The 57,671-nt window shown below is 72.5% G+C and carries 42 protein-coding genes, 2 pseudogenes and 1 riboswitch (1 of these 45 running past the window's edge); of the genes and pseudogenes, 28 read left to right on the forward strand and 16 right to left on the reverse strand.

What is annotated here, in order from left to right; genetic code table 11:
* Nucleotides 1–406: 406 nt before the first annotated feature.
* The 7 genes from IG90_RS42730 to IG90_RS0132060 all read right to left on the reverse strand — a co-directional run bounded on the left by IG90_RS42730 (nucleotide 407) and on the right by IG90_RS0132060 (nucleotide 7,589).
* On the reverse strand, nucleotides 407–604 hold the full coding sequence (locus IG90_RS42730) for a hypothetical protein (protein ID WP_078585486.1): 198 nt from the start codon (nucleotides 602–604) through the stop codon (nucleotides 407–409).
* Between the two features lie 25 nt (nucleotides 605–629).
* Entirely contained in the window at nucleotides 630–1,403 is a 774-nt protein-coding gene (locus tag IG90_RS0132035; protein WP_051860342.1) for an ABC transporter permease, read from the reverse strand.
* Between the two features lie 231 nt (nucleotides 1,404–1,634).
* Nucleotides 1,635–1,808 carry a hypothetical protein gene (locus tag IG90_RS44480; protein ID WP_157846369.1) on the reverse strand — a complete coding sequence of 58 codons (174 nt, stop codon included), beginning with the start codon at nucleotides 1,806–1,808 and terminating at the stop codon, nucleotides 1,635–1,637.
* Nucleotides 1,809–1,840: 32 nt separating this feature from the next.
* A complete protein-coding gene (locus IG90_RS46290) occupies nucleotides 1,841–3,757 on the reverse strand; it encodes an ATP-binding cassette domain-containing protein (RefSeq protein ID WP_051860343.1) in 1,917 nt (638 codons plus the stop codon).
* A 94-nt stretch (nucleotides 3,758–3,851) separates the two neighbouring features.
* Entirely contained in the window at nucleotides 3,852–4,352 is a 501-nt protein-coding gene (locus IG90_RS0132050) for a hypothetical protein (RefSeq protein ID WP_030592537.1), read from the reverse strand.
* 797 nt (nucleotides 4,353–5,149) lie between these two features.
* Nucleotides 5,150–6,766, reverse strand: coding sequence for an MFS transporter (locus tag IG90_RS0132055; protein ID WP_030592540.1), 1,617 nt, complete (start codon nucleotides 6,764–6,766; stop codon nucleotides 5,150–5,152).
* Between the two features lie 331 nt (nucleotides 6,767–7,097).
* A complete protein-coding gene (locus IG90_RS0132060; RefSeq protein WP_233436141.1) occupies nucleotides 7,098–7,589 on the reverse strand; it encodes a hypothetical protein in 492 nt (163 codons plus the stop codon).
* Between the two features lie 353 nt (nucleotides 7,590–7,942).
* Here IG90_RS0132060 and IG90_RS0132065 point away from each other — a divergent pair, with 353 nt between their 5' ends.
* Both IG90_RS0132065 and IG90_RS46295 read left to right on the forward strand, forming a co-directional pair.
* On the forward strand, nucleotides 7,943–8,344 hold the full coding sequence (locus IG90_RS0132065; protein ID WP_033894835.1) for a cyclic nucleotide-binding domain-containing protein: 402 nt from the start codon (nucleotides 7,943–7,945) through the stop codon (nucleotides 8,342–8,344).
* Between the two features lie 101 nt (nucleotides 8,345–8,445).
* Nucleotides 8,446–8,553: pseudogene (locus IG90_RS46295) on the forward strand (IS5/IS1182 family transposase); the annotation flags it as partial.
* A 131-nt stretch (nucleotides 8,554–8,684) separates the two neighbouring features.
* Here IG90_RS46295 and IG90_RS0132070 read toward each other — a convergent pair.
* Nucleotides 8,685–9,137, reverse strand: coding sequence for a hypothetical protein (locus tag IG90_RS0132070; RefSeq protein ID WP_245170736.1), 453 nt, complete (start codon nucleotides 9,135–9,137; stop codon nucleotides 8,685–8,687).
* A 212-nt stretch (nucleotides 9,138–9,349) separates the two neighbouring features.
* Here IG90_RS0132070 and IG90_RS46300 point away from each other — a divergent pair.
* From IG90_RS46300 to IG90_RS0132095, 4 genes and pseudogenes are all read left to right on the forward strand, one after another.
* A pseudogene (locus IG90_RS46300) lies at nucleotides 9,350–9,583 on the forward strand (SNF2-related protein); the annotation flags it as partial.
* Between the two features lie 168 nt (nucleotides 9,584–9,751).
* Nucleotides 9,752–10,807 (forward strand): iron ABC transporter substrate-binding protein, encoded by a 1,056-nt coding sequence (locus IG90_RS0132085; protein WP_030592555.1) that lies wholly within the window; start codon nucleotides 9,752–9,754, stop codon nucleotides 10,805–10,807.
* Between the two features lie 5 nt (nucleotides 10,808–10,812).
* Complete coding sequence (locus IG90_RS0132090; protein ID WP_030592558.1) at nucleotides 10,813–12,420, forward strand: ABC transporter permease; 1,608 nt, start codon at nucleotides 10,813–10,815, stop codon at nucleotides 12,418–12,420.
* On the forward strand, nucleotides 12,417–13,472 hold the full coding sequence (locus IG90_RS0132095; RefSeq protein WP_030592561.1) for an ABC transporter ATP-binding protein: 1,056 nt from the start codon (nucleotides 12,417–12,419) through the stop codon (nucleotides 13,470–13,472). Before IG90_RS0132090 ends, IG90_RS0132095 begins: the two co-directional genes overlap by 4 nt.
* 269 nt (nucleotides 13,473–13,741) lie before the next feature.
* Here IG90_RS0132095 and IG90_RS0132100 read toward each other — a convergent pair whose 3' ends face one another.
* Both IG90_RS0132100 and IG90_RS0132105 read right to left on the reverse strand, forming a co-directional pair.
* The gene (locus IG90_RS0132100) at nucleotides 13,742–14,902 is read right to left on the reverse strand and encodes a serine hydrolase domain-containing protein (RefSeq protein ID WP_030592564.1); all 1,161 of its coding nucleotides are present in this window, start codon (nucleotides 14,900–14,902) and stop codon (nucleotides 13,742–13,744) included.
* 56 nt (nucleotides 14,903–14,958) lie between these two features.
* On the reverse strand, nucleotides 14,959–16,164 hold the full coding sequence (locus IG90_RS0132105) for a serine hydrolase domain-containing protein (RefSeq protein WP_030592567.1): 1,206 nt from the start codon (nucleotides 16,162–16,164) through the stop codon (nucleotides 14,959–14,961).
* Between the two features lie 141 nt (nucleotides 16,165–16,305).
* Here IG90_RS0132105 and IG90_RS0132110 point away from each other — a divergent pair, with 141 nt between their 5' ends.
* The 13 genes from IG90_RS0132110 (at nucleotide 16,306) to IG90_RS0132170 (ending at nucleotide 39,866) form a co-directional block, all read left to right on the forward strand.
* Nucleotides 16,306–17,547: a sensor histidine kinase gene (locus tag IG90_RS0132110; protein ID WP_030592569.1), complete on the forward strand. Its 1,242-nt coding sequence runs from the start codon at nucleotides 16,306–16,308 to the stop codon at nucleotides 17,545–17,547.
* On the forward strand, nucleotides 17,544–18,251 hold the full coding sequence (locus IG90_RS0132115) for a response regulator transcription factor (protein WP_030592573.1): 708 nt from the start codon (nucleotides 17,544–17,546) through the stop codon (nucleotides 18,249–18,251). The genes IG90_RS0132110 and IG90_RS0132115 overlap by 4 nt, the downstream gene beginning before the upstream one ends.
* A gap of 274 nt (nucleotides 18,252–18,525) precedes the next feature.
* Nucleotides 18,526–20,328, forward strand: a complete 1,803-nt coding sequence (locus IG90_RS0132120; RefSeq protein WP_030592576.1) for a lysyl oxidase family protein — start codon at nucleotides 18,526–18,528, stop codon at nucleotides 20,326–20,328.
* A 420-nt stretch (nucleotides 20,329–20,748) separates the two neighbouring features.
* Nucleotides 20,749–21,459 (forward strand): Crp/Fnr family transcriptional regulator, encoded by a 711-nt coding sequence (locus IG90_RS0132125; protein WP_030592579.1) that lies wholly within the window; start codon nucleotides 20,749–20,751, stop codon nucleotides 21,457–21,459.
* A gap of 101 nt (nucleotides 21,460–21,560) precedes the next feature.
* A complete protein-coding gene (locus IG90_RS0132130; RefSeq protein ID WP_033894838.1) occupies nucleotides 21,561–22,412 on the forward strand; it encodes a hypothetical protein in 852 nt (283 codons plus the stop codon).
* A 2-nt stretch (nucleotides 22,413–22,414) separates the two neighbouring features.
* Entirely contained in the window at nucleotides 22,415–25,033 is a 2,619-nt protein-coding gene (locus IG90_RS0132135) for a hypothetical protein (protein WP_030592585.1), read from the forward strand.
* Entirely contained in the window at nucleotides 25,026–26,087 is a 1,062-nt protein-coding gene (locus tag IG90_RS0132140; RefSeq protein WP_030592588.1) for a hypothetical protein, read from the forward strand. Before IG90_RS0132135 ends, IG90_RS0132140 begins: the two co-directional genes overlap by 8 nt.
* The gene (locus IG90_RS0132145) at nucleotides 26,084–26,635 is read left to right on the forward strand and encodes a Pycsar system effector family protein (protein ID WP_030592591.1); all 552 of its coding nucleotides are present in this window, start codon (nucleotides 26,084–26,086) and stop codon (nucleotides 26,633–26,635) included. Before IG90_RS0132140 ends, IG90_RS0132145 begins: the two co-directional genes overlap by 4 nt.
* Before the next feature lie 117 nt (nucleotides 26,636–26,752).
* On the forward strand, nucleotides 26,753–29,017 hold the full coding sequence (locus tag IG90_RS0132150) for a choice-of-anchor X domain-containing protein (protein ID WP_030592594.1): 2,265 nt from the start codon (nucleotides 26,753–26,755) through the stop codon (nucleotides 29,015–29,017).
* 49 nt (nucleotides 29,018–29,066) lie between these two features.
* Nucleotides 29,067–33,032 carry a tubulin-like doman-containing protein gene (locus IG90_RS0132155; RefSeq protein ID WP_030592597.1) on the forward strand — a complete coding sequence of 1,322 codons (3,966 nt, stop codon included), beginning with the start codon at nucleotides 29,067–29,069 and terminating at the stop codon, nucleotides 33,030–33,032.
* Complete coding sequence (locus tag IG90_RS0132160) at nucleotides 33,029–35,824, forward strand: hypothetical protein (protein ID WP_030592600.1); 2,796 nt, start codon at nucleotides 33,029–33,031, stop codon at nucleotides 35,822–35,824. Before IG90_RS0132155 ends, IG90_RS0132160 begins: the two co-directional genes overlap by 4 nt.
* Nucleotides 35,821–37,872 carry a hypothetical protein gene (locus IG90_RS0132165; RefSeq protein ID WP_233436142.1) on the forward strand — a complete coding sequence of 684 codons (2,052 nt, stop codon included), beginning with the start codon at nucleotides 35,821–35,823 and terminating at the stop codon, nucleotides 37,870–37,872. Before IG90_RS0132160 ends, IG90_RS0132165 begins: the two co-directional genes overlap by 4 nt.
* A complete protein-coding gene (locus IG90_RS0132170; RefSeq protein WP_030592606.1) occupies nucleotides 37,869–39,866 on the forward strand; it encodes a hypothetical protein in 1,998 nt (665 codons plus the stop codon). Before IG90_RS0132165 ends, IG90_RS0132170 begins: the two co-directional genes overlap by 4 nt.
* Here IG90_RS0132170 and IG90_RS47180 read toward each other — a convergent pair.
* From IG90_RS47180 to IG90_RS0132180, 3 genes are read right to left on the reverse strand one after another with little or no spacing between them, the layout of a single operon-like run.
* Nucleotides 39,782–40,123: a hypothetical protein gene (locus IG90_RS47180; protein ID WP_411572658.1), complete on the reverse strand. Its 342-nt coding sequence runs from the start codon at nucleotides 40,121–40,123 to the stop codon at nucleotides 39,782–39,784. The two genes, IG90_RS0132170 and IG90_RS47180, sit on opposite strands and share 85 nt — an antisense overlap.
* 33 nt (nucleotides 40,124–40,156) lie before the next feature.
* A complete protein-coding gene (locus IG90_RS0132175) occupies nucleotides 40,157–40,348 on the reverse strand; it encodes a hypothetical protein (RefSeq protein ID WP_030592608.1) in 192 nt (63 codons plus the stop codon).
* 11 nt (nucleotides 40,349–40,359) lie between these two features.
* The gene (locus IG90_RS0132180; RefSeq protein ID WP_030592611.1) at nucleotides 40,360–41,211 is read right to left on the reverse strand and encodes a helix-turn-helix domain-containing protein; all 852 of its coding nucleotides are present in this window, start codon (nucleotides 41,209–41,211) and stop codon (nucleotides 40,360–40,362) included.
* Between the two features lie 314 nt (nucleotides 41,212–41,525).
* Here IG90_RS0132180 and IG90_RS0132185 point away from each other — a divergent pair, with 314 nt between their 5' ends.
* From IG90_RS0132185 to IG90_RS0132195, 3 genes are all read left to right on the forward strand, one after another.
* A complete protein-coding gene (locus tag IG90_RS0132185) occupies nucleotides 41,526–42,134 on the forward strand; it encodes an ATP-binding protein (protein WP_209443585.1) in 609 nt (202 codons plus the stop codon).
* Nucleotides 42,135–42,206: 72 nt separating this feature from the next.
* Nucleotides 42,207–43,406, forward strand: a complete 1,200-nt coding sequence (locus tag IG90_RS0132190; RefSeq protein WP_030592617.1) for an ATP-binding protein — start codon at nucleotides 42,207–42,209, stop codon at nucleotides 43,404–43,406.
* Nucleotides 43,403–44,443 carry a ParA family protein gene (locus tag IG90_RS0132195; RefSeq protein WP_030592620.1) on the forward strand — a complete coding sequence of 347 codons (1,041 nt, stop codon included), beginning with the start codon at nucleotides 43,403–43,405 and terminating at the stop codon, nucleotides 44,441–44,443. The genes IG90_RS0132190 and IG90_RS0132195 overlap by 4 nt, the downstream gene beginning before the upstream one ends.
* A gap of 137 nt (nucleotides 44,444–44,580) precedes the next feature.
* Here the strand turns inward: IG90_RS0132195 and cobN are convergent, their stop codons facing one another.
* Nucleotides 44,581–48,186 carry a cobaltochelatase subunit CobN gene (gene cobN, locus IG90_RS0132200; RefSeq protein ID WP_030592623.1) on the reverse strand — a complete coding sequence of 1,202 codons (3,606 nt, stop codon included), beginning with the start codon at nucleotides 48,184–48,186 and terminating at the stop codon, nucleotides 44,581–44,583.
* Nucleotides 48,187–48,278: 92 nt separating this feature from the next.
* Nucleotides 48,279–48,358, reverse strand: a riboswitch (cobalamin riboswitch).
* A gap of 350 nt (nucleotides 48,359–48,708) precedes the next feature.
* Here cobN and IG90_RS0132210 point away from each other — a divergent pair.
* From IG90_RS0132210 to IG90_RS0132220, 3 genes are read left to right on the forward strand one after another with little or no spacing between them, the layout of a single operon-like run.
* Complete coding sequence (locus IG90_RS0132210) at nucleotides 48,709–50,004, forward strand: cobalamin biosynthesis protein CobG (protein WP_030592625.1); 1,296 nt, start codon at nucleotides 48,709–48,711, stop codon at nucleotides 50,002–50,004.
* A gap of 56 nt (nucleotides 50,005–50,060) precedes the next feature.
* The gene (locus IG90_RS0132215) at nucleotides 50,061–50,687 is read left to right on the forward strand and encodes a precorrin-8X methylmutase (protein ID WP_030592628.1); all 627 of its coding nucleotides are present in this window, start codon (nucleotides 50,061–50,063) and stop codon (nucleotides 50,685–50,687) included.
* Between the two features lie 11 nt (nucleotides 50,688–50,698).
* On the forward strand, nucleotides 50,699–52,246 hold the full coding sequence (locus IG90_RS0132220; protein WP_030592630.1) for a precorrin-2 C(20)-methyltransferase: 1,548 nt from the start codon (nucleotides 50,699–50,701) through the stop codon (nucleotides 52,244–52,246).
* Here IG90_RS0132220 and IG90_RS0132225 read toward each other — a convergent pair.
* Nucleotides 52,207–52,998, reverse strand: coding sequence for a cobalt-precorrin-6A reductase (locus tag IG90_RS0132225; protein ID WP_030592632.1), 792 nt, complete (start codon nucleotides 52,996–52,998; stop codon nucleotides 52,207–52,209). The genes IG90_RS0132220 and IG90_RS0132225 overlap by 40 nt on opposite strands.
* 17 nt (nucleotides 52,999–53,015) lie before the next feature.
* On the opposite strand from IG90_RS0132225, the gene IG90_RS0132230 reads away from it, so the two are divergent.
* The 3 genes from IG90_RS0132230 to IG90_RS0132240 all read left to right on the forward strand — a co-directional run bounded on the left by IG90_RS0132230 (nucleotide 53,016) and on the right by IG90_RS0132240 (nucleotide 56,186).
* Entirely contained in the window at nucleotides 53,016–54,125 is a 1,110-nt protein-coding gene (locus IG90_RS0132230; protein WP_030592635.1) for a cobalt-precorrin-5B (C(1))-methyltransferase, read from the forward strand.
* A gap of 166 nt (nucleotides 54,126–54,291) precedes the next feature.
* Nucleotides 54,292–55,515: an AAA family ATPase gene (locus IG90_RS0132235; RefSeq protein ID WP_030592638.1), complete on the forward strand. Its 1,224-nt coding sequence runs from the start codon at nucleotides 54,292–54,294 to the stop codon at nucleotides 55,513–55,515.
* Nucleotides 55,512–56,186, forward strand: coding sequence for a hypothetical protein (locus IG90_RS0132240; protein ID WP_051860344.1), 675 nt, complete (start codon nucleotides 55,512–55,514; stop codon nucleotides 56,184–56,186). Before IG90_RS0132235 ends, IG90_RS0132240 begins: the two co-directional genes overlap by 4 nt.
* A 462-nt stretch (nucleotides 56,187–56,648) precedes the next feature.
* Here the strand turns inward: IG90_RS0132240 and IG90_RS0132245 are convergent, their stop codons facing one another.
* On the reverse strand, nucleotides 56,649–57,671 hold the 3' portion of the coding sequence (locus tag IG90_RS0132245) for a methyltransferase domain-containing protein (RefSeq protein WP_030592644.1). Its footprint extends 90 nt past the window's final position; the window shows 1,023 of its 1,113 coding nt (coding positions 91–1,113); the start codon falls outside the window, past its right edge; it ends in the stop codon at nucleotides 56,649–56,651.

Below are 57,671 nucleotides of genomic sequence, written 5' to 3' on the forward strand. Positions count from 1 at the left end.
CGCCGGACCCCCAGACGAACATTTGGAAAGCGTGTTGGGGGCAACCCCTCACGAGTTCGAATCTCGTATCCTCCGCCATTGCTCTCACCGGGCAATACGAAGAAGCCCTGACCCGTTTCGACTGGTCAGGGCCTTCTTCGCGTGCTGGCCCGAGTTGGACCGGTCTCGATCACGCGTCGCTGGGCGGTGGGCTCTTCGTGATCTTCCGTCTCAGTCGCGGCCTGAGGGCCCCTCGTTCGGGCCTCCCCGGCCTCTTCGCTCGCCTCCGGCGCGGTACCCCAGAGTGCGTCCCGAGGTCAGGAGGGTGTGGACCCCGACCGTGGTGATGTGAGGTACGACGAGTGAGGCCGCTGGTCTCCCCACGGCCTCGCCCGTCGCGCTGGACGCGTCTGCGGGATACTGCGAGCTACCGGCAGACGGTGCCTCGGGGCAGCGGCCGGAGCAGGCCGCCGATCTTGTCGGCGGGGTCCGTGAGCACCCCGTAGGTGAGGTACTGGTAGCGACGGCGCGTCCGGGCCGACTGGCCGGGCTCCCAGCCCACAATCGCGTCAACGATCGTGTCCGGGACGCCGGGAATCAGACCAGGGCGGTTTCTGGGGGCCATTCGACGTCGGTGGTTCGGTCTCGGTCTACCCGTTGCGCGAGTACCAGGCCAGTCCGCGGCGCCAGGCGGCGAGTCCCAGTACCGTTACGGCCATGGCCACCAGCGGGAAGGCGTAAACCAGGGCCTGCGAGAAGGGGACCGTGTCGGTGTGGCCGGTCAGCCAGGCGGCCGGGTAGTAGCCCGCGAAAGCAATCGGGACACCGAAGGTGAACACCGTTTGCAGAATCGTCGGGAAGACCGACAGCGGGTAGTTTCCGAAGGTTCCCGCGGTGTTGTCCAGCCAGAAGAACAGCGACTCGCTGCCCCGGAACCGCAGCACGAGCGCGGCGATGTGGAGGTTCAAGCCCAGCTCTATCACCGTGGCGCACACCATGGCCAGGAGGAGGAACAGCACTGCCCCGACCGTCCATTCGATGTCCAGCAGGGACAGACAGACGCTGAGCGAGACCGCGGCCACCACCAGGTCGCCCAGTGCGTTGACGGGCGCCTCGTACGTGAACACCTGGAGCAAGGTCGGTGCCGGGCGGGTGCGGAAGGCGTCGAAGCGGCCTTCGCGCAACAGATGCGGGACCAGTCCCAGATTTCCGAAGAAGAGCATGTACAGGCCGTGGCCCACCATGCGGATGCTGCTCACGAGCAGAATCTCACCGAGCTCCCAGCCATCCAGTGCGGGAAAGCGGCTGAAGATGACGGTGGCGAAGAGGACCACGGTGATCTGGTACGTCACACCGTTGGCCACGGCCATCGCGAAGTCCGCGCGATTGGCGAGTTGGCTGCGCAGTCCGGCCCGCAGGATCACCGTGGCCAGGAGAGGCGTCGAGACCGACCACGGTCTGACTGCTCTCCCCGTACAGCGCGCGCCAGAGCAGCACGTACAGGAAGACCTGGGTGACGATGACGAACGTCGTGGCGACGATGCGCGGCTTGTAGGCCCATTCGGTGCGCGGGACAAGGAACGCGAGCCGAAAGGCGCGTGGACGGCCGGCTGCCGTACTCGGGCTCACGGGGCGGGCCGGGGAGGGCGGCGTCATCACCCGGCCCGTCCCGTCGCCGTCGGCGCTTCCTCGTGGGAGCGGCCGTAGAGCGTGCGCAGCATGTCCTCGACCCGGGTGCCCTCGTACACCAGCGAACGCACGGGGTGAGCGGCGAGCAGCTCCGCGGTCACCTCGATGCGGTCGGACCCGGGCAGCGGGCGGACGCGCACGGTGGGCCCGTCGGCGGAGACGACCTCGGCGGTCAGCAGCCGCAGCGAGGGCGGCGGCGCCTCAACTCCACCACGAAGGTGTGCTGGTCACCGGATACGGCGGCGAGCCCCTCCCGTGACCCGTCATGGACCACCCGGCCCCGGTCGATGACCACGATCCGCTCGCAGAGCGCCTCGACCTCCCCCATGTCGTGCGTGGTGAGAATGATCGCGTGGTCCCCGGTGGCCGCCAGCCTGGCCAGCAGTGCCCGTACCTGGTCCTTGACCAGGACGTCGAGGCCGACCGTCGGCTCGTCCAGAAAGATCACCTGCGGCCGGTGCAGCAGGGCCGCCGCCAGGTCGCACCTGACGCGTTGGCCGAGGGAGAGGAAGCGGACCGGGGTGTCCCAGAACGGCGACAGCGAGAGAACACCGTCGAGTTCGGCCAGGGCGGAACGGTAGACGGGCTCGGCCAGTCCGTGGATGTCCCGCAGGATGTCGAAGGAGACCCGCGCCGGAAGGTCCCACCAGAGCTGGGTGCGCTGCCCGAAGGTGACTCCCATGGTGCGCGCGTTGCGCTCGCGGTCGGCGTACGGGTCCAGGCCCATGACCCGGACCGTTCCGGTCTCGGGCAGCAGCAGGCCCGTCATCAGCTTGATGAGCGTCGACTTGCCTGCCCCGTTCTGGCCGAGCAGCCCCACGAACTCCCCCTGGCCGACACGGAGATCCACATCGGCCAGGGCGACGGAGCGTCGCACCTTCCGCCGCCGCAAGGGCCGTCGGACACTCCATCGGCCCCCCGGGTCGAAGGACCGGAAGGTCTTTCCCGCCCCGGCGACGTCGATCACCGGCTCCCCGCCGGTCATGAGGCGGCCTCGCCCGCGGCCTCGGAGCCCCTGAGCACAGCGGTCGCCACCAGCGGCGCGAGCAACTCGCCCACCGCGGGGAGCCACTGGACGGGGATGACCCGGCGCAGCGCCCCCGGTGCGAGGGTGGCCAGTGCGGAACGCGCCGGGAAACGGCCTGGGTCCACCGCCCCACCCAGGTCGTGCAGCACGGCTCCGAGGGTGAAGGAAGGCCGTGGTCCACACCTCGGCGAGCAGGACGTCGCTGATCCGGTCGTGGACCAGGGAGCGGTGGGGCAGAACGTCCAGCGCCTCGCGCAGAGGTCCGACGGTCTCCTCCCTCCCGATGCCCCGTTCCAGCAGGGTCTCCTCGGCGGGACCGCGGCGCCAGCCGTCCGGCGCGGAGTCGTCGCGGGTGTAGACCACGGCCAGCTGCTCCCACCAGCAGAAGTAGGGCACGGCGCTCGGCGGCGGCAGAGTGCTGGAGCCGGGCCCGACAGAGGCCCCCGCACCGAGGGGGCCGTAGTTGGCGGAGTTGCGCGGCCCCATGACGTCGTTGCCGACCAGGCTGGGGGGGTTGGCATGATCCACCGGTTGTACGACCGGGGTGAGCTTCTCGATATCGGTCAGGTGATCGAGAAGGGTGACGTCGTCCGTGGCGTCGGCCACGGTGTTCGCCGCCGCGTACTCCGCGAAGGACCGTGCCCGGGAAGCGGGCAGTACGAGCGCCACGGAAGGCAGGTAGTCGTCGACCACCGGAGCCCAGTCGTGACCCAACAGGGCTGCGGCGCGGACAGCGTTGGCGGTGCGTGATCCCCACTCCGCGAACAGGCTGATGGCGGCGTCCGGCCTCGCCGCGACGAGGGCCCCCACCCGTTCGGCGAACCCGGGAGCGAGAATCGCGTCGTCCTGGATCACCAGGTGATGCGTGGCCGAGGGCGCCACCGTCTGCCAGGCGACACGGGCTGTGCGCAGGGCGGACGACGGGCCGTCCGGTTCGGGGTCGGTGACGACCACGGCCGCCAGTTCGGGGTGGGCTGCGGACAACCGCTCTGCGGCTGCCTGGCGGCGTGGGTGAGCCATGATCACGGTGGAGAGGCTGATCGGGCGGGGTGCGGCAGTCATAGGTCAGGGGTTCCGGTCTGACAGGGGGGCGGGGGACGGTAGCGGTTCGGGGGGTTCGGGGGGTTCGGGGGGCCGCGGTCGCCGCGGGCGGGTATCACCGCTCGGTCTTCCCGGACTCCGCGGAGCGCCCGCCGAGGAGTCCTGTCGCGTACCGCAGGGGCCCGAGCCAGTGCAGGACGGGCTGGGCCAGGAACGCGGGCACCAGCCGCAGTCCGCCGGGGGACGGGAGCTCGGCCCGCTCCCGGGCGCCTTGATGGGCCGCCAGCCAGAACTCCGCCCGGCGCACACACCACAGGGTGTGCACCACGGTGTAGCCGAGGGCGGCCGCGGCCCAGACGATCAGCTGCGCGTGCGCCTGGGCCAGAGCGAGGACGGTGACCGCGGCGAGGACCACCACCGGGCCGACGAACCACCAGAGGGTGTCGAGGAGTTCCTTGACGAACACCGCTGAGTTCCGTGGTTGGTGGGTCCGCAGGACGGGGTCGGTCAACAGCCGTCGCAGCCCCGCCAGACTCCCCTTCGCCACGATCGCGTAGGCGCTGCCGAGGGAACGGACGCTCGGGTACCGGTCGACGAGATCGAAGACCGGGAGCACCGGTGAACAAGCCCAGCCAACATGTGTTGCTCCCCCCGGTTCATGCTGTGCGGCCGGCGCTCCCGCCGATCGGTCCTGCCCGGCTGGGAGACGCCGACTCCCCGTTGGTCTGGACCAAAGCTGAGGCTAGACGCGGCTCCAGCTCTTCGCAAGCAATCAATGCGTCAGCCGGTTGATCAGGCCATGAATAGTCGAGTCTCGGCCATTGATGCCAGCGCATCCCGGAGCCGGACAGGCTTCCCCTGCACTCCCGACGGCATGCGGCCACCGTCCTCCGGAGCAGCCCTCAGTCGCATTCCGGAAAACTCGGATCAGCTCGGGTCGGACCAGGCAACCCAGGCCCCGGACCGCCCCTCTCACAGTGACGAAGCTCGTCTGGAATACATTGACCCAGGCGAGGCCGATCGCGCTCAGGGCCTTCCAATCAAGCTCAAGCCCGCCTGCGTTGCTCCGTCAAGCCACGTAGCGGTACGGCCCGTTGTCCGGTAAATGAGCGAGCGCCTGGTCTCAGTTCCGGTCTCATGCGCGAGTGTTCACCACAGTTCGCCGAGCCTGTAGTCACCAGCTCCGCCACAGGTCCAGACGCCCCCGACTGTTGCCGAACGGCCGAGTGCAGACTTGAAAGCGTGTTGGGGGCAACCCTCACGAGTTCTCGTCCGATAGGTCGCTCGAGTACGACTGGCGTTCACTCACCCCACTGTCCGCACCTACACCAGCAGGCGACGACAGAGACATCTAGAACCTCACGAACCGCCCTCTCGAAGCGGCGGGTGCGCGGGCCGGCAACAACGGCGCCTCTACGTCTTGGCCGAGCCTGGCTGGGTCGTAGGGATCCGGTGGCTGAAGAACAGCGCGATGATGGCGCTGAGGGCGAGGATGGCGAGTGCCGCCCGCAAACCGTCGATGCGTGCCTCGGAGTTCGCGTCGAGTGCGGCATCGGTCACGTCCGCGTTCGCGTCGGCGTCGGCGAGGGCCGTCTTGAGCTGGGCGTCCGACAGGAAGGGGGCACCGCTCTGGAGCTGGACACCCGATTGGTTTTTGACCTCGGCCGGGAGCGCCGGATTCTGTTCGACGCTGGTCAGGAACGAGGTGGTCAGTGTGGCGATCAGGATGGACCCGGCGAGTGCCGTACCGATCGAGGCCCCGAGATTGGTGACGGAATTCTGGATGCCTCCGACCTCGGCGCTCTGCTCGTCCGGCACCGCGGACACAGTGACCGAGCCGAGCTGGGAGGCGAGCGCGCCCATGCCCAAGCCGATCAGCAGCAGCGGGATTGTGACGATCTCCGCGTCGGCTTCCGCGTCCAGCGCGGCCATCAGGACCACCGCACCGGCGAACATCGCGAGGATGCCGAGCCGTACTACGCGTCGTGGTGAGACGTTCGGGAGAAGACGCGGGATCAGGATCGCGGCGGCCAGCAGGGTCAGGGAGAGCGGCAGGATGCGGGCGCCGGTCTTGAGCGCCGACAGGCCGAGCGCGACCGACAGATAGAGCGGTACGACGAAGAACACGCCCATCTGTACGAGGTACTGGAAGAAGAACATCGTCAGGCCGCCGGTGAGCTGCTTGTTCTCCAGCAGGGCCGGATTCACCAGTGGCTCCCCGCCCCTTCCGACGAGCCGGGCCTCCCAGCGGAGGAAGATCCAGATCAGGAACAGGCCCGCCAGCATCAGCCATACGACCGGTGAGACTCCCAGCAGCGAAGGCGCGTCGGGCTTCGGCCGGAACCAGCCCCACTGGTCCGAGCGCAGGACGCCGAACACGAAGATCCCGAGCCCCAGGGCGGAGAGCACGGCCCCGGCGAGGTCGATACGCGGACGCCTGTCGGGTGCCGCGTCGGCGACCCGCCGGGCCAGCACCAGGATGCCGAGCACAAGCACCACCTCTCCGGCGAACACCCAGCGCCAGGAGAAGTACGTCGTTGCCACACCTCCGATGAGTGGCCCCACCGCGATGGCCACGGCCCCGGCGGCGGCGACGAGTCCGTAGGCGGCGGGTCGGCGCTCCACGGTGAAGTTGCCGGCGACGAGCGCCACGATGGCAGGCAGGATCAGTGCTGCCCCGATTCCTTCCAGGAGTGCCCAGCCGACGAGCAGCACCGGCAGGTTCGGAGCCAGCGCCGTGGTCAGTGATCCGCATCCGTAGATGCAACAACCGATCATGAATGCCCGCTTGCGGCCGATGAGTGCACCGACCTTGCCACCGGGGATCATGAGCATGGCCATGACGAGGGTGTAGGCCGTGATCGCCCCCTGGATCCCGGTGACGGTCGAGTCCACGTCCTCTGCCACAGTGGCAATCGACACGTTCATGACGGAACTGTCGAGTGCCATGAGGAACTGGCCAGCCGCGAGCGTCAGCAGGACGACCCGCGCCGTTGTCGAGCCTCCGGGCGAGTCCACTTTGGCGGTCATTGTCTGATGGTCGCAACGTTCGTCGACTCTTGGTCCGCGACCCGCCATGGAGATGGGCCGGTTGGCGGTGGCCCCTTACCCAGGTCGCCGGCCCGGCGGTTGCCTCCGCAGGCGCTTCGCAAGCGGGGCCGCCGCCCGGCGGCAGGGGCTGTCCAGGTTCCTGAGGCATCCCGTCGGGAGCGGCAGTGCCCCGGCTTCATGGGACGCGCTACGCCGCAGGGAGAGGCGGCAGCCGCGGAGCGAGGCTGACTGAGCGCGCCTCTCGCCTGCTGTGCATCGGCCCCGACCCGGACCGGCCATGCGAGGAGGCCGCGCGGCGTTCGACAGCGCTTCAGTGAGCAGCGTTTCCGGTCCGGGCGTCGCCGTCCGGGGCGCCGCCCACGTCCAGGAACTCCCGGACCGCGAATCCGGCCAGCGTGAGGACGACCGTCCAGATCACGACCACCGTGGTCGGGTAGGTCCAGGTGAACAGGACGACTGCCGCGACAACCAGGATGGCGACCCCGATCCAGTGCTTGAAGCGGTGCACGAATCGTCCGACCGCTCCCAGGCGAAGCCCCGCCGACATCGCCACGTCGCGGAAGGCCGCAATGCCACTGCGGCAGCCCGTGCGGATGAGAACGGCGATACGGGACGGGCCGGTGAGGAAGGCGCCGAGGGCAGTGAAGAGGGCAACCGCAGCGAGCGCCCGCACGGCCGCGCGCAGGAACTTGACCAGTGCGTCGTACACGGCTCCGGCAGCCGCCTGGGACGTCTCGGGAGAGAGATGGTCGAGGTATACGTCCCGCGCAAACACCGCGACCACAGCCTGGAGCGACAGCAAGGCGGCGAAAGAATCAGCAGTACCGATCCGACGGAGCGGGAGAAGTGATGCCGTGCCGTCTGCGTCGGCACGGCACTCTCCAGAGCACCCACCCTGTGCCGCAGTTCTTCAAGTTCGCTGCGTTCCGGGGCCCCGGGGTCCAACGACACGAGTCAGGCCGCCCCACGCCGCGCAGCAGGAGGGGTAGCCGCAAGAAGCTCTGCGTATACGTCTCCGAAGGAACCGTTCGGCCTGCGCTGCCCGGTCTTCAACGAGGGACACTGGAGAAGGGAAGCGAACGGAGGACGACCATGCGAACTCTTTCCCCCGCCCGTCTGGCCAACACACTGACCGCGCGTGACCGAGAACGGCTCATGGAGCACGGTCACGAATCCAACTTCCTCGAGGGCACCCGGCTCTTCGAAGAAGGCAGCGTCGCCGACCGTTTCTGGATCGTGCGATCCGGTACGGTCACGCTGGACATGCGCTTGCCCGGCGGGGAACCGGCCCTGATCGAGCGGCTCGGCCCCGGCGAACTCGTCGGCTGGTCCTGGCTGCTTCGGCCCTACACCTGGCACAACAGCGCCGAAGCCGAGACGCCGGTACGCGCCTACGAGTTCAACGCGATGACTGTCCGTACGGCCATGGACGCAGACCCGGCCTTCGGCGCACTGATCGGTAACTGGGTGACATCAGTGCTCGCCTACCGACTGCAGGTCACCCGGCGCCGGCTGCTCGACGAGTACGCACTTCACGGCGGCACCGACACCACCTAAGAGAGCGTTGAGTCCCGTTCCTGGTGATGTTGTCGCCCGTTCGTGGGTGATGGGATGGTTCCGCCCTCGCGTCATGTCGTGTGCATGATGGGGTCGCGGGCATGGAACGGATGCCGTACGCGACTGATTTGTCGGACGGGCAGTGGGCGTTGATCGAGCCGCTGGTCACCGCGTGGAAGCAGGAGCGGGTAGCGCGGTCGGCGACCGGGGACTCCCAAGGTTCCGCCCGGTTGGGTCCTCCGCCACTGCTCTCACCGGGCAATACGTCGAAGGCCCCGGCCGGGACCTCCTGCGTTCCGCCGTGGCCCTCGCACCGGGGTCACGGCCGCCGACCGACTCCTCAGATCTGCACCACGTGCACGTCCTTGGCGTCCAGCGCCTTCAGATAGGCATCGAGGTCGGCCGGATCGCTGGTGAAGACCACGGCACTGCCATGTCGGGCCGCCGTCAGAGCCACCAGGGCATGCACGGCGTCCGGTCGCTTCTCGGGGGGCAGTTCTGCCGCACCGAGGGCGCTTCCGATGCGCTGCCATTCGGTGCTGTCCGGGCCGGTGGCGCACATGATGCAGGCCGTCTGCCCCACGCCGGTGGGGCGCATGGCTGGGGCCGAACTACGAACCTGCGGCACCGTGCAGTCCTTCATCACCCCGGCCAGGGCGTGCACAGTGGCGGGGCTGGGCCGCCAGACTTGTGCCAGTACCGGTCCGAGCACGAGCGCCCGATGCGGCGTGTCCTTGAGGCCGGTGTGCAGACGCACAGCCTTCGCGTTGCGATCCGCGAGCGCAATCAGCATGCCGGTGTCGTAGACCGGCACCCGGGAAGTCACGCCGCGTTACCGGATCGGGTGGCAGGACCGTCTGCGCCATAGACGAGCCCCATGGCCTCCTGCACCTCCTGCCGCTCCTGCTCCGTGAGATCGTCGTCGGCGACTTCAGGAAGCGGTGCCAGTGCGGCAGCCTCCGCCTCAGCTGCCGCGATCACCGCGTCAAGTCGGCCGGGCGAACACGTCCCTTCCTGTCGCGCCGCAAGAAGTCCGACCCCGGCATCGCGCCCGAGCTGCCGCCCAGGACCGAGACCGACCACGTCGTCCCGCTGACGGCCGAGCAGACCAGCCCGTACGAGGCACAGGTCCGCGAGACCATGGCGAAGATCGCGGAGTCGGAGGGCATCACCCCGCGCGGTCTGGTCCTCGAACCGCTCACCTCGCTGAAGCAGATCTGCAACCACCCCGCCCGGTACTCAGGAGCCTCAACCCTGCCGCGGCGAATCTTCGGGGCACCGGCGTATCCGGCCCGGCTCCCGGATCACAACCCGGTGTCAAGTCGTCCCGGATGGGACATAACCCTTGACGTTTAGGTTAGGCACACCTTATTCATTGAGGGCTCACAGGAACCAGGAAGGCATGCCATGCGAAGCCCCGCCACTCGTCGATTCGCCACCCTCGCCATAGGCGCCCTGCTCGCGCCGCTCGTCGCCGCCTGCGGCAGTGGCGAGGAGAAGGACGCTGCTGCGGGCACGAAGGCCGAGGAGAAGAACGGATCCCTCGTCATCTACTCCGGCCGCAACGAGGAGCTGATCGACCCGCTGCTCAGGAAGCTGGAAGCCGCCACCGGCACCAAGGTCGAGGTTCGCTACGGCGACAGCGCCGAGCTCGCCGCGCAGCTGCTGGAGGAGGGCGACAGGAGCAAGGCCGGCCTGTTCCTCTCCCAGGACGCCGGTGCTCTCGGTGCGCTCACCAAGGAGGGCCGCCTGGCGGCCCTGCCGACGAAGTCCCTGGACAAGGTCGACAAGGCGTTCCGCGCCGAGGACGGCACCTGGGTCGGCGTCTCCGGCCGGGCCCGCGTCATCGCGTACGCCCCGGACAAGGTCGCCAAGGCCCCGGACAGCGTGCACGAGCTGACCGGCTCCAAGTGGAAGGGCAAGGTCGCCTACGCACCGACCAACGCCTCCTTCCAGGCGTTCGTCACCGGCATGCGCGTCCTTGAGGGCGACGACGCCACCCGCACCTGGCTCAAGGACTTCAAGGCCAACGACCCCCAGGTGTACGAGAAGAACGGCGCCGTCCTCGACGCCGTCAACGACGGCACGGCCGAGCTCGGCCTGATCAACCACTACTACTGGTACGAGAAGGTCGCCGAGGAAGGCGCGGCCAAGGTCAAGGCCAAGCTGCACTTCCCGACCAAGGGTGACCCGGGCGCGCTCGTCAACGTCGCCGGCGTCGGCGTCCTCAAGGGCAGCGACCAGAGCACAGCCGCCCAGAAGGCCGTCGAGTTCCTGCTCTCCGCGGAGGCGCAGACCTACTTCGCCGACGAGACCAAGGAGTACCCGCTGGCCTCGGGCGTCACCAGCAAGGTCGAGAACCTTCCGCCGCTGAGCTCCATCGACGCCCCCGCCATCGACCTGAGCAAGCTGGAATCGCTCAAGGTGACACTGGAGATGATCCAGGAAGCCGGGATGGTCTGAGAACCATGAGCACATCGGGGACGCCGGTCCACGCGAACCGGTCGGCGCCCGCCGGTACCACCCAGCGCCCTGACGACGCCGACGCGTCGTCGGGGCGCGGGCGTGCCAGGCAGCGGCCTCCTCTTCTCCTCGTCGGCTTGGCGTCGGTGGCCGCGGTCGTGGCGCTGCTGCCGCTGATCTACCTGGGTGTACGGGCGCTGGAGCGCGGCCCCGGATACGCCTGGAGCGTCGTCGCCCACGAGCGGACCGTCGAACTGCTCGCCCGCAGCCTGGGACTGACCGCCGTCGTCGTCACCGCCTGTCTGGTCCTGGGCATCTCGCTGGCCTGGCTGACGGTCCGCACCGCGCTGCCCGGCGCCCGCGCATGGTCCGTGCTGGCCACCCTGCCGCTCGCCGTGCCCAGCTACGTCGCGGCCTTCGCCTGGATCTCCGCCGATCCCGGCCTCGCCGGCTTCACAGGTGCGGCGTTCGCCCTCACCCTGGTCAGCTACCCGTACGTGTACCTGCCCGTGGCCGCCGCCCTGCGCGGTATCGATCCCGCCCAGGAAGAGGCCGCCCGATCCCTCGGGCACGGCCCGGCGCGCACCTTCCTCCGCGTCACGCTGCCGCAGCTGCGCCCCGCCGCGGCCGGTGGCGGACTGCTCGTCGCCCTGTACGTGCTCTCCGACTTCGGCGCGGTCTCGATCATGCGGTACGAGACGTTCACCAGGGCCATCCACACCTCGTACAAGGCCAGCTTCGACCGCACGCCCGCCGCCGCGCTCAGCGTGGTACTCGTCGTGATGACCGTGCTGCTCGTCGCCGCCGAGGCCCGCACCCGGGGCCGCGCCGGACACGCCCGCACCGGCGGGGGCGCGCCCAGGCCCGCACCCCCGGCCCGACTGGGCAGGTTCACCTGGCCCGCCCTCGGCTGGTGCTCCCTCGTCGCGGCTGCCGGAGTGGCCTTCCCCGTCGGCACCCTCGTCTACTGGCTGGCCGTCGGCAACTCCGGCACCTGGGAACCCGGCGTGCTCCTCGAGACGGCCGGAACAACCCTGGGCGTCGCCGCGCTGGGCGCCGCGGTCACGACCCTCCTCGCCCTGCCCGTCGGCATCCTCGCCGCCCGCCACCGGGGGCGTGCCGCGCACCTTCTGGAGCAGGCCGCGTACGCGGGACACGCCGTGCCCGGCATCACCGTCGCGCTCGCGATGGTCTTCCTCGCCGTCCGCTACGCGTACCCGCTCTACCAGCAGCTACCGCTGCTGGTCGCCGCCTACGCGGTGCTGTTCCTGCCCGTCGCCGTGGCCGCCACCCGGGCCGCCGTCCTCCAGTCGCCCCCCGTCCTGGAGGACGTGGCCCGCTCGCTCGGACGTGGCCCGCTGAGGGTCCTGCGCGAGGTCACCGTGCCGCTCGCGGCCCCCGGAGTCGCGGCCGGTGCCGCACTCACCTTCGTCGTCTGCATGAAAGAGCTGCCCGCCACCCTGCTGCTGCGGCCGACCGGCATGGAAACCCTCGCCACCCGGCTGTGGACGGAGACCGGCACCGGTTCCTTCGCGGCCGCCGCACCTTACGCCGCCGTCCTCATCCTGATCGCCGCCGTCCCCTCGTACCTCCTCGGAAGGCACCGCACATGACCGACCTGCGGATCACCGGGCTCATCAAGTCCTACGACGACGCGACGCGGGTGCTCGACGGTCTGGACCTCACCGTGCCGGACGGCCGGCTGGCCGCCGTCCTGGGCCCCTCCGGCTGCGGCAAGACCACCATGCTGCGGATCCTCGCCGGCTTCCTGCGCGCCGACGGCGGCACGGTGGAGTTGGGCGGCCGGGTCGTCGCCGGCCCCGGCGTCCACCTGCCGCCCGAGCGCCGCCGGATCGGGATCGTGCCCCAGGAAGGCGCCCTGTTCCCGCACCTGAACGTGGCCCGCAACGTGGCCTTCGGTCTGCCGGGTGTCCCCGTGGCCGAGCGCCGCAGGCGCACCGAGGAGATGCTGGAGCTGGTGGGCCTGCCCGGGTACGGGAACCGGATGCCGCACGAGCTGTCCGGCGGCCAGCAGCAACGCATCGCCCTGGCCCGCGCGCTGGCCCCCAAACCCGGGCTCGTGCTGCTCGACGAGCCCTTCAACGCCCTCGACAGCGCCCTGCGCGCGGGCGTGCGTGCCGATGTGCGCGCCGCACTGCGGGCCACGGGCGCCACGGGCGTGCTGGTCACCCACGACCAGCAGGAGGCGCTCTCCACCGCGGACCTGGTCGCGGTGGTGCGGGCGGGCCGGGTCGCCCAGTGCGCGGCCCCCGAGGAGGTCTACCGGAGCCCCGCGGACCCCTGGGTGGCCGGCTTCGTCGGCGACGCCGTCCTCCTGCCCGGTACCGTCGAGGGCGCCACGGCCCTCACCGCGCTGGGCCCGGTCCCGCTGGCCGGCGCCGGGAAGGACTCCACCGCCGGCGGCGGCACCGGGACGGTCGTCCTGCGCCCGGAGCAGCTCACGCTGACCGAGGCGGGCGTGGACCGCCCCCCGGGCACGGTGGTGGACGTGCACTTCTACGGCCACGACGCGATGGTCGTCGTCGCGGTTCCCGGGCTCGACACCCCGGTGTCGGTCCGGGTCTCCGGGCCGGTCGGGGTGCGTCCCGGCGAGAAGACCGGGATCGCGGTCACCGGCAGGACAGTCCTCCACAGCGCACCCTGACCGCGCCGCACCGCCTCCCCGGTCCGGCGAGGAACCCAGCGGCGTCGGCGACCGGGCCGGGGGCCGGTGAACCCGGACCGGTCGGCCGCACGACCATCGGCCAGGCCGTCCGCCGGACCTCGGTCCTCACCTCCGGCGCCCGCGTCGCTCCCGCGATCGCCCGTATCCCGTGGGCCTGCTCATGGCCGTACGGGCGGCTGTGCGCGGACGTGTCCCGGGGGGCCCGACGTCGTGTCGGACCCCCGGACATGACACGCCCCCGGCGGGGTTCAGCGGCACAAGGCGGTGTCCACCGCGCGTTCGAGACTCCTCCTGGCCGCCGCGCCGGTGAGCTGCGTGGTGACCGCGACGTGGGCGGCGCGGCCGTCGTCGGTGGCGCCGCCGCGGGTCTCGTACCCCGGGAAGCTGCCGCCGTGGCCCCAGGCAAGGCCGCCGCACGGCAGCGGCCTGCTGACGAGTCCCAGACCGTAGCGGGCGCCCGGGCCGAAGATCGCTTCGGCCGGGACGGTGGAACGCATCTGGGCGAGCTGGGCCGGGGGCAGGAGGCGGCCGGCGAGGAGCGCCCCGAAGAAGCGGTCGAGGTCGGAGTTGGTGGAGATCATCTGTCCTGCCGCCCAGCCCCAGGAGGGGTCCGTCTCCGTGACGTCGCGCAGCGGCGTCCCCGCCGATTCCTGGTGGTAGCCGTGGGGGTGAGGCTCTCGGATGCTCACGTCACCGGGAGCGGGGAAGTAGGTGTGGCGCAGCCCGACGCGCTTGATGACGCGCCGGTCGATCTCGTCGGCGAGTGGGCGGCCGGTGATCTTCTGGACGATCAGGCCGGCGAGCACGTAGTTGGTGTTGCTGTACTTCCAGCTCTTCCCGGGGGCGAATTCTGCCGGGTACCGGAGTGCTGTGGCGAGCAGCTCACGGGGGGCGTAGTACCGTGCCTCGTCCCCGAGGTGGCTGCTGTACTCCGGGAGTCCGCTGGTGTGCTGGAGGAGCTGGCGGACGGTGATGCGGCGCCCGTCGATACCCTCCCCGCGGACGAGGCCGGGCAGGTGGGTGTCGACGGAGTCGTCAAGGCTTGCCCTCCGCTCCGCGACGAGCTGGAGAACGACGACCGCGACGAAGGTCTTGGTGTTGCTGCCGATCCGCACCTGCCCGTCGACGGGTACCGGTGCGCCGGTGGCCAGGTCGCCGGTCCCCGCGGTGTAGGTCCGGTCACGGCCCCGGTCCTTGACGCTCGCCAGCGCGGCGGGCGTCCCGCTGTCGCGCACCAGCGCGTTCAGGCTCTGCTGGACGGCGTCCGGCCTGACGGCTGAGGCGGCGGGCGGGGCCAGGGCCCCCAGCGTCATGACGCCGATCGCCGCAGCTGCGGCAGGCAGGACCTGTCGCCGCATGCCGTGCCACCGGCTCGTCGAACGGAACACTCGCCGCTTCTGTCCACGCATGAGTCAACTCCTGAGGAATCGTCGGATCGTCGTTCGGATCGGCGGTTTCGCGTGATTCAACCGCACAGGGCCCTGTCCACGGCGTCGTTCACGTGCCGTGCGGCCGCCTTGTCCGTCGGGATGCTGGTGACCGCGACGTTGGCAGCGCGGCCGTCGTCGGTGACACCGCCCCGCGTCTCGTACCCCGCGATGTCACCGCCGTGGCCCCAGTAGACGCCGCCGCACGACAGTGGCCTGCTCGTGAGTCCCAGCCCGTAGCGGAGGCCGGAGGTCCCGGCGGGGACGGTCCTGCGCATCTCGACGAGCTGGGCCGCCGGGAGGAGGCGGCCGGCCAGGAGCGCGGTGAAGAAGCGGTTGAGGTCGGAGTTGGTGGAGATCAACTGGCCTGCGGCCCAGCCTGCGGAGGGGTCCATCTCCGTGAAGTCGCGCAGCGGTCCGTCCGCCGGGCTGCGGTGGTAGCCGTGCGGGTGCCGCTCTCGGATCGTTCTGTCGCCGGGAGCGGGGAAGTAGGTGTGGCGCAGCCCGATGCGCTGGATGATGCGCCGGTCCATCTCCTCGGCGAGTGGGCGGCCGGTGACCTTCTGGACGATCAGGCCGGCCAGGACGTAGTTGGTGTTGCTGTACCCCCATGTCTCCCCCGGGTCCGCGTCGGCCTCGTGCTGGAGAGCGAGGTCGAGCAGCTCGCGCGGCTCGAAGTACCGGTTCCTGATCTCGGCGTCGTCGAGGTGGATGCCGTACTCCGGGAGTCCGCTGGTGTGCTGGAGGAGCTGGCGGACGGTGATGCGGCGCCCGTCGATGCCCTCCCCGCGGACGAGGCCGGGCAGGTAGGTGTCGACGAAGGCGTCGAGGTCGATCTTTCCCTCGCCGACGAGCTGCAGCACTACGACCGCCGTGAACGACTTGGTGTTGCTGCCGATCCTCACCTGACCGTCCCTGGGCACTTTCGAGCCGGTGGCCAGGTCGCCGGTTCCCGCGGTGTAGGTGCGGGTGCGGCCGTTCCTGTTCTTGACGCTCGCCAGCGCGGCGGGCATCCCGTCATCGCGCACCAGCGTGTTCAGGGCCCGCTGGACGGCGTCCGGCCTGGCGGCGGTGGAAGCGGCGGAGGTGGTGGAAGCGGCGGAATCGGAGGCGGCGGGCGGGGCGAGGACGCCCAGGGTCATGACGCCGACGGCCACCGCGGCCGCGGCCGAAACGGCCCGTCGCCGTCGTCCGCCCTGGTGCCGGATCGAGAAGCGAAGGCCCTGCCGTGTCTGAGCACGCATAAGTCAACTCCCGGAAAGTCGTGTGGTCGTGGCACAGATCCTGGCTCGTGGGGCCCTTCGACCGCATCGCGGGAAGGCAGGAGAAAGCGCTCCCCCGATCGGGGGAGGCCACCGGTGAGCCGCCCGGCGATACTGGCGACCATGATCAGGGGAATACGGCTGCTGCTGCGCGGCTCCACGTACTCAGGTGTGCTGTTCGCCTACTGCGGCGCGTTGGCGAGCCTTCCGCTGCTGCCTTTCGCCCTGCTGCCGGCGCTGTCGTGGCGTTCCGCCCCCGAGAGCGTGCAGGTCGTCGCGGTCCTGTTGGTCTGGGCGGCGCTGGTCGGCGTGGTCGGACTGGCGCGCCCTGTACGGCGAGCGCTGGTCGCGTCCGCCCGCAGGCTGCTGCGGGTGCCGCTGCCGAACCCGGTGGCAGTCCGCCGCGCCTCCGGTTCACTCGGCCTCGACCGCTGGCGGACCCCGCTCTGGCTGGTGCTGCACGTGGCCGTCGGGTGGACGGGGGCGCTGGCGAGCGGAGTGCTGTTCATCATGGGCCTCTCCCTGCCGGGGAACTGGCTCGGCGGCGAGGTGCGGGCGAGCCTGTTCGGCACGTCGGTCCGGCTGTCGGGCGGGTGGAGCTGGGCGGCGGCCGCGGTGTGCGTTCTGCTGGCGTTCGCCGTCTGCGCACTGGTGACGAAGGCCCTGCAGTGGTCGGCACCACGGTTGCTGGGGCCGTCGGCGGCCGAACGGCTCGCGCTGGCTGCCGAGCGGGAACTGCTGCTGGCCGAACGGAGCAGGATCGCCCACGAGTTGCACGACTCGATCGGGCACACACTGACGGCGACCACCATCCAGGCGGCAGTGGCGGGCGAGGTGCTCTCCGCCGACCCGGCTGCGGCGCGGGCCGCCATGCGCAGCATCGAGGAATCGACGAGGGCCGCGCTGGAGGACCTGGACTACGCGCTCGGAGTGCTGCGCGAGGAGCAGTCGGGAACGGCACCGACCCGGACCCTGGCCGACCTCCCTGAGTTGCTGGAACGCCTGCGGCACACGGGGGCGGTGGTGGAACCGGAGCTGTCGGGTGAACTGGCGCGAGTACAGGGGACGCTCTCCCGGGCGGCGTACAGGATCCTCCAGGAGGGGCTGACGAACGCGCTGCGTCACGGGGCGGGCGGCCCCATCGAGGTCCAGGTGGCGGCCGGGCCGGACGGACTGGACCTCATGGTGGTCAACCGGACCGGAGCACGGACGGGGCCGGACCCGGGACCCTTCTCGACGTCCGGCCACGGCCTGCCGGGACTGGCCGAGCGCGTCAGGCTGCTGCACGGTGAGTTCCGGTCCGGCCCGGACGGAACGGGGCACTGGCGGCTGGCCGTCCGGCTGCCGGTACGGGCGTCGGCATGAGTGGATCCGGCGCGGACGGCGGCACGGCCCTCCCCGCGGAAGCCGGCCCCGCCGTCACCCTCCTGGTCGCGGACGACGACGAGGTGACCCGCAGCGGCCTGAGCATGCTGCTCGGCGCCCAGCCGGGCATCACGGTGGTCGGCGAGGCCGCCGACGGCGTCGAGGCGGTCGACCGGGCGCGGAGCCTGCGGCCGGACGTGGTCCTGATGGACGTCCGCATGCCGCGTCTCAACGGGATCGACGCCACCCGCCGACTGCTGGCCGAAACGGCCGACCCGCCGAAGGTCGTGGTGATCACCACCTTCGAGAACGACGGCTACGTCACCGCCGCCCTCAGCGCGGGCGCCAGCGGCTTCGTCCTCAAACGGTTCCCGGTCCGCCGGATCGCCGAAGCGGTCCGGGTGGTGGCGGCGGGCGAAGCGGTTCTCTTCCCGGCCGCACTGGGCCGCATGGTCGCCGCCCGCCCGCTGGGTTCCGCGCAGGCTCTGCCGCAAGCCGCCCTGACCGGCCGGGAGGAGGAGGTACTGCGGCTGATGGCCACCGGGCTCTCCAATCCGGAGATCGCGGAGGCTCTCACGGTGAGCCTGGAGACGGTCAAGACCCACGTCGGGAACGTGCTGACCAAGCTCGGCGCGCAGAACCGGACCCATGCGGTGGTGATCGCCTACGAGTCCGGCCTGGTGGTCCCGCGCTTCGCCGAATGACCGGCTTACGCCGTCCTCACAGTCGCCCGCACGGCCGCTCACCTCGGCGGCGGCCGGGACGTCGTCCTCAGCGTGCGGCTCCTCCTCCCGCCCCTGCCCAGGCGGCAGCCGAAGGGTGCTTTTCGGACAACCATGGGCCACCCGGGTGAGTGCAGACAACCCGATCGGGCTTCCGCCGCCTCTCACAGGCCGGACACAGCGTCGCCACCGGTGAGTTGGGGCCGTGCTGCTCGTCCGCGTTCCGCCACGCACCCGAAAGCCGGAAGTACGAGGAATGATGACCAGATCCCCGCAGAGCAGCACGAACCGCCTGACCCGCCCCTCGATCGCCATCGCCGCGGCCGTCGCCGTGACAGCGGGCGTCGTCGCCGCCGCGCCCGACGCCAAGACGGCGGAGCCGACGCCGAAGCTCAGCCTGATCGCCGCCTCCACCTCGGTGACGCTCGACTCGTGGAAGGAGGAGCCCGGCGTCTATCTGGACCTCGGGACGTACCTCACCTCCGAGAACGGCGCCTTCGAGCTCAAGGTGACCCGGAAGTCCTACAAGGACCCGGTCGTCGCCGAGCAGATCCTCCGGAACGGGAAGAAGACCACGGCCAAGGCTCTGCCCGCCGGGCTGGTGAAGGACTTCTCCGGGCTGCCGGGCTTCGCGAAGATCTCGGTCACCGACGCGGCGGGCAGGACCGTGCTGAGCAAGACCGAGGCCTTCTGCCCGAACAACGCCTCCGGGCGGATCCGGCCGGACGCCCCCGCCAACTCGAAGTATCCGCAGAGCTGTCCGGTGAACCCCTTCACCCTCGGCTCGGTGTGGGGCGTCGAGAACGGCTGGGCGTCCAACACCTACGCCGGCTACTACTCCGACCCGGTCCAGCTGGCCGCCGGGACCTACACCGCCAAGATCTCCGTGACGAAGAAGTACCGCGACCTCTTCGGCATCGCCAACAAGCCGCAGACCGTCAAGGTCGTCGTGCGCGAGCGCAGTTGGGAGGAAGAGGAGGGCGCGGGCGTGGCCGCCGAACCCCGCGGCGCGGCCCCCGGGTCCGCCACCTCGGCGCACGGCGCGCACGGCGGACACGAAGGGCACGGGCAGACCGACGCCGCGCCCGCCGCGCCTTCCGCCCACGCCGGACACGGCGCTCCCGCCCGTACCGAGGCCCCCGCCACCCGGACGACCGGCGCCGGTTCCACGTTCAACGTCGGTCACGGGCCCTACCCGCCCGCTCCGCCCGCCCTGCCCTGGGCGCTGAAGAAGGAGTCGCTCCAGCGGCAGGCCTTCTCCGCCGCCGAGGTCGGCGACCGTGCCGGGCAGACCGACGGGTCGCGCCGGGCCCCGGCGGTCGAGCCCAACGCGAAGCGGCCCACCGGCAAGGCGACCGTGCCCGACGTGCCCAAGCCGGACCTGCGCTCGCTGCCCGCCTACGGCATCACCGTCAGCGACGGCTACGAGGAGGTGCCCGGCAAGGACTACCTCGCCTTCAGCGCCAACGTGTGGAACGCGGGCCCGGCCAAGCTCGTCGTGGACGGCTTCCGTTCCCCGGGCAAGGAGCTGATGGACGCCTACCAGTACTTCTACGACGCCGACGGCAAGCAGGTCGGCTACACCCCGACCGGCACCATGGAGTGGGACCCGCGCCCCGGCCACGAGCACTGGCACTTCACGGACTTCGCCAGCTACCGGCTGCTGAAGGCCGACAAGAAGGAGTCGGTGCGCAGCGGCAAGGAGGCGTTCTGCCTGGCCAACACCGACGCCGTCGACTACACGGTGAAGAACGCCAACTGGCACCCGGACAACACCGACCTGTCCACCGCGTGCGGCAAGGAGAACTCGGTCTCCGTCCGCGAGGTGCTCGACGTCGGCTCCGGTGACACCTACACCCAGGACCTGCCCGGCCAGTCCTTCGACATCACGGACCTGCCGAACGGCACGTACTACATCCAGGTCCTCGCCAACCCGGAGAACCGGCTCAAGGAGACGAACCACAAGAACAACAGCGCGCTGCGCAAGGTCGTCCTCGGAGGGAAGAAGGGCGCCCGCACGGTGAAGGTTCCCGCCCATCACCTGGTGAACGCCAACTAGTCCTTCTCAACGGGGCGTTGATGCGCTCCGCCCGTACGTTCCGCCGGCCCCGGGAAAGTGCTCCCGGGGCCGGTGGCACGCGGGGACCCAAACCCGAGTTCTCGCCAACTCACCCGTGCGCCCCTCACCCCGGCCCCGCCCCACCGCTGCTCCACGGCCGCAGCCCCGGCCCCGCCGCGACTGGGCCGGTCAGGGACACGCTCAGGCGCCCACACGGCGCCCGGGGTGCCACGGAGGGATCCCCTCCGCCTCGCGGGTACGGGGAGGGGGTTCGCGGCGGACACCCGCGCCGACCAGGCAATGCATCGATTACCTATGCGTAGTGCATGCGTGGCGCAATTCACTCCCCTCAAGGGGTGGTTCTGGAAACATCTACGCCAACGAGATCGGGCCATACATACCGCCGCGGGGGGAGTGGCCATGGGGCTGCTCGGCGATGAGCTGGCGTTCGGGCGGGCTCTGACCGCCCCGGAGTACGAGAGCGTCATGGCCCTGGGACACCGCAAGGAGTACCCGGCCGACACCCCGCTCCTGACCGAGGGCGACCGGACCGGCCATGTGGTGATCATGCTCCGCGGCTGGGCGACCGTCTCCCGCACCACCGACCGCGGGGCCACCCGGCTCATACTCGGGCTGCGCGGGCCCGGCGAACTCCTCGGAGAAATGGCCGCGTTGGACAATCACCCGCGCAGCGCCACCGTACGGGCCCTCGGGACCGTCGAGGCGACCGTCATCGGCGGTGACGCGTTCCGCCGGTTCCTCGCCACACATCCCCGGGTCAGCGGGCTGGTGATACGGCAGCTGACCTTCCGGCTGCGCAGCGCCGACCAGGAGCGCTCCGCCCTCGCCTCGCTGACCGTCCTCCAGCGCCTGGCGAGCCGGCTCACCGAACTCTCCCGGGTCGCCCCCTCGGGCCCCTACGCGCCGTCCGCGCCCGGCCCCGGGCCCACCGGGGTCGTCGTCCACCTCGCCCAGGACGAGCTGGCCGCCACCGTCGGGGCCACCCGGGAAGCGGTCGCCAAGGCGCTGCGGCTGCTGCGCACCCAGAACATCGTGCGCACCGGTACCCGCATGGTGGAGATCCTCGACCCCGCGCTGCTCGCCCTCCTCGCGGAGGGGCACCGGGAGTAAAGCTCTGCCCCGCCGTGTGTAAACGGCTACAGACGGCCTTCGTCCCGGGCCGGAAGCTGTACGGGACGGCAAGCGGCGGCGGAGAGAGAGCGGGGCACGGGGTGGAGCACGACGCGTTGGATGCCGGTGAGGCACGCTACGAGCTGGTCATCAGCGTGGACGCCAGACGTTCCGGGCAGTACGGCGACGCGGAGAAACCGCGGATGCGGGAGCGGATCTACCGGGTTCTGGAGAACGCGTTCGCCCAGGCCGGCGTGGTCCGGGACGCCGTCCACTTGGAGGACCGCGGGGACGGCGTGCTGATGTCGGTGCCCGGCCGGATCGCCGTGACCCGGCTGCTCGGCCTGTGGATGGTGGAGGTCCACGAGAACCTGCGGGAGGAGAACGGGGGCCTCCTCGTGCCGCTCGGGCTGCGGGTGGCGATGCACGTCGGTCCCGTACGCCACGACAGCCGGGGCATCAGCGGGCGCGCGGTCGACCTGACCTGCCGGCTCGCCGACTCCTCCGTCGCCCGGGAGCTGCTGGACCGCGAACGGGCCGATCTGGTCCTCGCCGTCTCCGACTCCCTCTACGCCGATGTGGTCTCCGCCGGGGGCAAGTTCATCGAGCCCGCGCGCTTCGCCCCGGCACGGGTCGCCCTGAAGGAGGGCCCCGTCACCGCCTGGTTCCACCTGCCGGGGCGGCCCGCGCCGGACATCGGGCCGCTCGCACCGGAGGAGCCGGCCGCACCGGCCGCCGGCGGACCGGCCCCCGCCCCCGCCCCCGCGGTGGAGGGCGGTCAGCGGGACCAGCGGGCCGACGACGGCGACAGCTACGGGGACGTGGACGGCGAGGACGGGGAGGCACCCGCCCGGTACACGGCGAAGGGCGACCTCTCCGTACACCAGCACAACGTCTACCAGCAGCCCGTGCACATCGGCCGCGTCACCGGCGCCGGCCCCCGGAAGGACTGAGCATGGCCGACGAAGCAGTGGCCGAGGGCCCGGCCGAACGCGCGGCCCCGCAGCCGAAGGACGCCCGCTCTCCCGAGGCACCGCCGCGCGGTGAGGCGCGGAAGGACGACAGGGCCAAGGACGCCCCGGACGGCAAAGGTTCGCCCGGACCCTCCGACTCCTCCGACGGCCCGGGCGCCTCCGGTTCCGCCGACGACGAGGCCGCCGAGCGGGAGAAGGAGCGCGAGCGCGCCGCGGACCGCTTCAAGGACCTGACCCGCGACCCGCTCGCCGAGGACGAGGGGGAGAAGGAGCCGACCGACCTCGCCGCCGCCACGCGCGCCCGCCGCGCCGGGCAGAAACTCCTCACCAGCGGCCGGGACTTCACCAGCTTCGACCGCTCGCGCATCGCCCACGCCCACGTCGGCGACATCAACGTCTCCCTCGACGCCCGGCGTTCCGGTCTCACGATGCGCGGCGGCCCGGTCCCCGAGGAGGAGCTGCGGCGGCTGCGGCGGGCCCACATCGAGCCGGAGGGGTACGTACGGCTGCGCCGGGCGCTGGAATCCCGCCGGCTGCTGGTGCTCGGCGGGGCCCCCGGCACCGGCCGGACCAGCACCGCCCTGGCGCTCCTGGACGAGGTCACCCGTAACGGCGAGGGCGCGGAGAACGGCGAGCGGGTGCGCCGCGCCGCCCCGGAGGAAGGGGTGCGCAAGCTGGCCGACGAGGTGGCCGGCGGGGAGGGCGGCCACCGGCGCGGCACCGGGTATCTGCTGGAGCCCGCCCTGGACCGGCCGGGCACGCTGCCGCCCGACGAGATGGACCTGGACCAGCTGGCCTCGGCCCTGGCCGAGCGGGGCTCGTACGCGGTGGTCGTGGTGAGCGTCGGCTCGGCGGCGAACCCGCTGCTGGCCGGGCGGTACGGGGCGATCTGCCCGCCCGCCCCCACCCGTGAACTGGTCGCCGTCCGGCTGCGGGAGCGGCTGGAGGAGGAACACGGCGACCGGGAGGCGGACGGGTGCGGGGAGGGAGCCCTGGGCCGGAGCGGGGACGGGAGCGGGGACGGAGACGGGCACCGCGGCGGGGACGGAGACGGGGGCCGGAGCAGCGACCGGGGCGGGTCGATCGCCGGGCTGCTCGCCCGCGCGGCCGAGCTCCGTGAGGACCCCGAGGTCACCGAGGCGGTGGGGCTCGACGACCTGCGCCCCGCCGAGGCCGAGCTGTTCGCCTCCCTGCTGGCCGGGCACCTCCTGGGCACCGTCAGCCGCGAGGAGCTGCTGTCCGGGTGCCGCGGGCTCGCGGCCGTCCAGGCGTACGAGTGGTTCGCCGGGGTGGACCGGGCGCTGGCCGCCCCGCCGCCCGGCGACGGCCGGACGCCCGTGCGGTCCGGCACCGCCGCCCTGTTCCACCCGGTGGCGTTCCGGATCGCGCTCGCGGTACTCGGCGGCGCGTCGCACAGCGCGGTGTCCTCCGCCGCCCACCTGCTGACCTGGGAACTGTCCGTACAGAGCGATCCGGACAGCACCCCAGCGCGCCCCCTGTTCTGCGACGACCCGGAATCCGACCTGGCGCTCTCGCGCGCCCGGCCGGTCGACGGGGACGTCGACGTGGCGGGCGCCGAGGTGAAGGGGCGGCTGGTCTTCTACCGGGGGGCCGCGCTGCCCGCCGCCGTGCTTGCCGAGGTCTGGGACCGGCACTTCCCCGTCCGCGCCCCGGTCGTCCGCTGGCTGCGGCTGCTCGCCGACGACCCCCGGCCGCAGGTGTCGATGCGCGCCGCGGTGGCCGCCGGGGAGCTGTCCGTACGGGACTTCGAGCACGGGTACACGGAGGTGGTCCGGCCGCTCGCCGAGGCGCCCACGCCGCGCCGCAGGGTCTTCGCCGCCACCGCGCTGGACCAGGCCGCCGGTCACGCCTCGCACCGCCGGGCGGTGCGCAAGGTGGTCGACGACTGGGCGCGGTACGGCTCGGCGTCGCTGCGCTGGACGGCGGCCATGGCGCTCGGCTACGGGCGGTCCGCCGACTCGATGGACGACACCCTGGACACGCTGGCCCGGATCGGGGTCCGCGACGACGGGGAGCTGCTGGCCGTGGCCTCCCTCAACGTGGTCCGGCTGCTGACGCTCCCGGAGTGCCCGACCGTGCTGAAGCGGCTGGCCGACTGGACCGCGCACCGCGGCGAGGAGTACCAGGACCTCGCCCTGGTGACCATCGTCCGGCTGGCGCTGATCGACGTGGACGAGGTCCTCGACGACGAGCCCGGCACCCCGCTGGGCGACCGGGGGGACTGGCCTCTGCTGCTCGCGCTGACCGCGACCCGGCCCGAACTGACCGGGCGGCTGGCCGACCTGTTCTGGACGGCGCTCAACACCGCGCGGTCCCAGGACGTGGCGCTCGACGCCCTGGAGCACATGGTGCGCTCCGCGACCCGCGAGAACGGCCGCGAGTGGACGCGGCCGGGACTGGCCGCCCTGCTGCCGGCCCTGATCGCCGAGGAGCGCGACCAGCGGCGGCTGGACTGGCTGCTGCGCCGAATGATGAGGGATCAGGACCGTCCGCTCACCGCCGAAGCGGCGCGCGCCCTGTGGCGGCTCGCCGTGCCCGCGCGGCAGCGGGGGTCCGACGAGGAGGAGAGTCATGGCTGAGGAGAACGGCGTGGCCGAGAACGGTGCGCTGGACGCGTCGACGCCCGCGGGCCCGTTCCTGCGGGAGTACAAGCCGACGGGCTCGTTCCGGCAGGGCGGCGCCCGCACCACGTCGGTGCTGTTCTACCGGCGGGGCTACAGCGTGGCCGGGGTCTCCGGCATCGACCACTACGACAAGCCGCCGCTGGCCCGGCCGCACACCATCTGCGAGATCGCCGTCGGCACCTACGTCACCACGCTGAAGATGGAGCTGCCCGCCGCCGGCGGGGCGACGTTCTTCAAGGCGGAGGTGGACATCCACTGGACCGTCGAGGACCCGCACCTGGTGGCGGTGGAGGTGGTCACCGACATCGCCCGGCGGCTCACCGCGCCGACCCTGGAGCGGCTGCGGGAGATCTCCGCCCAGTTCCCGGTGCACCAGGCGGAACAGGCCAACACCGCCATCACCCGGACGTGCGTCTCCGGCCGGTGGAACGACCTCGGCGCCGACCTCGGGCTGCGGGTGCGGCTGTACGTACGGCTGCGGGTGGACGACCGGACGATCGGCCACACGGAGGCCGTCCGGGAGGAGGCGTCCGCGTCCGAGCTGAAGTCGATCCGCCAGGAGCGCTACCTCACGATGCTGCGGGGCGGCGAGCTGGAGCAGCTCAGCCACATGCTGGCCTCGGATCCCGAGGCGGCCAACAACTTCCTGGAGAAGATCCGCCAGGAGGGCCGGCAGGACGAGAAGGACCGCGTCGACCGGCTCTTCGACATGGTCGCCAGCGGCCAGATCCCCTCCAGCGAGATGGACGCCCAGGCGCTCGCCTATCTCAACCGCGAACGCCTCAGCATCCAGGGCCCCGTCGGCAACCGGCTCGCCCGTCGCCGCCCGCAGGAGCTGGAGCCCGCCCGTGAGGAGCCGTTCACCCCCGACTGGGTGTCGGACGAACCTCCGGTGCGGCGGCGCCCCCGGCCCGGCCCGGACGCCGGACCCGGCCCCGTATCCGAGCCGCCCGCGCCGCGCGCCCGCCCGCGCGACGACGGCTGGGGCTGGGCGGAGGGCGACGGATGAGCGCCGACGGCGGCACACGGACTTCCCCCGCCCCGACCGCGCCGGTGCCGGACGGGGGTCAGCACGGGCCGGACAGGGCGGGGGAACGCATCGCGGAACGGCTGCTGGTCACGGTCCGGGAGGACCTCGGCCGGGCCGACTCCAAGGCGGCGGTGCTGCTTTCGGGGGCGCTCGCCCTGCCCGCCTTCCTCATCGGGCGGCACGGCTCCCCCGACTGGCGGGGCCCCGGCGACCTGGCGTTGGTCGCCGCGGGCCTGCTGTGGGTGGTCGCGGTGGCCGCCCTGGTCCGCGCGCTGCTGCCGCGTACGGGCACGGTCCGCGACCAGGAGGGGGTGACGTACTTCGGGGACCTGCTGGCCCCGTTCGACTACGACGTGCTGACCGCCCGGATCGGCGAAGCGGGCCGCGACCCGGTCGGCTGGCTGCTCGTCCAGGCCGTGGACGTCAGCGCCATCCTGTCCGCGAAGTACCGGGCGATCCGCTGGGCGGTCGCCACGCTCGCCCCGTCGGCCGTGCTGGCTCTCGCCTGGAGCCTGACCGCGCGCTGACCGTCCCGCACGGGTGTGCCGCGTCCAGGGGCACACCACCGACGACTACGCAGAGTAATTGAGCAAGAACCTCACGACACCACGCAGACACGGCAACGACAGTAAAAGGGGACGGTCGTGCGAAATGACCGAAGAAGAGGCCCGGCCGGCACCGGCCGGGCCGGGCGGGCGGCGCTGGCCGTCCTGGCCGGTGCGGCCCTGCTCACCTCCCTGACGGCACCGGCCGCCGCCGATCCGGAGCCGGCCGCCGCGCCCGCCTTCGCCTCCGTCAACTACGCGGTGGCCGTGGACCAGTCCGCGAGCCTCGCGCCCGAGGACATCAAGGCGGAGAAGGCCGCCGCGGCCCGGATCGCGCTCGGTGACGTCTCGGCGACCTCCCACGTCACCGTGTTCGGCTTCGCCGCCGCCGAGTCGGCCGACCAGCGGGCGGTGGACCCCGTCTGCCCCCGCACCCGGCTGGACGCGGCGGGCCGGGAGTCGATCGGGGGCTGCGTGGAGAAGCTGCGTGGCCGCGAGAAGAGCGAGGGCACGGGGACGGACTTCCCGAGCGCGATACGCCAGGGCGTGCACGAACTGACCTCGGGCACCGACCCGTCGGTCCCCCGGGTGCTGTTCCTGCTCACCGACGGGGAGATGGACGTCACCGGCAGCCCCCAGTACGGGGATCCGGCGCACCGCGAGGCCGAGGGAAAGCGGCAGCTGGACCTTGAGCTGAAGAACGCCGCCGCCAAGAACGTACAGATCTGGCCGCTCGGCTTCGGTCCCGCCCCGGACAAGGAGCAGCTCGACAGGATCGCCGCCGGCGGCTACCAGAAGGGCTGCGTCGACCTGAAGTCCGCCCGCCCCACCGCGGTCAAGGTCTCCGGGGCCAAGGACGTCGGACCGGTGCTGGAGCGGATCTTCGCCGCCGCGCACTGCCTGCGCTACCAGCCGGGACCGAGCAGGCGCCCGCCCGCCACCCTGCCCATCACCATCTCGCCGCTGGCGACCGTCGGTTCCATCGTCGTCGACAAGGGCTCCCCCGAGGTGACCGTCACCTACACCGACCCGCTCGGCAACAAGGTGCCCACCACCGGGAAGTTCCAGGACTCCACCTTCGAACTCGCGGGCGGCGGCAACACCGTGGAGGCGCTGAAGATCATCGACCCGGTGCCCGGCCGGTGGAAGGTCGACGTGAAGGCCCCCGAGGGCCACCGCTCGCTGCCCGTCGGCGTCAGCGTCCTGTGGCAGGGCGAACTGCGCGGCTCCATCACGATGGACCCGCCCTCCCCGCAGGCCGGGCAGAAGGCCGTCGTCACCATGCGGCTCCAGACCCGCGAGGGCTACGAGATCAAGGACCCGGCCGACTACGCCGGTCTGAAGGTCAGCAGCGAACTCACCGGCGACGGCTTCGCGCCCCTGCCCCTGCGGCTGACCGACGACGGCCAGGGGCCCGACCCCACGAAGGGCGACGGTTCCTTCAGCGGTACGGTCACCGTCCCGGAGAGCGCCGACGGCGCCCTGAAGGTCAGCGGCACCCTCACCGCCTCCGGGCTCAGCGCCGACACCCGCAGCGAGGGCGGCCAGGTCGCCCCCGGGGCCCTGCCGGTGACCACGGCGCTCGGCCCGGTCCGCGGCGACGGCCACCCCGGGGACACCGTCACCGCGAACCTCGCCGTCACCAACACCACGGACGCCCCGCACACCCTGCGGCTCTCCCTCGCGGACGTCCGGGCCGGGCTCCTCAGCGTGAGCCCCGCCGAGATCGTGGTGAAGCCCGGCGCGTCCACCACCCACGAGATCAGGATCGGCATCGGACCGGAGAAGTCCTTCGACGGGCGGCTCGACGACGGGCCGCTCGGCATCGGCGGCACCGTCACCGTCCAGGACGCCACCGACGGCGACCGCACCCTGGTGCGCACCCCGCTCTCCGTCCAGGTCACCCCCGAACCCAGCCTCCTGGACCGGTACTGGTGGGTGCTGCTCGGCGCCGTCGCCCTGGTCGTCGTCGGCGTCCTGCTGGCACTGGCCTGGCTCCGGCAGCGGCGGGGCCGCCGTGACCCGTACGGGCTGATGCTCCACCTGATCTCCGAGGACGGCGACGTGCTCGGCGTCCACAAGGCCGGGCACGGCCAGAAGCAGTGGTACGCGTTCGACATCGCCGAGGCGCACAGCAATCCGCGCATCGAGCGGCGCACCAACGGCCTGTACGCCGTGCAGCGCAGCCCCGAGGGCGGCGCGGTGCTGCGCAGGCGCGGCGGCGCCCGGACCCGGCTCACCGCGAACGGCCGGGCCGAACTCACCGACCGGCTGAGCCTCGCCCTCGGCGAGGACTCCGTACGCCCCGCCGCCCCCGGGCGGCCCGATCCGGTGAGCACCGGCGGACACGACGACTACCTGTGACGCCCATAGACGAACCGGCCCGACCCCGGCCGGATGCGGGAGGAACCCCATGAAGATCTTCCAGCCGATGCTCTTCGTCGGCCTGGGCGGGACCGGCGGCCTCGTCGGCGCCGAACTGGAGCGCAAGCTGCGCGTGGACCTGTGCGGCCCCGACGGCACGGCCCTCCAGCACATCGGCGGCCTCGCCCCCTACCAACTGCCCGACTGCCTGCAGTTCGTGTACGCGGACTTCAGCGAGTCCGACCTCCAGCGGCTGCCCCAGTTCAACGTGGACTCCTCGCTGCGCGCGGCGTACGCCCGCACCTCGCGGGCCACCCACAACCTCCTGCCGAACTTCGACAGTTCGCCGGAGGTGACGCAGATGCTGCGGGCCAGCCTGCGCGACGAGGTGGCGGGCTGGCTGCCGTCGCGCGACGGCGAACCGCGCGTCACCCCGCTGCACAACGGCGCCGGGCAGCTCCCCACGGTGGGGCGGGCCGCGCTCTTCGCCACGCTGCGGCACTCCCTCCAGCCGGTCCTGGAGCCCCTCCTCCAGGCGATCGACGCCATCGCCAAGTCCGCGGGCGAGCTGAGCGAACTGGGCGGCGGCCGGGTCACCGGCTGCGACGTCTTCGTCGCGTTCTCGGTCGCCGGCGGCACCGGGGCCGGGATCTTCCTGGACTATCTGCACCTGATCAACCAGGCGTTCAGGATGCGCCGCTTCAACGGCGTGAAGATCTACCCGCTGGTCGTCATGCCGTCCTCGTTCCCCGCCGCCACCGGCGGCGGACGCGAGGCGGACCTCAACGCCGCCCGCTCGCTCGTCGACCTGTTCCGGCTGGTCGACGGGCAGAACGCGCCGACCGCCGGCGCGGAGATCGGCGACCTCGACCAGGAGACCGGCCTCGGCATCCGCTACCCGGGCACCACCCCGGTCCGGCTGCGCACCGGGATCCTGCCGACCGCGTTCCTGTTCAGCCCGACGGCGGGCATCCGCCAGGACGACCTGCGCCGCTCCATCGTCTCGCTGGTGATGTCGCTGATCGGCACCGAACTGGGCGACAGCCGCTCCCAGGGCCGGGCGATGGCCGGCGACGACGACTTCCAGACCTTCGCCGCGAGCTTCATCAACCGGGGGGTGCACCGCAGCGCCCTGTCCCCCACCGGCATCGGCCGCCAGGGCGTCTCCACCAGCCTGGTCGCGTCGATGACCGCGCCCATGGACCAGCTGGCCGATCTGGTGGCCGGGCGGCTGCTGCGGGTCGCGGTCACCGAACTGGTGGAGCGGCCGCGCAACCCGGCGAAGGACGACGCCGTGCCGCTGGTGCGCCAGCTGTTCGCCGACTCCCACCTCGAAGAGCTGTGGGAGCGCAAGCAGTTGCCCGTCGAGGACCCCCAGCCGCTGCCGCGCGGCGGCAAGGCGATCGAGGAGGCGCTCAACAACCGGGTCGGGGACATGCAGCGCCTGCTGTCCGAGCTCCAGGGCATCGCCGACCGCCAGGCCGCCGCGATGGCGGCCCGCTTCAGCCCGCGCCCGGCGATCGAGAAGCTGCTGCAGCGGGTCGACCCGTTCCTCGCCGAACGCCTCGTCAGGGGCGTCCCCGACAGCGAGGACGAGATCTCCCGGCTCGGGTTCCTCGGCATGCTCACCGCCCGCTCCCGCGCCCCGAAGCGGCCCCCGGGCGTCACCGACCAGCCTCCGAAGACCCCCCGGATCAAGGGCCGCATCGCCGGCATGTCCCCGGCCCGGTGGGGCGACGACGACGTGCGGGCGGCTCTCCAGGCCCAGGACAGCTGGTACCGCTGGCGCAGCCGGGCCGTGTGGCACGAGGCCTGGCGGGAGCAGCAGCAGCGCTGGCAGTCGCAGGCGGACATGGCGGGCACCGACATGTCCCGGCTGGTGAACGCCTTCCGCAAGCAGGCCGACCAGGAGCGCAAGTCCGCCGAGCAGAAGGGCCTGGAACTGTACGCGGAGCGCACCGGCATCTCGTACCTCCTGCCGCCGCAGCGCAGCCTCAACCACTTCTACGAGGACGTCGTGGCCCGGCTCGTGCGCGGCGAGGGCCTCCGCGAGGGCGACGACGAGGCGTCGCTGCTGCTGCGGCTCATCGACGGGGACACCTGGCGGGACGTGCACGCGCGGAGCCACCGCAGCCCCGACGGTGCGGTCGGAGTCGTCAAGGCCCGGCTGGAGGGGCGGATCACCCGGCTCTTCGCGGAGAGCGGCGCGCAGGTGGAGGAGCGGCCCCTGCTGCCCTCGATGAGCACCCTGCTGGCGGCCGCCGCCGGGGACGCCGACGCCACCGATCAGGTCAGCAAGGAAGCCCTCGACCTGTTCAGCCGCAAGCTCGCCGGTCTGCTGCCGGTCGGCTTCACCCCGGAGGGCACCGGACCGCTGCGGGTCCTGGTCACCCACCCGCGGGTCCAGGCGGCGGAGGAGGTGCAGGAGTACCTCGCCAAGGCGTTGCGCCTGCCGTCCGACGCGAAGAACTCCGTCGAGTACCGGGGCGTGGAGAGCGACTCGATCACCGTGGTCCTCTTCCGCAGCGAGATGAGCCTCACCCAGGTGCCCGAGGCCCGCAAGGTGCTGCGCCAGTGGGCCAGGGCCAAGGACGACGAGCAGGCCCACGACGTCCTGCGCTGGCGGCAGCGCCTCGGCTTCGAGGACGACTGGATGGTCAGCAGCGCGGAGGACCGGCGCACGATCCTGCACCGCCTGCTGTGCTGCCTGTGGAACGGCCAGGTGGACGTCCTGGAGGGCGAGGCCTCCTCGCCCTCCAGGGTGCGGCTGCGGCTGTTCCCGGAGAAGGGGGCGAGCGTCCCCGGCGTACGGCTGCGGCTGGGGGACTTCCCCGGCGGCATCTCCAGCTGGTCGGAGCTGCTGCGCTCCTACGAGCGCTGGACGGTGCTGGACGACGAGCGGACCGTGGAGGACTACTGCCGCAAGCTGATGGGCGCCCAGCCCCTCGGCCTCGCCCGGGCGGGCAGCACACCGCACCCGCTGTTCGTCGAGCTCGTCGAGCGCATCGCCCCGCGCCAGCTGGAGCTCCTGGAGGAACGCCGGGAGCACGGCGGACAGCGCGTGGACGGCTGGATCCGGCCGCTGTGGGAGTTCTGGGCGGAGACCCTGCCCGCCGCCCTGGACACGGAGTTCGGCGACCAGCACGCGATCCAGCCCACGCTGCGCACCCTGCTGGAACACGCGCGCGGCGGCACCCCGAAGCCGCCCCCCTCCCGGCCGGCCCCTGAGCGCCGGCGCGCCCCGGCGGAAGAGGAGGACTGGGGCACGGCGGCCCCGAGCACCGACGAACGCCCGGCCGGGGAACGGCTCCGCGAGGGCACCGTGCCCGCGCCGCGGTCGGCGGCCCGCTCCGACTCGTACGAGGCGGAGGAGCGGTACGGGGAGGAGCGGTACGACGGCGGGTCGCGGTACGAGGAGGAGCGGTACGGGACCGGAGCCTCGCGCGACGAGCGGGGCCGGGGCGAGCGGCTCGGCGACGAGCGGTTCGGCGGATCCAGGCCGTCCGGCGACGAGGGGTTCGGTGGCGAGCGGTTCGGCGGATCCAGGCCGTCCGGCGACGACCGGTTCGGCGACGACCGGTTCGGCGGCGAGCGGGCCCGGGACGAAGGGCGCCGCGACGAGGCGCTCGGCGACGAACGGTTCCCCGGATCCAGGCCGTCCGGCGACGACCGGTTCGGCGACGAACGGTTCGCCGGATCCAGGCCGTCCGGCGACGACCGGTTCGCCGGCGAACGGGCCCGGGACGAAGGGCGCCGCGACGAGGCGCTCGGCGACGAACGGTTCCCCGGATCCAGGCCGTCCGGCGACGACCGGTTCGGCGACGACCGGTTCGCCGGCCCGCTGCCACCCGGCGACGACCGGTTCGGCGGCCGGGACGGCGGCGGGCCGGACGGGCTCGGAGGGCAGGACCGGCCTCCGGTGCGCCGCACGGCCCCGGGCGGCTGGGACGGCGACGGCTGGGACGCGGACGAGGACGCCGCCGGGCGCTCCTACCGGAACGGGGGCCCGCAGTGACGTCTCCCGAGGACACCACCGCCGTGGTCCGTCTCGACCTGCGCGCCGGGGCCGCGGCCCTGGCCACCGCGCAGGCGGTACGCGACCGGGTGGCCGAGCAGCTGGGCCGGGCCGGACTGCCGGAACCCGACTACCCGTTGTTCCTGGTCACCGATACCCCGGCCGGGCTGACCGACCACCAGCTCCAGTACGAACTGCTCTCCGGCTACCGGGCCGTGGGCGAGACCAGGATCCTGGTGCTGCTGGTGGGCAGCTCTCCCGGTTCGTACGCCGGCGGGGAGGAGGCGTACCTCCCCGACCGCCGGCTGGTGCGGCCCACGACCCTGCGGGCCTCCTCGATCGGCCTGGTGTGGGCCGGTGATCTGCGTTCCGCCCGTACCGCCCTGGACCGGCCGGCGCCGGACGACCCCGCGTCGCTGGCCGTCCTGGTGGACCTCCTGTCGGTCCCGGACGTCTTCGTCCGGGTCCTGGAGGGGCTGCGGAAGCTGCCCGACTCCGTCGCCGCCCCCGGGGTCCGGCTGCTGGAGCAGGATCTGCCGACGGAGGTCAGGGACCGGGCCTGGCGGGACGCGCTGACCCGGTTCGCGGGTGAGGACACCGGGGCCGGCGACCCGGTCGACGTCATCCCGGACGCCCAGCTGCCCGAGCCGCTGCGCGCGCTCGTGACGGGGCGGGACAGCCGGGGCCAGGGGCACCGGCGGCCGGACGGACCGGCGAACCTCGCGCACCGGGCGTGCGTGGAGTCCCTGGACCGCGCGGACGAGGACCTCGTCGCGCTGCGGGCCTTCCCGGGCCTGCTGCACCCGGCCCGGCGCGAGGCCCTGGAAGCGGATCTGCGGCAGGCGCGCGAGGACCTGGACGGGTTCCGCACCCTGGTGGAGCGGGCCCTTTCGGGCGGTGGCGGTGCGGCGGCGCCCACCGCGGAGGCCGCCGCCCGGCTCGGCGCGCTCGGGCTGCGGGTGCCCCAGGCCGACAGCGCGGGGGAACGCGTCGGCGAGGGGCTGCGCGAGCTGGCGGGCACGCTCCTCGGCGACGGGCTCGCGCTGCGTTCGGTGGCCCAGCACTTCACCGCGCTGGCCGGGCGGGTCGAGCCGGTGCCGGGCACCGCGCTGCTGCACCGGCTCGCCGACCACTCCGAGGAGTCGGTGAACCGCGGTTCCGCCACCGAGTACGCCGCACCGCCCCGCACCCCGGGCGGGGTGCTGCTCATGGCGGGCGCGGCCGGGCTGCTGGGCGGCCTGTGGCAGTGGCCCGCCGCCCTGGCGGCGCTGGTGGTGCCGGTGGTGTTCGTGGCCGTGGCGCTGCTGGGCGCGGGCCGGCTGCGCACGGGCCGGCGCGCCGCCCGGTGGACGAAGGGCCCCCGGGTCGCCGCCGTCGCCGGCGCGGTGGCCGGGGTGGCGGTCGCGTACGCCGCCGGCCCGCCGCTCTGGCTCGGGGGGACCGGGCTGCTGGTCGGTCTCGGGCTCACCGCCGAGGCGGTCCGCCGGCTCTGGCGGGACGCCGCCGACTCCTGGGCCGCCGGGCGCGGCACGACGGCGCTGCGCACCGCCCTGGACGGGCTCGACGCCCTGCTGGCGGAGCTGGTCCGCGAGCACTGGGCGGCCGAGGAACGGCTGTACTGCGCCGACGCCGCCCGCTCGGTGGCCGGGATGCTGCGGGCGACCGCGGCCGCCGCCGACGCCCAGGCCGCACCGGAGCCCGTCGCCCCGGCGGCGACGGGTGGTTCCGGTCCGTACGCGGACGACGACTGGCTCTCCGCGCCCTCCGTGCTGGAGACCCTGGAGCCCGGCGCCGCCGACGGGGGCGCGGACGACGGCGACTGGGCCGCCGCCTACGCCTGGGACAACAGCCCGGAACGGGACGGCGACCGGAACGGCGGCCAGGACGACGACCGGGACAGCCACCGGTACGACGCCCGGGACGCCGGCCGCGACGCCGGCCTGTACGGCGAGGGCCCCGGCCCCTACGGCTCGCCCTCCCCGGCCGCGTACCCCGCCGGCCCCGACGACGCCCCGTGGGAGGACGGCGGGGGCGACCGCGCACCGCGCTGGCTCGACCGGGAGATCGGCGAGGGCGGCCCGGAGCTGGTCGCCACCCTCGCCGGGGACCTCCGCAACACCGCGATGGCCGCCATGGCCCCCTACTGGGGTGCTGTCGAACGCGGTCAGGCCGGGGCGCTCGCCGTCTCGCGGACCGAGGAGCGGGTCCGCGAACTGCTGTCGGCCGCCCGTCACCACCTGTGGCGTTACGGGGTGCTGGCCCCGCCGCCGTACCCGGCCGACCACCGGGCCCGCACCACGGCCGCCGGGCTGCTGGGCACCGATTCGCTGCGGGTCGCCGAGCTGGTGGGGCGGGAGGCGGACCGGGGGGCGGTCGTCCAGCTGTCCTCGCCGGAACAGGGGGCCCTCCTCAGCCGCGACCCGGAGGCCGCCCTGTGGATCCGGTTCGCCCCGGCGACCCTCCAGGGCGAGGTCGAGGCCGCCTGGCGCAGGAGCGGTTCGCCGCCGGTCGAGGAGGCGCTGTGGACCTCCTCGGGGCGGTACGCGGGGCTGATCCGGCTCACGCCACTGCGGATGGGCGTGGTCGACACGGTCCTGCCCCGGCAGAACACCGGCGGCGGCCCCCGGACCGTCGGCAGCCCCCGGCCCGACGACGGCTACCCGTCCGACGACGGCTACCAATCCGATGACGGCTACCGGTCCGATGACGGCTACCGCCGGTCCGACGACGTCCCGGACCGCGCCGAAACCTCCTCCGTCAACGCCGAGTTCAGGGAGGACGACCGGTGGTGAGCACCACGCCGCTGGGCCGGCCCGAGTCACCGGGGGCCCCGCGCCCCCACCTCGTGTTCACCGACCCCGCCGGGCGGCGGCGCACCGCCCCGGCCCGCTTCGGCCCGCCTTCGCGCCGGGACCCGGCACTGCCCCAGCGCATCCGCAACGGGATGCTCGACGACCGGGGCCAGCAGTGCGTCCAGGTGTTCCTCTCGGCGGCCGACGCCGCCAACCCGGCCGCCCGCGCCCTGCTGGACACCGAGGCGGGCACCGCGCTCCACCTCGACCGGACCCTGGAGAACACCCCGTACGCGTACCTGTTCCCCACCGTCATCGGCTACGAACTGGACACCGCCGAGCCGTTCCTGCTGTACGCCGCCCCGCGCGGCACCGCCGCCGGGCGCACCCATGTGATCTCCGCGACCGACCAGCGGGTGTTCGCCCGGGACCTGACGCTGGCCCTGTGTCTGCTGGACGGCCAGGGTCTCGTGCCGCGCGGGATCTCCCCCGCGACGGTGCTCTGGGACGGTACGTCGGTGCAGCTCTGGGGTCTTGAGGGCGTCGCCCGCACCGGCCGGCCCCGGACGCCGTGGGGCCGGGCGCCGTTCGCCCCGCCCGAACAGCACCGGGGCGAGGGCCTCGTCGATCCCCGGGACGCGGTGTGGAGCGTCGCCCAGGTCCTCTACCAGCTGGTGACCGGCCGCCCGGGCCCCGCCGACCGGGCCCCGGCCGACCTGGCGCAGCACCGGGTGCTCGCCGGGACGCTGCCCCGCGCGTTCGCCCCCGCAGCGGCCGGCCGGCCCACCCCCGGGGCCCTGCTGGAGCTGCTGGCACCCGAGGAGGCGCGGCGCCTGAGGCCCACGGCGGGGGACGGGGCACGCCCGCACCGGGAGGCGTTCGACCGGGCGCTGGACGCCAAGCGGCGGACGCCCGCCCCCGCCGAGGACACGACGGACGGGGCGCCCGACGACCGGCCCCCCGGTGAGGTGCTCTGCCCGTACTGCCTGGAGGGCATCCAGCTCGACCTGGACAAGCTCTACGTGACGGACGACCAGATGCAGTACCGGCCCCTGGACCTCTCCCGTATCGGCAACCCGGTGCGGCGCGAGGACGTCATGCGGGGCGCGGTCCAGCAGTGCACGGCCGACCCGGACTTCCCCGAGCACCACATCCCGGTGCCCTACCTCACCCACGGCCGCCCGCTGACGGTCGCCATGATCGGCCAGTCCAGCACCGGGAAGAGCCATCTGCTGACCCAGATGATCGCCGAGATCACCGACGGCGGTCTGGAGCGGTACGGGGTGGGCTGGCAGTCCGTCAACCCGGAGCAGCACGCCCGCTTCGTCCGCGAGCGGGTGCAGCCGCTGCGCAGCGGCAAGGTGCTCGACCACACGAGCGGCGTCGGCCTGGACGGCTTCGCGCGGTTCGTCGAGTCGCTGCTGCTCACCGACGCGCGGGGGCGGGTGCGCCCGGTCGCCTTCTTCGACCTCGGCGGCGAGGACCTCGTCCGCACCGACGGGGCGTTGCGTTTCCTGCTCGGCATCGACGCCCTGGTCTTCGTCGTCGATCCGGCGCTCGCCCTGCCGCTGCCGCAGCTCGACGAGGTGCGCAGGCGCTGGGGCACGGAGGTGGACCGGGACGGCGACGCGGCGTTCGGCACGGTGCTCGACCGGCTGCCGCGCACGGGCCCCTATCTGGAGACCCCGGCGGCGATGGTCCTCGGCAAGTCCGACCTGCTCCGGTTCCAGCCGCCGGTGGACCGATGGCTGGGTGAGGGGCCGCCCGCCACGATCGGCCCGGACCAGTTTCTCCAGGAGAGCGGGGACGTCTACGCGCTGCTGCGGCAGCACGCCGGGCAGGCCTGGCTGCGGCCCTTCGACGCGTTCCGCCGCTGCACCCTGCACATCGCATCGGCCACCGGTGGCCAGGAGAGCCAGGGCCGCTACCCGGCGGGCACGGGACCGCGCCGGGTGCTGGAACCCCTGGTGTCGCTGCTGGCGATGCACGGGATCATCGAGGCGCCCGGGAGCGCCGCATCATTCGGCGTGGGAAGGGAAGCCCAGTGAACGACGCCCTCGATCGGCGTGAGGAGGCCGGCCGACGCGACCGGCTCGACGGGCCCGGCCGGCTCGACCAGGTGGTCTTCCGCTGGGACGGTAACCAGGGCCGCTCCCATTCGGGTATGGCGGCGGTGGCGCACTCCTGCTCCGCCGAGCGCGCGGAGTCCCTCCGCCGCGAACTGGGTCCGCTCCTCTGGGTACCGGGCCCCGGCCCGTCGCCCCGCACGAGCAGCGTCCGCGTCCCCTCCCGGACCGGCGGGACCGTGCTCCTCCAGCGGTGGCCCACCCTGGACCGGGGCGGCCGGCCCAGCACCGCCTGCCATGCGGTGTTCGGCGACGCGGACACCCTGACGCCGCTGCGCTGCCTGGGTCTCGGCGGCAGTGCCTGGAGCGACCGTGCCGTCGCCGAGACCGCCACCGGGGGCCTGCCGACGCTGGACGGGGCGCGGCTGCGGGCGACGGCGGCCGAGCGCCTGCGCACGATGGCCCAGGAACTCCCCACGGTGAAGAAGCCGTTGATGGTGGTGACCGCCGAGTGGCTGCGCGACCCGTCCCGGCGCCTCTCGCTCCTCGCCGAGGAGCACGAACTGCCCGGCTGGCCGCGCCTCAACACGGCGCCCCTGCTCTACCTCGGGCTGCTCTCGGTGTTCGGCGACTGGTTCGGCACGGAGTGGAGCTACGCCACGTACGACACGGTGGACACCCACCCGGTGCGCCTCACCTGTGTGCCCCGCTGGACGTCCCAGGCGGCGGACGCCCGGTCGCTGGCCCGCATCCGGCTGCGGCTGCCCGCCCCCGCGGAGGGGGACGTCGAGATGGCCGCGGCGAAGGAGATGGTCGAGTACGTGCTCGACCGCCCCGGCATGCCCCCGGGCGTGCCCCACCTGACCGGCGAACTCCTCTCCGGGGCCCGCCTCCCCCGGCAGGAACGGCGCGACGCCCTGCGCCGGATGCTGAACACCCGGCACGTTCCGGCCCCGGCACTGGCCCCGGAGCCGCAGGACCGGTACGAGCGCGAGACCCACGAGAACGGGGAGGACCGGTACGAACGCGGGAACCCGGAGCCCCGGTACGAACCCGAGCACCAGGACCAGACCCGGGAGAACCACCACCGCCAGGAACGTCAGGACCAGGAACTCCGACGCCTGCACGACGAACTACTGGTCCACCAGGGCGTCGACACCGCTTGGTCCGCCCGGCTGGCCGCCCGGCTCCAGGACCTCCGGGACTCCCAGCTGCTCCCCCTCCTGCGCTCCGAGGGACTGCCGTGGGCCTCCCGCGATCTCGTCCTCGCCGAGCTGGCCCATCCCGACCGGCTGCGGTCCCGGGACAGGGCGACCGAACACGCGCTGTGCACCGAAGTGCTGCGGCACAACCTGTACTTCAGGCCCGCCCGGCCCGAACCAGGCAGTCCGTCCGGGGCCGAGATGCGGGAGCGCGCGGCCGGTCTCTTCTCCTGGGCCGTCGCCCCGCTCGTACGGGACCCCCACCACGCCCCCGACCTCCGGCCGCTGTTCAACATCTTCCTCAAGGACGGTCGCGACACCGACATGGAGTGGCTGCGCCGCGTCCTGGTCACACCCCCGGGCGGCCGGGCGCCGGACCTGCCCCCGGAGCTGTGGCAGCAGGTCGTGACGGGCCTCCTCGCCCACCACGTGTCCGCACCCGTACCCGTACCCGCGTCCGCACCGGCTCCGGCGCGGGCACAGGCTCCCGTGCCGCCCGCCGCCGCCCCGGCCCCGGCCCCCACGACGCCGCCGGTGCCGCTCCCGGCCTCGTACGCCTCGGTGTCGTCCGCCGCACCGCCGCCGCGACCGGCGCCGATGCCGACGGCGCGGCCGGCCGCGCCCCCGCCGAAGACGGCGCAGCCGGCCCCCACGGGGCAGGACGGAGACCCCCAGCCGCAAGGTCTCCTCTACCAGGACTGGTTCGTGCCCACGTTCGCCGGGATCGTCGGTGCGGCCGTCATCGGCATCCTCCTGATGATCCTTCTCAACTGACCGCCGGCCGGTGGCGCGGGCCCGTCAGCCGCCGACGCGTCGACCGCGGCCCGCACGGCCCCCTGCCGCCCGACGAGGTCCGTGCTGTCGGCCCACTGGTCCACGCTCCCGCTCAGCGGCAGGGCCCGCAGTTCCGGGTCGGTGATGCTCCGGGCCAGGGCCAGGGCGTGGGCGAACCGCTCGGCGTGCAGCACCTGGAACGGGCGGCCGTGGTCCACCGCCTCCGCGAGGCCCGTGCGGTTCCGCCATGCGGCCACGGCCTCGTACGCGTCACAGAGATGCAGGTGGCGCTACAGCAGGTGGTCGGCCTTCCCTGCCTTGATGTCCCGGATGAGGGTGCTCAGCGCCTCCCGGGTGTCCGTGAGGTAGGCCCCCTCCTGCCCGGCGACCGCTATGTAGGCGTTGCCGTCGGCGTCGGTACCCAGGCGGAAGCAGTTGGAACTCTCCGCGCAGAAAGGCTCTTCCCACGTGATGTCGGCCATGGCCACGTCTCCTATCGGGTGCCGGTGAGGGCGAGTATGAAGTCCCGCGACCTGCTGGAACTGAGGGAGGCCCTTTCCATCCAGTCCAGCTGGGAGCGGTACTTGTCGAGTTGCGCCGTCGCGTGAGTGAACCCCGGCCCATGGGCCGAGTCGAGTTGCACCGTGTCCAGCTGCGGAACGACTCCTCCGGCGTAGAACAGGGCCTGTCCGGCCCCAGGGAAAGCCCCGGAACTGAACGGCACCACCCTCACATCCACATGGCGGAGGTGGCTCATCTCGCACAGATGGTCCAACTGCGCGCGCATGACCTTCATTCCGCCGAACTCGATGCGCAGGGCGGCTTCGTGGATGTAGGCCGTGTACGCGATCGGATCGGGCCGATGCAGCACCTGCTGACGCTGCAGCCGAAGCGAGACGCGAAGTTCGATCTCGTGGTCCGACAGCGGGGGCAGCGCAGCATGACCAACGGCCCTCACGTATCCGTCCGTCTGGAGCAGGCCGGGGACGTGGAGGAACACTCCGGCCCGCACCGAGGTGGCATGCCACTCCAGCTCGGTGATGTCGAGGAGTCCGGCCGGAAGTTGCCCCCGATAGACCTCCCACCAGTCCTTTGGGCGCGGCTCGGCCATGGCGACGAGAGCATCGACGTAACGCGTCTCACCGCACCCGTAGTTGCTCGCCAGCGTGCGTACGCGCTCAGGCGTGATGGCACGGACGCCTGACTCGATGTTCGAAACTTTCGCCCTGTCCACCCCGAGCAACCGGGCGGCGAACTCCGTGCTCTCGCCCGCGTCGTTCCTCATCCTGCGCAGTTCGGAACCGAGTCGCTTCTGACGTTCGCTGGGGACAGTCCGTGGCGGCATGCGGCGCTTCTCCCGGGTCGGTGAGTGAACAGTCTGCCTGGCATCGCGGCCTCAACCAGACACCAGGTTGGGGGCATTTTCTCAATCGAGGTGGTAAATGCCACCATCATTCCTCTACCGTAAGTCACGCGAAGCTCACGCAAAGCGAGAACGAAGAGCATCGCGCGGGCCTGCCCGCGTCCTCCTGCCCTGGGAGGGGCGCGCCCGCGCCAGGGAGACGAGCCACTGCACCGCCGCGCGGACGACGCATCGACCGGTCCGCACCACCACACCGTCCCACCAGACGGCACACCCTTCCCCTGAGCGGAGCCCTCATGCCCGAAAACACGCCCACTCCGGTACCTGCCTCGCAAGGTCAGGCCACCGATACGCGGTCCGGCCCCTGGAGCGGACGCGGATACGGGGACCTCCCTCGCCTCGCGCCGCTCTCCCCCAGGCCCGTCGCAAGGTTCACCCACTGTCCGCCACCTCCTCCGGACCTCACCGAACCGTCCCTCGCGAACCTCGTCCACGGCCTTACGCTGCCCTCGGCTCTCGCGACACCGGCCATCGCCCAGGAAGCCGTCGAGATCATCCTGGACACGCACCGCGCAGCGGCGGAGCTGACGGACGCGGCGCTCCTGCTCACACACGACCTGGTGGCGTACGCCTGCGGACTCACCGGAGCCGGCGAGCAGCTCCACCTCTCGCTGTGTTCGGCTGAGAACGCGCTCCAGTTCACCGTGTACGACACACACGCCGCTCACCGTCACCCCCGCCTCGCCGCCGCCTGCGACGAACGGCGTCGGTGCCTGCTCGCCCCCGTCGCGGAACTCGTGGAGGCGCGTCTCGGCGTCTGGGGCTTCGGCCCCGCCCACCCGCCGGGCGCCGGAACCTGCACGTGGGCCGGGATCCCGCACGCGCCGGAGCGTCCGGCGGCCTGACCGTCGGGCCGGTCCGGGGTCACCCGGCGGGCACCCGCGGTCCCGCTGCCCGGCCCGCCGGGAACTGAGAGGATGCGTACCGTGAGCAACGACGATCTGGCCGATGTCCTGGGCACGCGTGAGAGCACGACGCTGGAGTTCAAGCGCACGGCCAAGCGGGAGGGCAAGCGCGGTGACGCCATCGCCACGGCCGTGTGCGCCATGGCCAACGATCTCTGTGGCCATGGGGGCGGTGACATCCTCGTGGGCGTGGACGACGCCGGAGAGCCGGTGGACGGTGTCGACACGAGCGATCGCGCGCTGCTGGCCCTGACGGACCTCCGGGACGATGGTCGCATTCTCGACCGGCCCTCGCTCACCGTTCGCGTAGCCCCCTACAAGGGCAAGCCGGTCGTGCATCTGCGCGTGGAAGCCTCGGCCGCGCCGCCCGTGCGCTGCGACGGCGTGGTCTGGGTACGGCCGGGACCCACCACCCGGCGGGCCGGACGGGAGGACGAACGCGTGCTGTCCGAGCGTCGCCGGTCGGGGGACGGGCCGTTCGACGTCCGGCCGGTGGTCCGCGCGACGCGTGAGGATCTGGACCTCGACCTGTTCCAGCGGTCCTATCTGCCCTCCATGGTCGATCCCGAGGTGATCGAGGAGAACGGCCGCCCGCTCGCGGTCCAGCTGGCCTCCTGTCATCTCGCCACGCCGGACGGCATCCCCACCGCTCTCGGCCTGCTGACCGTGGGGCTCGACCCGTCCAGCAGCATCCCGGGGGCGTACGTCCAGTTCGTGCGGTACGAAGGGGCCGACCTCGACGCGCCCGTAGCCGACGAGCAGGAGCTGCGGCAGAATCTCATCGGCACGGCCGCCCGGCTGGAGCCTCTCCTGCGCAGCAATCTGAGGACCCGGATCGTCGGCGACGGCTTTCGGGAGACCCCGCAACCGGACTACCCGCTGGAAGCCCTGCGGGAGATCTGCATGAACGCCCTGATGCACCGGAACTACGAAACCTCCTACGCTCCGACCCGCATCGTCTGGTTCGACGACCGGATCGAGGTGACCAATCCGGGCGGGCCGTTCGGCCAGGTGCGGGACGACAACTTCGATCTGGTGACGGACTACCGCAACCCGTCGCTCGCCGCCGCGTTGAAGGGGCTCGGTTACGTCAACCGCTTCGGCCGGGGCATCGGCCGGGTGCGGGCCGCCCTGGAGCGCAACGGCAATCCGCCCGCCGAGTTCCAGGTGGACGACTCGTCCTGGGCCGTGACCCTCAGGAGGGTCGTATGACCGCGACTTCGATCGCGCTGTTCAACAACAAGGGCGGCGTCGGCAAGACCACCCTCGCGTACCACCTGGCGCACATGATGGGCCGCCTCGGCCGCAACGTCCTGGCCGTGGACCTCGATCCGCAGGCCAATCTGACGTCCGTGTGCCTGGACGAGAGCGAGATCGAGGATCTCTGGTCCAACCCCTCCGAGCTGATCGCCCAGGGCCTCGTACCGGCGAAACTGAACGGTACGGGGCGTATCCGTGAGGGCCGGACCGTCGCCGACGCCGTACGGCCCATTCTGGAGGGCACGGGTGACGTCGCACTGGTGGAGCCGGTCCTGCTGAAGCCGGGGCTGTGGTTGCTTCCCGGAAGCCTCGACCTGAGCCGGTTCGAGGACAAGCTCTCGAACGAGTGGTTCAAGTCGTTCGCCGGGGACATCGCCGCGATCCGCACCACCACCGCGTTCCACCGCATGATCGAGCACGCCGCCGCATCCGTAGAGGCCGATATCGTGCTCATCGACGTCGGCCCCAACCTCGGTGCCATCAACCGCGCCGCGTTGATCGCCGCCGACAGCGTGCTGATGCCGCTCGCCGCCGATCTGTTCTCCCTCAAGGGACTCAGCAACCTGGGCCCGACCCTGCGGGAATGGCGGCACAACTGGCGGCAGGTCGTCCTGCCGCAGGTGCCGGCGGGGATCTCGGCGCCCCCGGCGGAGATGACACCGCTGGGGTACGTGATCATGCAGCCTGAGATGCGTCTGGACCGCCCGGTGAAGGCCTACGAGCGCTGGCTCGCGCGCATTCCCCTCGTCTATTCCTCCGCCGTTCTGGACGACGCGAAGGATCCTCCGTCCGAGGGAGCCCCCCATCACATCGCGACGCTGCGCAACTACCGCAGCCTGATGCCCCTCGCCCACGACGCACGCAAGCCGATGTTCGAACTCAAGGCCGCGGACGGCGCGCTCGGCAGCACCCAGAAGTACGTGCAGACCTGCTACAAGGAGTTCAGGGGGCTGGCCGAGAGCGTTCTGGACCGCGTGGCCGACAGGTGACGGAGTCGGGACACGGCCCCCCGCTGGCACGTCCGCGCGTGCAGGCCCACCGTGCGGCCCGGCACGCGGGGGCGGCGAACGCGGCGTCGATGCGTCGGTCCGCCGGCCCCCGTACCGGGCCCGTCAGCTCCCCACCGTCAGTCCTCGCCCTCCAGGTTCCCTTCCGTCTCCAGGTACACCTGGCGCAGCGCGTCCAGCACCGCCGGGTCCGGCTTGGCCCACATGCCGCGCGACTCGGCCTCCAGCAGGCGTTCCGCGATGCCGTGCAGGGCCCAGGGGTTGGCCTCCTGGAGGAACTGGCGGTTCTCCGGGTCGAGCACGTACGTCTCGGTGAGCTTGTCGTACATCCAGTCGGCGACGACGCCGGTCGTGGCGTCGTACCCGAAGAGGTAGTCGACCGTGGCCGCCAGCTCGAACGCGCCCTTGTAGCCGTGGCGGCGCATCGCCTCGATCCACTTCGGGTTGACGACCCGGGCGCGGAAGACGCGCGAGGTCTCCTCGACGAGGGTCCGCGTGCGGACGGTCTCGGGGCGGGTGGAGTCCCCGATGTACGCCTCCGGGGCCTTGCCCTTCAGCGCGCGCACGGTGGCGACCATGCCGCCGTGGTACTGGAAGTAGTCGTCGGAGTCCGCGATGTCGTGCTCGCGGGTGTCGGTGTTCTTCGCGGCGACCTCGATGCGCTTGTAGGCGCTCTCCATCTCCTCGCGGGCCGGGCGGCCGTCCAGCTCCCGGCCGTAGGCGTAGCCGCCCCAGACGGTGTAGACCTCGGCGAGGTCGGCGTCGGTGCGCCAGTCACGGGAGTCGATGAGCTGGAGGAGGCCCGCGCCGTACGTGCCGGGCCGGGAGCCGAAGATGCGGGTGGTGGCCCGTCGTTCGTCGCCGTGCTCGGCCAGGTCGGCCTGGGTGTGCGCCCGTACGTGGTTCTGCTCGGCCGGCTCGTCCAGCGAGGCGGCCAGCCGTACGGCGTCGTCGAGCAGCCCGACCGTGTGCGGGAACGCGTCGCGGAAGAAGCCCGAGATGCGCAGCGTCACGTCGATCCGGGGGCGGCCCAACTCGGCGTAGGGAATGGGCTCCAGGCCGGTCACACGGCGTGATGCGTCGTCCCAGACGGGGCGGATGCCGAGCAGTGCGAAGGCTTCGGCGATGTCGTCGCCCGCCGTGCGCATCGCACTGGTGCCCCAGAGGGACAGGCCGACCGAGGTGGGCCAGTCGCCGTTGTCGGTGCGGTAGCGGGTGAGGAGCGAGTCGGCCAGCGCCTGGCCGGTCTCCCAGGCGAGCTTGGAGGGGACGGCCTTCGGGTCGACCGAGTAGAAGTTGCGGCCGGTGGGGAGGACGTTGACCAGCCCGCGCAGCGGTGAACCGGAGGGCCCGGCGGGGACGAACCCGCCGTTCAGCGCGTGGACGGCGTGCGTGATTTCATCGGTCGTGGCCGCCATGCGCGGGACGACCTCGGTGGCGGCGAAGGTGAGGATGTCGGCGACCGCGTCCGGCAGCCCGGCGGCCACGGACGCCACGGCGGCCGGGTCCCAGTCGGCGTCGTCCATCGCCTGGACGAGCGCGCGGGCCTGCTCCTCGATCGTGTCCGCGGCGGTGCGGGTGGCGGCCGACTCGTCGAGCCCGAGCGCCTCGCGCAGGCCGGGGAGGGATGCCGTACCGCCCCAGATCTGGCGGGCGCGCAGCACGGCGAGGACGAGGTTGACCCGGTCGTTCCCGGCGGGCGGGTTGCCCAGCACGTGCAGGCCGTCGCGGATCTGGACGTCCTTGATCTCGCAGAGCCAGCCGTCGAGATGCATGATGAAGTCGTCGAAGCCCTCGTCCTCCGGCCGGTCCTCCAGGCCGAGGTCGTGGTCGAGCTTCGCGGCCTGGATCAGCGTCCAGATCTGCGCGCGGACGGCGGGCAGCTTCGCCGGGTCCATGGCCGCGATCTGGGCGTGCTCGTCGAGGAGTTGCTCCAGGCGTGCGATGTCGCCGTAGCTGTCGGCGCGGGCCATCGGCGGCACCAGGTGGTCGATCAGCGTGGCGTGGACGCGGCGCTTGGCCTGCGTGCCCTCGCCCGGGTCGTTCACCAGGAACGGGTAGATGAGCGGGAGATCGCCCAGGGCGGCGTCCGGACCGCAGGCGGCGGAGAGGCCGGCGTTCTTGCCGGGCAGCCACTCCAGGTTCCCGTGCTTGCCGAGGTGGATCATCGCGTCCGCGCCGAAGCCGTTGTCGTCGGCGGAGGCGGCGATCCAGCGGTAGGCGGCCAGATAGTGGTGCGAGGGCGGCAGATCGGGGTCGTGGTAGATCGCGATCGGGTTCTCGCCGAAACCGCGCGGCGGCTGGATGAGGATGAGGAGGTTCCCGCGCCGCAGGGCCGCGAGGACGATGTCGCCCTCCGGGTTGGCGGACCGGTCGACGAACATCTCGCCGGGCGCCGGGCCCCAGTGCCGCTCGACCGCAAGGCGCAGCTCCTCGGGGAGGGTGGCGAACCAGCGGCGGTAGTCGGCGGCCGGGATCCGGACCGGGTTCCGCGCCAACTGCTCCTCGGTCAGCCACTCCTGGTCGTGGCCGCCCGCCTCGATCAGCGCGTAGATCAGCTCGTCGCCGTCGCCGGAGACCAGCCCCGGGATGTCGGCCTCGGGCCCGAAGTCGTACCCCTCGGCGCGCAGCCGCCGCAGCAGGGCGACCGCGCTGGCGGGGGTGTCGAGGCCGACGGCGTTCCCGATCCGGGAGTGCTTGGTCGGGTAGGCCGACAGCACGAGGGCGATCTTCTTCTCGGCGTTCGGGATGTTCCGCAGCTTCGCGTGCCGTACGGCGATCCCGGCGACCCGTGCCGCGCGCTCGGCGTCGGCGACGTACGCCGGGAGCCCGTCCTCGTCGATCTCCTTGAAGGAGAAGGGGACGGTGATCAGCCGGCCGTCGAACTCCGGCACCGCGATCTGGGTGGCCGCGTCGAGCGGGGAGACGCCCTCGTCGTTCTCCTCCCAGGCGCTGCGCGGGCTGGTGAGGCAGAGCGCCTGGAGGACCGGCACGTCGAGCCCGGTGAGCGCGCCCGCGTCCCACGACTCGTCGTCGCCGCCGGCGGACGCCTCGGCGGGCTTGGTGCCACCTGCCGCGAGGACGGTGGTCACGATGGCGTCGGCGGCGCGGAGCGCGTCGATCAGCTCGGCCTCGGGCGTACGGAGGGAGGCGACGTACAGCGGGAGCGGCCGGGCCCCGGCGTCCTCCACGGCGGTGCACAGCGCGTCGATGAACGCGGTGTTCCCGCTCATGTGGTGGGCGCGGTAGTAGAGGACGGCGACGGTCGGCGCACCCTCGGGGACCGCACGGGCCTCCCGCTCCAGCGGGCCCCACGCGGGGGCCGGGGCGGGCGGCTCGAAGCCGTGGCCGGTCAGCAGCACGGTGTCGGAGAGGAACCGGGCCAGCTGCTCCAGGTTGGCGGGCCCGCCGTGCGCGAGGTAGGCGTGCGCCTCGGCCGCGATGCCGATCGGCACGGTGGACGCGGCCATCAACTGGGCGTCGGGGGCCTGCTCGCCGGTCAGGACGACCACGGGGCGGCCGGTGGCCAGCACCGCGTCGAGCCCTTCCTGCCATGCCCGCACGCCGCCGAGGAGGCGTACGACGACGAGGTCGACGCCGTCCAGCAGGTCCGGCAGTCCGTCGAGGGAGACGCGGGAGGGGTTGGCGTACCGGTAGCTGACGGGTCCCTCGGAAGCGCGGGCGCTCAGGAGGTCGGTGTCGGACGTCGACAGGAGCAGGATCATGCTGCGTCAGGCCTTCCTCGGGGTGTCCACGCCCCGGGCGGTGTCGGAGGGTCTCCCCACGCCCGGCCGGAAGACCGGGCGTTCGGGGAAGGGAGTTCCTGACTCGCCCGGCCGGTGGTGGCGGCCGTGCTCACAGTGGCGGGACCGCGCCGGAATCTCACCGGGCTTCCTCCCCTGTCGCCGTCTGGCGATGGCGGCCTGAACGGACCACCGTCTGCATCCTAAGCGGCCGAGGTGGGGGCGGGGCAGGGGGCGGGGGTGCGGTGGTGATCACTGCTTGCGGGTTCGGCTCCGCGCCGGACGCCTCCTGTCCCGCCGGCTCGCCGCGTTCGGCTGTCCCGCGGTACGGGTGGCCCGCCACCGTCGGCTGTCCCGCAGTACGGGTGGCCCGCCGCCGCCGACTGTCCCGCAGTACGGGTGGCCCGCCGCCGCCGCCGACTGTCCCGCAGTACGGGCCGGCCCGCCGCCGGCTGTCCCGCAGGTCACAGGAGCGAGCCCGCCGATCGCATCGGCACGGTCGGTATGCTCGCCGCCATGCCCGAATCCGCCCCCTCGCCCCTTTCCACGGGCGGCACATCCCCCCGCGACGGCGGCGACGCCTGCCCGGGGACGCTACGGCTGCACCAGGCCGACGACGGGGCCCTGGCCCGTGTGCGCATCCCCGGCGGGGTGCTGAGCGCGGACCGGGCGGACGCACTGCTCGCGGTGGCCGGCCGGTTCGGCGACGGTGACCTGCATCTCACCTCGCGGGGCAACGTACAACTGCGCGGCCTCGACGCGGAGTGCGGCGGCGGACCGGCCGAACTGCTCACCGCCGCCGGGCTGCTGCCGTCCGCCGCGCACGAGCGGGCCCGCAACATCGTGGCCTCGCCGCTCGCCGGCCTGGACGGTTCGCCCGCACTCGGCGACCGGCTGTCCGCGCTGGACGGCCTGGTGTGCGCGTCGGCCGCCGCCGCATCGCTCTCCGGCCGCTTCCTCTTCGCCCTCGACGACGGGCGCGGTGACGTGGACGCGCTGGGCGCGGACGTGACCCTGATCGCGGCGGGCGACAGCTCCCTCCTGCGGATCGGGGCCGGGGACGAGGTGTTCCGGGTACCGGCCGAGGAGGGCCCGCGCGCCGCGCTCCTGGCCGCCGAGGCGTTCCTCCGCGCCGCCCGGGACTCCGGCGCGTGGCGCGTGAAGGACCTGCCCGACGACGTACGGGCCGAGGTGGTCCGAGCCGTCGGCGCGGCGGCTGGTCCGGTCGTGAACCGCCCCCGCCCGCGTACGGCGAAGGCTCCGCAACCGGGCCCGGTCACCGCACCGGACGACCACGGCGGCGCCGCGACCGCGATCAGCGTCGGCGTACCCCTGGGCCGGCTGTCCGCCGCCCAGTGGCGGCTGCTCACCGATACTGCCCGGCGGTACGGGGACGAGCTGCGGCTCACCCCGTGGCGCGGAATCGTCATCCCCGGCCCGTTCGGCGAGAACGACGCGGCGGCGGCGCTCCACACCCTGGCGGCGGCCGGGCTCATCACCGGCCCCGACTCCCCGTGGACCGGCGTCGGCGCCTGCATCGGCCACCCCGGCTGCGCCAAGTCGCTGTCCGACGTGCGGGCCGAAGCGGGGGCCGCTGTCGGACCGGTCGGGCGGCTCCCTGTGTACTGGTCGGGGTGCGAACGCCGCTGCGGCCACCCCCACGGGGAGTGGATCGATGTGGTCGTCACGCCCGACGGGCACCGGATCTCCCACGTACGGGGCGACCGCCGGGACCCATCGGCGACGGTCCGCGACGACCCGGCGGCACTCGCGGCGGCGGTGGCCGCGGCCCGCGCCTGAGCACGCTCCCCTTCCCCCATCCCCTCCCCATACCGGCAGAAGAAAGCGACAGCACTGTGCACCAGTACGAGAAGGACGGACCGGCGATCTACCGCCAGTCCTTCGCCACCATCCGCGCGGAGGCGGATCTGGCCGGGCTGCCCGCCGACGTGAGCCAGGTCGCCGTCCGGATGATCCACGCCTGCGGCATGGTCGACCTCGTGACTGACCTCGCCTTCTCGCCGAACGCCGTGGCCGACGCCCGCGCGGCCCTGCGCTCCGGCGCACCGATCCTCTGCGACGTGGCGATGGTGGCCAGCGGGGTCACCCGCAGGCGGCTGCCCGCGGACAACGACGTGGTGTGCACGCTGTCCGACCCGTCCGTGCCGGAGCTGGCCGCGAAGATGGGGACCACCCGCAGCGCGGCGGCCCTGGAGCTGTGGCGGGACCGGATGGAGGGGGCGGTGGTCGCGGTGGGCAACGCCCCGACCGCCCTCTTCCGCCTGCTGGAGATGATCGAGGAGGGCGCCCCGCGCCCGGCCGCCGTGATCGGCGTCCCGGTCGGCTTCATCGGCGCGGCCGAGTCCAAGGAGGCCCTGGCCGAGCACGCGTCGGGCTTGGAGCACCTGATCGTGCGCGGCCGGCGCGGCGGCAGCGCGATAGCGGCCGCGGCGCTCAACGCCATCGCCAGCGAGGAAGAGTAGTGACCCCTCCAATGACCTCTCCGGTGAACGGGATCAAGAGTGGCGGCGGCAGGCTCTACGGTGTCGGCCTCGGCCCCGGCGACCCGGAGCTGATGACCCTGCGGGCCGTCCGGGCCATCGGCGAGGCGGACGTCGTCGCGTACCACAGCGCCCGGCACGGCCGCTCGATCGCCCGGTCCATCGCGGCGGCGCACCTGCGGCCCGACCACATCGAGGAGGCCCTGGTCTACCCCGTCACGACGGAGACCACGGACCACCCGGGCGGTTACCGGGGCGCGCTGGAGGAGTTCTACGAGAAGGCCGCGGCCCGCCTCGCGGCGCACCTGGACGCGGGCCTGACCGTCGCGGTGCTCGCCGAGGGCGACCCGATGTTCTACGGCTCCTACATGCACATGCACAAGCGCCTGGCCGACCGTTACGCGACCGAGGTCATCCCGGGCGTGACGTCCGTGAGCGCTGCGGCGGCCCGCCTCGGCACCCCCCTGGTCGAGGGCGAGGAGATCCTCACGATCCTGCCCGGCACGCTGCCGGAGGAGGAGCTGACGGCCCGTCTCGCCGCCACGGACACGGCGGTGGTGATGAAGCTGGGGCGTACGTTCCCGGCGGTGCGCGGGGCGTTCGAGGCGTCGGGGAGGCTGGCGGAGGCACGGTACGTCGAGCGGGCGACGATGGCCGGGGAGCGCACGGGCGACCTCGCGGACATCGACCCGGCGTCGGTCCCGTACTTCTCGGTGGCGGTGCTGCCGAGCCGCGTGGACGCGCCGCGGCCTTCCGAACGGACCGGCGGCGAGGTCGTGGTCGTGGGCACCGGCCCGGCGGGCCCGCTGTGGCTGACGCCCGAGACGCGCGGGGCGCTGGCGGCGGCGGACGACGTGGTCGGCTACACGACCTACCTGGACCGGGTGCCGGTCCGCCCCGGCCAGGCGCGGCACGGCTCGGACAACAAGGTGGAGTCGGAGCGCGCCGAGTTCGCGTTGGACCTGGCCCGGCGGGGCCGCCGCGTCGCGGTGGTCTCCGGCGGCGATCCCGGGGTCTTCGCGATGGCGACGGCGGTGCTGGAGGTGGCCTCGCAGGACGCGTACGAGGACATCCCCGTACGGGTGCTGCCCGGCGTCACCGCGGCGAACGCCGCCGCCGCCCGCGCGGGCGCCCCGCTGGGCCACGACTACGCCACGATCTCCCTCTCGGACCGGCTCAAGCCGTGGGAGGTCATCGCCGAACGGCTGCGCGCGGCAGCCTCGGCGGACCTGGTGCTGGCCCTGTACAACCCGGGCTCCAAGTCCCGTACGTGGCAGGTCGGCAAGGCCCGCGACCTGCTCCTGGAGCACCGCTCGCCGGACACGCCGGTCGTCCTCGGCCGGGACGTGGGCGGCCCGACGGAGAGCGTGCGGACGGTGCGGCTGGCGGATCTGGACCCGGCGGAGGTGGACATGCGGACGCTGCTGATCGTGGGCTCGTCGCAGACGCGGTGGGTGGAGCGGGGCGGGGCGGGCCGGTCGGTCGTCTGGACGCCGCGCCGCTACCCGGAGGCGCCGGCGTCGCCGGAGCCCTCCGCGTAGAGCCGGCGTACCCACCGCACGGCCTCGTCGGGCGTACGGGCCACCGGCACCCCTTCCGGTACCGGTGGCCGCCGGACGACGACGACGGGGATCTGGGCTTCACGGGCGGCGGTGAGCTTGGGGGCGGTGGCGTCCCCGCCGCTGTCCTTGGTGACGAGGACGTCGAGGCGGTGGTGCCGGATGATCTCCCGCTCGCCCTCCAGCGTGAACGGCCCCCGATCGAGCAGGACCTCCATCCGGGCCGGGCAGGGCGGCTCGGGAGCGTCGACGGACCGCACGAGGAACCACAGTTCATCGAGTCCCGCTCCGGCGAAGGCGGCGAGCCCCATCCGCCCGGTGGTGAGGAAGACCCGCTCGCCGAGTGCGGGCAGCAGCCCGGCGGCCTCGGCGAGCGATCCGGCGGAGTGCCAGCGGTCACCGTCCTGGGCGACCCAGCCGGGCCGGCGGAGGGCGAGGAGAGGAACATGGGCCTGCGCGGCGGCCTCGGCCGCGTTCCGGCTCATGGTCGCGGCGAAGGGGTGGGTGGCATCGACGATCGCGTCCACGCCGTGCTCACGCACCCAGGCGGCGAGCCCGAAGGGACCACCGAACCCGCCGACGCGCACGTCACCCGGCGGCAGCCGGGGAGCGGAGACGCGCCCGGCGAGCGAGGTGGTGACCCGGACGTGCCGGTCGCCGGCAAGGCTCTCGGCCAGTCGGCGGGCCTCGGTCGTACCCCCCAGAACAAGAACGTGCACAGGCAGCACAGGCATCGGAACGGACTCTTCTCATGAACGCTGAGGCGCGGGGCGGTCGCAGTGCCCAACTCAAGCACACCGGCCTGCGCCCCGGCTGGACGACCGGCGCCTGTGCGACGGCGGCGACGACGGCCGCGTACACGGCACTGCTGACCGGCGACTTCCCGGACCCGGTGACCATCACGCTGCCGAAGGGCCAGACACCGGCGTTCGCGCTGGCGGTGGAGGAGCTGACGGCCGGGCGGGCGAGCGCCGGGGTGGTCAAGGACGCGGGCGACGACCCGGACGTGACGCACGGGGCGCTGGTGAGGTCGACGGTACGGAGGCTGCCGCCGGGCTCGGGCGTGGTGTTCCGGGCCGGCCCGGGCGTCGGCACGGTCACCCTCCCCGGCCTGCCGCTGGACGTCGGGGAGCCCGCGGTGAACCCGGTGCCGCGCCAACTGATGCGGGAGCACGTGGAGCGGTTGGCGGCGGAGCACGGCGAGTCGGGGGACGTGGAGATCACGGTCTCCGTCGACCACGGCGAGGAGATCGCCCGCTCGACGTGGAACGGCCGCCTCGGCATCCTGGGCGGCCTCTCGATCCTCGGCACCACGGGCGTCGTGGTCCCGTACTCCTGCTCGGCCTGGATCGACTCGATCCGCCGGGGCGTGGACGTGGCGCGGGCGGCGGGCCTGACCCACGTGGCGGGCTGCACGGGCTCGACGTCGGAGAAGACGGTGACCGCGGAGTACGGCCTGCCGGACATCGCGCTGCTGGACATGGGGGACTTCGCGGGCGCGGTCCTGAAGTACGTACGCCGTCATCCCGTCGCCCGCCTGACGATCTGCGGCGGCTTCGCCAAACTCTCCAAACTCGCGGCCGGCCACCTGGACCTCCACTCGGCCCGCTCCCAGGTCGACAAGCCCTTCCTGGCCGACCTGGCCCGCCGGGGCGGCGCGGACGAACCGCTGGCTTCCCGGATCGCCACCGCCAACACGGGCCTGGAGGCACTGCGCCTGTGCGAGGCGGCGGGCGTCCCGCTGGGCGACCTGGTGGCAGCACGGGCCCGCGACGAGGCGTCGGCGGTTCTGCGGGGCGCGCCGGTCGCGGTCGACGTGATCTGCATCGACCGGGCGGGAGTGGTGGTGGGGCGGGGGTAGCGCGGCGAAGCAACGGCCTTCCGTGCTTCGCACAATCGAGAACGGTGTGTCAGCCGCACGGTCTACGCTGCACAGAGGCTGTTGCCACCTGAGCACATCAGTCTGGACGCTGTTTCCTCAAGGCACTTGCGCCGCCCGGCGACCTGCTACCCGATAGGTTCATCCCATGCCCGGCCGTCTTCTGGAACTACACGTCGAGAACTTCCGCAGCCTTCGTGACGTGACGATCCCCCTCGGACCGCTCACCGTCCTGGTGGGCCCCAACGGGGTGGGCAAATCGAACGTACTCAAAGTGTTCGACTTCCTTGCTGCGATCATCCGCACAGACCTGCAACCGGCGCTCGACGAGCGCGGCGGATTCGACGAAGTAGCCTTCTGGGGAGGCGAAAAACCGCCCACTTCCATGGCCATCCGCCTCACAGCGGACTGGACCACGCATGCGAGCGCGAAAGCTCCGGACGAGTACTCGCTGACCATTCGCAGGCGCTCCCTGCCCGGCAGCCGCGATTCCTACACCTTGTCACGTCAGGAGAGTTTCCGGTTCAAGCGGACTCAGGGCCGGGGCCGTCGGATCACGATTTCCGGCGATGCAGCCCGAGTCGTGGACGAGAGGGCCGGTCGTGAGTCCGACGGAGGCAAGTTCGGTATCCAGCGGCTGAGCAGCGGTCTGTCCACCCTGCCCCGGCTGGGACGGTCGGACGGCGGGGAGGAAGTGACAAGGGTCGCGGAGCGCTTGTCGTCCTTCAGGGTCTTCGACGTGGACGTCACTGCTGCTCGACAGCCGACACGCACCCACTCGATCAAGGCCGGCCGTCTGGAGCCGCACGCAAGGAACCTTGCGGCGTTCCTGATCCAGCTCAGCACCGACGAGGAACGCTGGGATCATCTGACACACGATGCCCGCCGCGTTCTTCCGCAGCTGGATGCCATCGAGTTCGAGCAGGTCGGGGGCTTCGCCGATCGCCTGGCGGTGGTGCTTCGCGAACGCGGCCTGCGCCGGCCCACTCCGCTGGCTGATGCCTCATTCGGGACGGTGCGCCTGCTGGGTCTCCTGGCCATGCTCTACGATCCTCAGCCACCGGCCCTGACGTGCGTCGAAGAGATCGACCACGGCCTGCACCCGCAAGCTCTCGAACTCATTGTGGAGCGGATGAGGGAAGCCTCGGCGCGAACGCAGTTCATCGTGGCGACCCACTCCCCCGCACTCGTCGACCGGCTGGAACCTCACGAGTTCATCGTGTGCGACCGGGACGAGAACGGAGCTTCCATCATCCCCGCCCTGACAACGACCCAGATCCGGACGATCGTTGCGGAGACAGGTGACCAGCCCCTTGGCGAGCTGTGGTTCTCCGGCGTGCTGGGGGGCGACCTGACAGAGGACGAGCTGTGAGCCGCAGGCGGATATCCAAGCCGTCCGGCCGGGGCATCGTCGTGCTTGCGGGCGAGAGCGCGAACGATCGCCGCTTGCTGGCCGCGTTCATCAAGGCCACCCATCCGGCCCTTGCTGCTGCCGTCACTCTCACCGAGATCACCGATCCCGTACGCCTACGGAAGAAGTCGGGCGCTGAACTGGCCACAGCAGCAAACACCCTGGTCAGCAAGGCACGAGGCAAAGCCCGTCTGAAGGCGGGCGAGTTCGTCGGGATCGCCGTGCACGAAGACATGGACGCCTGCCCCGGCCCTGCCTACGACGCCGCGCGAAAGGCTGTCTCGGCCGCGCTGGGCAAGGCGGCCGGCGACTCCTCATCCGTGTACGCGCTCGCAGCCGCCGAGTCCGAAGCCTGGCTCCTCCTCTTCCCCGAAGCGTTCACTCTGCACCGGGCTTCCTGGAGAATTCCAGCGACGTGGAAAGGCAAGGACAGCGGGCGCCGCCAGAATCCGAAGGAAGATCTCGAAGGTCTCCTCACGAACCCCCGCTTCAGGGAGAGCGACGGCCCGGAGATCGTATCCGTAGCTCTGGCGCAAGGGTTACTCACCGAGCCCAAGGGGTCGAATCGCTCCTACCAGGAATTCGTCGCGGATATCCGCGACTGGGAGGTTCCGCGCCCGCCCGGTCGCTGACTCCCGCCCCTACCCCGGGACCGCTCCACTGCCTCGCCCCCGCCGTCGGCCTTCTCGCACGCACACAGTCGGGCCAGATTCTCGACCACGCACGGGGTACGGAGAGGACAAGGTGCAGGCGGTCACCCTCCCGGACTGCCCAGCGCTGAGCACCGGCGCAAGCGCAGACGGCTGCTGCCTTTTCGCCGGTCACGTCCAGCAGCACACCTGGGAAGGCGTACAGGAGATGGCCTCAAGCGCCAGTTGATCACGAGTCCTCACAACGGCGCCCGCTGGACGAGGCGTCGGCGGTTCTGCGGGGCGCGCCGGTCGCGGTCGACGTGATCTGCATCGACCGGGCGGGAGTGGTGGTGGGGCGGGGGTAGCGCGGCGGCCGGCGCTCGCTCCCGAAGCCCGGGTCCCGGGTCACGGGTCACGGGTCACGGGTCACGAGACCCGAGCTTCGGGACAGAGCCGAGCCCTCTATACCGAGCACCCCCTACCAGGCCGGATGACCTCGCGCGGGTCGCGGAGCCATACCTGCTGCCCCCGGTCGGTCACGGTCAGCCCGAACTGCTCGGCGTCGGGTCGCCCGACCGATTCGTACTCCCACCAGACCTGCTCGATCTCCTCCCACAGGAACCCGGGCCCGTACTGCCACACCTCCTCCCCCGTGGCGGCCGTCGCAGCGCCTCCGTCCTCACGGGTCACCCACACCTGAACACCGTCGGCGGTGTCCTGGTGGATGAGCCGCACGCCGGGCAACCGCGCCCCCGCATACAGAGCGAACCCGAGGTCGAGGAGCCGGGCGGGATCCAGGCCCGCCGCACGGGCCCGCCCCTTGCCCCGTACCTCGTGGAGATCGGGCACGCGATGGGACCGCATCGGCATGTACGTGGCCCCGCCGCGGAACGGGCCGGTCGCGGTGCCGTCGGCTTGAACGCGGAGCTGGACCAGAGCACCGGACCAGAACTCCCGGGCGAGCGGGGCAACCACGACTCCGCCGGGCCGGACCTGCCGGAGCAGCCCGTACGGGACGTACCGCAACGCGCACGTGGAGATCAGCCGGTCCACCAGCCCCAGGCCGGGCCACGGTCGCTCGCCGTCCCCGACCCGCAGATGCGGGCGGTACCCGGCCTGCGCCAGAGCCTCCGCCGCCTGCCGGGCCACGACCGGGTCCAGCTCGACACTGTGGACCAGATCGTCACCGAGCCGCTCACAGAGCAACGCGGACACATTCCCCGTCCCGGTCCCGATCTCCAACACCCGCATCCCGTCCTCGACATCGAGAAGCCCGAGCATCCGGGCCACCATCGAGGGCATCGAGTTCGACGACGTCGCGACACCGGGCCCGCCCTCGACCCCGTCGTCGAGCTGCGTGACGACCGGCTCGTCGCTGTTCACCAACGCCAGCCACGCATCGGTCCCCACCACCGGCTCACACCGGTCGGGCAACTGCCGCCACACACTGGTCGGAACGAACCGGCTGCGCGGCACGGCCTCGAA

The sequence above is a fragment of the Streptomyces anulatus genome, from assembly GCF_000721175.1.
Classification (GTDB): Bacteria; Actinomycetota; Actinomycetes; order Streptomycetales; family Streptomycetaceae; genus Streptomyces; species Streptomyces anulatus_C.

Bases quoted from the DNA above. Each gene is read 5' to 3' on its own strand.
- IG90_RS42730 (WP_078585486.1), bottom strand. From the start codon at position 604: ATGGCCCCCAGAAACCGCCCTGGTCTGATTCCCGGCGTCCCGGACACG.
- IG90_RS46290 (WP_051860343.1), bottom strand. From the start codon at position 3,757: ATGACTGCCGCACCCCGCCCGATCAGCCTCTCCACCGTGATCATGGCT.
- IG90_RS0132055 (WP_030592540.1), bottom strand. From the start codon at position 6,766: ATGACCGCCAAAGTGGACTCGCCCGGAGGCTCGACAACGGCGCGGGTC.
- IG90_RS0132065 (WP_033894835.1), top strand. From the start codon at position 7,943: ATGGAGCACGGTCACGAATCCAACTTCCTCGAGGGCACCCGGCTCTTC.
- IG90_RS0132070 (WP_245170736.1), bottom strand. From the start codon at position 9,137: ATGCTGATTGCGCTCGCGGATCGCAACGCGAAGGCTGTGCGTCTGCAC.
- IG90_RS0132085 (WP_030592555.1), top strand. From the start codon at position 9,752: ATGCGAAGCCCCGCCACTCGTCGATTCGCCACCCTCGCCATAGGCGCC.
- IG90_RS0132090 (WP_030592558.1), top strand. From the start codon at position 10,813: ATGAGCACATCGGGGACGCCGGTCCACGCGAACCGGTCGGCGCCCGCC.
- IG90_RS0132095 (WP_030592561.1), top strand. From the start codon at position 12,417: ATGACCGACCTGCGGATCACCGGGCTCATCAAGTCCTACGACGACGCG.
- IG90_RS0132100 (WP_030592564.1), bottom strand. From the start codon at position 14,902: ATGCGTGGACAGAAGCGGCGAGTGTTCCGTTCGACGAGCCGGTGGCAC.
- IG90_RS0132105 (WP_030592567.1), bottom strand. From the start codon at position 16,164: ATGCGTGCTCAGACACGGCAGGGCCTTCGCTTCTCGATCCGGCACCAG.
- IG90_RS0132110 (WP_030592569.1), top strand. From the start codon at position 16,306: ATGATCAGGGGAATACGGCTGCTGCTGCGCGGCTCCACGTACTCAGGT.
- IG90_RS0132115 (WP_030592573.1), top strand. From the start codon at position 17,544: ATGAGTGGATCCGGCGCGGACGGCGGCACGGCCCTCCCCGCGGAAGCC.
- IG90_RS0132120 (WP_030592576.1), top strand. From the start codon at position 18,526: ATGATGACCAGATCCCCGCAGAGCAGCACGAACCGCCTGACCCGCCCC.
- IG90_RS0132125 (WP_030592579.1), top strand. From the start codon at position 20,749: ATGGGGCTGCTCGGCGATGAGCTGGCGTTCGGGCGGGCTCTGACCGCC.
- IG90_RS0132135 (WP_030592585.1), top strand. From the start codon at position 22,415: ATGGCCGACGAAGCAGTGGCCGAGGGCCCGGCCGAACGCGCGGCCCCG.
- IG90_RS0132140 (WP_030592588.1), top strand. From the start codon at position 25,026: ATGGCTGAGGAGAACGGCGTGGCCGAGAACGGTGCGCTGGACGCGTCG.
- IG90_RS0132145 (WP_030592591.1), top strand. From the start codon at position 26,084: ATGAGCGCCGACGGCGGCACACGGACTTCCCCCGCCCCGACCGCGCCG.
- IG90_RS0132155 (WP_030592597.1), top strand. From the start codon at position 29,067: ATGAAGATCTTCCAGCCGATGCTCTTCGTCGGCCTGGGCGGGACCGGC.
- IG90_RS0132175 (WP_030592608.1), bottom strand. From the start codon at position 40,348: ATGGCCGACATCACGTGGGAAGAGCCTTTCTGCGCGGAGAGTTCCAAC.
- IG90_RS0132180 (WP_030592611.1), bottom strand. From the start codon at position 41,211: ATGCCGCCACGGACTGTCCCCAGCGAACGTCAGAAGCGACTCGGTTCC.
- IG90_RS0132185 (WP_209443585.1), top strand. From the start codon at position 41,526: ATGCCCGAAAACACGCCCACTCCGGTACCTGCCTCGCAAGGTCAGGCC.
- IG90_RS0132190 (WP_030592617.1), top strand. From the start codon at position 42,207: ATGCGTACCGTGAGCAACGACGATCTGGCCGATGTCCTGGGCACGCGT.
- IG90_RS0132195 (WP_030592620.1), top strand. From the start codon at position 43,403: ATGACCGCGACTTCGATCGCGCTGTTCAACAACAAGGGCGGCGTCGGC.
- cobN (WP_030592623.1), bottom strand. From the start codon at position 48,186: ATGATCCTGCTCCTGTCGACGTCCGACACCGACCTCCTGAGCGCCCGC.
- IG90_RS0132210 (WP_030592625.1), top strand. From the start codon at position 48,709: ATGCTCGCCGCCATGCCCGAATCCGCCCCCTCGCCCCTTTCCACGGGC.
- IG90_RS0132220 (WP_030592630.1), top strand. From the start codon at position 50,699: ATGACCTCTCCGGTGAACGGGATCAAGAGTGGCGGCGGCAGGCTCTAC.
- IG90_RS0132225 (WP_030592632.1), bottom strand. From the start codon at position 52,998: ATGCCTGTGCTGCCTGTGCACGTTCTTGTTCTGGGGGGTACGACCGAG.
- IG90_RS0132230 (WP_030592635.1), top strand. From the start codon at position 53,016: ATGAACGCTGAGGCGCGGGGCGGTCGCAGTGCCCAACTCAAGCACACC.
- IG90_RS0132235 (WP_030592638.1), top strand. From the start codon at position 54,292: ATGCCCGGCCGTCTTCTGGAACTACACGTCGAGAACTTCCGCAGCCTT.